The following is a 57,671-nucleotide window of genomic DNA, read 5'->3' on the forward strand; positions in this document are numbered from 1 at the left end:
AACCACGTTTGGTAATTCGATTCCGTGTTGAGGTCGAAGCTTTGATGCTAAATCTATGAAGAAGCGCGTAAAGCCCCAACTCATGTGAAATAGGTCATATAGGCCGGAACGAGACCTTGATCAGGAATAGTTCTCCATCATTTGAGATAAATAATTTCGAAAGTCATCAACGTAGGTTTTGGGCTCTACAACTTTTAGATGAGTGCCGAAGCTTGCTAAAAGTTGAAATCCCATATAATTTTGAGGGACATATATGGTTGCTAATAAAAGTCCAGGACCATGGTCTTCAATACTTTTTCGACCATACCTTTCGATGATTTGATCTTTTATGCTAGTCGATATCCATGCCTTAATGGTGACGAATTGCGGTAGATAACTTGCTTCGTGTCCTTGCTCAGACCAATCGTCTCTTGGATGAAACGTGCGTTCATCCATAGAAATATGATCGATCCGGGATAACTTGAATATTCGAGATCCCTGTCGATGTAAACAGAATCCTTTCAAGTACCAACTCGATTCGCTGAAATGCAGCTCATAGGGCTCAACCATTCTATTCGTTACAGCCCCGTCTTTATCTGTATAATTAAACGAAACCAGCCTTTTCTTTGTTATGGATTCTTGACATGTCTTTACGGTTTCAAGAATTTCGGACCGACCTTCCCAATCATAAAACGATAGTTGAATGGAACGATTAAGAGACAATGGACTAACCATTGCCTCTATTTTTTTTATCGTTCTTTCAACTTCTTCGGTAAGGAGAATTTGTTCCAATCCACCCAGCGCAGTTAATATATTCTGTAAATCGGAGCTGCTTAATAAGCGTTTATCCACCTTGTATTCATCCATTATGCCGAAGCCGCCTTTGACCCCAATGACAGAGTAGATGGGGATGTTACATAAGCCCAATGTTTCCATATCGCGAAGGATCGTTCTTTTGGAGACATTGAATAGTTGTGAGAATTCCGTTGCCGCAACAACCTCTTTTTTCAGCAATATCATGATAATTGAAATGAGTCTCTCCACTTTGTCCATAATTGCCCTCTTTTTTACATGATTTCAGAACGGTGACAATAAGATGTCACCGTTTATCCATTATACTACATGTATCATAAGAAGGAGGTATTAATTCAATGTTTAATTTAACCAATTTTCCTAAACCCACCCTTATTTCAGTCAACGGTGTGGAACTCGAAGTGTTTGAAGCAGGCCGAGAAAACGCAGGAAAACCTATTGTACTCTGCCACGGCTGGCCAGAGCATGCCTTTTCTTGGCGCCATCAGATGGACGCACTTGCTGCAGCGGGCTACCATGTCATCGTCCCCAACCAGCGGGGTTACGGCAACTCATCCCGTCCGACCGAAGTAACAGACTATGACATTGAACACTTGTCGGGTGATCTCGTCGCCCTTCTCGATCACTACGGATACGAAGACGCTACCTTTGTCGGTCATGACTGGGGTGCATTCGTCGTTTGGGGACTGACCTTGTTGCATCCAAACCGCGTCAATAAAGTGATAAATCTGAGCTTGCCTTACCAAGAGCGCGGAGAAAAACCCTGGATCGAGTTCATGGAAGAAATACTTGGCGGCAATTTCTATTTCGTCCACTTCAATCGACAGCCAGGCGTCGCGGACGCCGTATTCGAAGACAATACGTACAGGTTCCTTCGTAACCTGTACCGGAAGAACGAGCCTCTCAGAGCACCTGAGCCAGGTATGGCGTTGATCAATCTCGCCAACGCGGAAACACCGCTCGGTGAGCCCGTAATGAGCGAAAGCGAGCTGGCCGTTTACGTCTCCGCTTTTGAAACATCAGGGTTCTCGGGCAGCATAAATTGGTACAGGAACCTTGACCGCAACTGGCACTTGTTGGCGGAGGTGAACCCAATCATCCAGCAGCCGACCCTCATGATCTACGGCGATCGGGATATGGTTGCGAAGTCTGAAAACCTAACAAAGTTCGTGCCCAATGTGGAAGTGGTCAATCTGGATTGCGGTCATTGGATCCAGGAAGAAAAGCCGGAGGAATCAAATAAAGCGATTTTGAGATGGCTGGAACAGCAGAATTCCATCTAGTCCCAAGAGCGTCATTTAGGAAGACCAATCATTAAAGCATTCAACAATTTCTTAGCCTATACGCTAGAGCATCATGGGACTCCTGAAGGGACGGATGGACGCATTGCTATAGCGGTCGCTGGCAATGACCTATCCCATAAACAAATCATCATGAGTGTAGCAAACGAACTAGGCTTCGATGCCGTAGATAGCGGTTCTTTAAGCGATTCGTGGAGACAACAACCAGGAACTCCGGCGTACTGCACCGTACCTACAAAAGAGGAACTAGAAATAGCCTTAACTAAAGCGAATAAAGAAAAAGCACCATTTCTAGGTGACAAGGTGATGGAAAAGCTGGTAGCTTCAGATGGTGATTTTCCATTCAAAATGTTGTTAAAGCAAATAGGGAAGTATTCGATTCATAAGTTAGAAACCTAATCAAGGTAATTGACGTTGAACTAACGGGACACGATAGTTCAACCATGATAAGGCTGCCAGTACGATTGGCAGCCTTGTTGTGTTAACGGGCAGGATAGTCCTAAGGTAATTAATGTTCTGTGAAAATAAAGTATTAGACTAGAATCGTTAATTTAACAACGTTTTTGAATTAAAGAATCGTCAGTTTTTGAAAAATAAGTTTTAGACTGATCCATTAAATGAAAATGAAGCATTGACAGTCTAAGACTTTATAAATAAAGTCTTAGACTGCCTCTGTTGTTATTCATCTAACGTTTCCTTTAGCTTAATCAACCCCCTATAGAAGCTATTAAATCTAGTTTCTCAATTTATTTGATTAATGTTTCAATAGGCCTATCTCATTGCTCAAGTCCAAAATAACAAAACACCTCATCGAGTTAACGATGAGGTAAAAATTGTAATTAGTCCATTGCCTGGATTTCTACGGATGTCATTATTATTCCAATTTATTGAGCATGTCTTTCATTATGCCGTACATTTTTTCGCCCATTTCGTCAATCTCATCTCTGGACATGCGCATCGCTCTTGCAGAAGTCCCGTATCCAATTTCCTTCTTGCCTTCGCTCAGTCCATTGAATATACCGTCTGTGAAGGCATCTAACGGTTCGCCATATATGTGTAAGCCAGATCCCCCTAAATTTGTATTCACTGCCGGAGGAACAACTTCAATCACTTCTACTGATGATTCGAGAAGCTGATTTCTCAGGCTCATAGTAAATGAATGAAGTGCCGCTTTTGTGGCTGAATAAATTGGTGCAGACATTGCTGGAGTAAATCCCAATCCTGAAGTTACGTTTAAAATTGCAGCCTTTTCCTTTTCAGCAAAAAAAGGTGCAAACAACACAGAAAGATGGATAGGCGCTTCAATATTAGACTGAATTTCTTTGTTGAAAAAAGACCAGTTTTCCTTTGCATCTGCTTTTAGAATATTGAAGTGCTGCTGAATTCCTGCATTGTTAACTAATACATTTACTTCGGGATAATTAGTGATTACCCAGTCAAACAAGGCTGAACGTTCGGATTCAATCGTCAAATCACATACTCGTGTAATAACATTTGGCAAAGTTTCTTTAGCTTGTTTAAGAGTATCCTCGCGCCGTCCGCAAATGATGACTTGATTTCCTTCATTGATAAAACGTTCCGCAAAGGCTAACCCGATTCCGGAACCTCCACCAGTAATAAGTATAGTATTTCCCGAAAGATTCATGTACCTTCCACTCCTTTTTGATTAGGAACTCGTTTTTCTTGTCCAGTTGCCTGGTTGTTTATTTATACTTGCTCACTGTTTAGATCATTAATGTATCATTACTGAGGGAGTATTCTGGCCGTCCCCTTCATCTGGAGCTTGTTTAGGTTTTCGGAGGAACAACGCAAACAGAATTCCGGCTGCTGCGATCCAAGCGACCAAGTTAAAGGTGTCCCCGAAGCCTTGTACCATGGACTCTAGCGGGTTCGCGGCATTACCAGCAGACTTAAGATGCTCTGCGGCTTGCGAAGTCAAGTACGTAGTCAATACTGTAACAGCAAAGGAAACGACAACTTGCTGCGCCGCGGTCGTGAGCGAGGTTACGCGGCTGACCAAGTGACGAGGGCTTGAGTTCATAACATGAGTATTGAGCGGCATCATTGTGAATCCCATTCCCAACCCCATGAGTCCCAATGCAATCAGAATTACTAGTTTCCCTGTATCCACTGTGACACCGGAAAGGACGAACATAGCTGCAGTTATAGAGCTAAGGCCAATCAGTGCGAGTGGTCTTGCTCCGATTTTATCGAATAGCTTACCACTAATTGGCATGCATAGTCCTGCCATCAATGCCTGCGGAAGCAACATGACCCCGGTCTCAAGGGCTGAATATCCTTTCACATTTTGCAGAAAGAGTGGTACCATGACCATGACTCCGAACATAGCGAACATAACCACCCATAAGAGCAAAATACTACGGGTGAAATCCGAGGAACGAAAGACTCGTAATTCTAATAGCGGCTGCTTTTGTGATAATGACGAAATAATAAACAGGATTAGCGCTATGCCTCCGACAATCAGCCCCGTTAATGTGGAGGTTGAAGTCCAGCTCGTTCCACTTTCGCTTATACCATATGCGAGCATTGCAAAAGCAATCGGCGCCAGAATCATACCCTTCCAATCAAGATGAGGGATCTTCTCACTCCGCTTCGATTTCGGTATGAGGAACTGAATCATAATAACGGCCGCAATACCGACCGGCAGGTTAATGAGAAAAATCCAATGCCAGCTCTGGTATTCCACTAAGTATCCCGATAAGATTGGTCCAAGAGCTGGCCCCAACAGAATGGGAATCCCCAGAAACCCCATGACTGCCCCACGTTTCTCCGGAGGTGCCAGACTAAAGACCATAGCCATCCCTACAGGGGCCACCATACCTCCTCCAAGACCTTGGAGCATGCGGAACACAATCAGTTCGGACGGTGATTGCGCTATTGCGCATAATGCTGACCCGATCGTGAACAAAGTGATGCTAATTAAAAATACTCGTTTTGCCCCAATGCGATCCGACAACCATCCGGCAAGGGGAATAACGGCAGACATAGCAAGCGTATAACCCGTGATCGTCCACTTTATCGTATCCAAATCTGAATTCAGATCCTTCACAAGGCTTGGTATGGCAACATTCATGGCCGTACTATCGAGAATAACCATAATCATACCCACGATAATGGCCAATAATTGCGGGATAATTGCCCGCAAGGAGAACGTCTCAGCCGAAGCTAAGTTTAATTTTTCATCTTTCCCCATAGTTACAACTCCTTCATTCATTTAGGAATTTAATTCGTTAAATTAAACGTATGGCTTGAGGTTCGAATCCCCTACGCTTTGCTTAACCGTTCTTCAATTCTAATTCGAGATTAATGCCCGGGGATGCGACATGTCGGAAATCCCACGCAACCTTAGTCTTTAACAAATACATGATTTCAATGATGGACATTATTGAATAGCCCTCTCCACCTCTCTGTAAATCGACACCGTGTTGTTTATATTCATATAATTTATTATAATGATTAAACAAAAGTACAACAATAATCAGATTCGCCCATAGTGATGGATATCCAGCACTTTCTACAATTGTGTACATTTTAATCCCTAAAGGAGTGGGCCAATAATGCGAGAAGCGAGTAAAGACTTAAGAGTTATTAGAACGAAAGCGTTAATTCGGGAAGCATTGATTGATTTAATCGATGAAAAAGGATTTGATGCCATTACAGTGAGAGACATTACGACGAGGGCAAGAATTAATCGTGGAACTTTTTATTCACATTATCAGGATAAATTTGATTTAATGACCCAATGCCAAGAAGAGTATATGGACAAGATGAAAGAGATCTTTAAACAGAACATTACTGAAGCGGATAACAATCATTCAAATATTCCCCCAACGCTACCCTTTAATGTCATGGTCACATTGTTTGAGTATTTGGATCAAAACCGGATGTTCATGAGAGCAGTGTCCGGTCCCAAAGGCGATATGTCTTTCCAAACGAGGATGAAAGAGTTCTTATGGAAAACATTGTTTGTAAGAAAAGAATTCCCTCTGGTTAAGCAAGAGAATTTGCTTGTCCCGAGTGAGTATTTAATTGCCTATTTAGTCTCAGCACATATTGGAGTTATCGAGCAATGGCTTAATGGCGAAGGAAAGGAATCTCCAGCGGAATTAGCCCATATTCTAGCTACGATCACTGTGAAAGGTCCTTTCACTGCTGCCGGATTGAATAGTTAGATCACGAATACTTAGTTATGTATTTTTCTCTGCCTCACTCATCGTATTTTTCAAAAAAGTTGCAAACTATCATATTAAAACAGCAACAAGTTACTTTCCCCCGAAATATGGACGTTCTTTTATTATTTGACTTTGTAAAATTCTTGCTCTTCATTTTATTAAAAAGTGTACATGTCTATAGAATAAAAACCACAAAACTATATATTCCCCTATTAACTCACATTAAAGTCGAAAATAAGCCGCCCTATGGCCTTAGGACGGCTTATTTTCGACTTTATTTTGATTTCAAACTTTTTATTATCTGGCACTCAGAAAGGAATACTATTATTTACATTGTGATTGTTCCAACTTTCTTGTCACTGATTTTACTCTTTTTGACTATTCCTGCCCGTTATCTTAATGAAGCATCGTCAATCTAACACTTTATTTTTCAGTCTAGAAATTTTATTTCTCCTAACAATTAAACCCCCAGTATGAATATAGAGAAAGTTTTAGGAGACATGATATGACCATTACAAATAGGAACGAAATCACTTTTATTAAAGCTGATAAGCAACACTTAGAATTAGTTAATGAATGTTTTAATAGCCCGCATATTCAAGAGTTTTGGGAGACAGATGAGTATACATGGAATAACTTTACTAACAACATTTTGAATAATAAAAGGGAATTGGTAATAAGAAATATTTAGGAAAAGGATTATCGTATCTAACTATAAAAGAATTTCAAAATTTTCTAGACTATCAAGTATCAGCATTACTAATTGATCCAGAGAGCAATAATTTAAAGGCTATTCATGTATACGGGAAAAGCGGATTCTATAAAGTGTGTACCTTTATTCATGAAAAGGTCTGAACAAGTCGAGTAGGGTGCGGGAAAAAGAGAAAGCCCATCACAATAAGTTGAAAGGGATTCTTTTTCAACTTATTAGGGATGGGCTTTCTTTGATTTTAATATTTTTCTTTTCTACAAATGAAGAATAGTCAGTTCCTTAGGGAAGCTTGTTAAGGTCTCTGCACCTTCAGCAGTAATAATTAAATCATCTTCGATACGCACACCTGCTAGTCCAGGCACATAAATTCCTGGCTCAACGGTGAACACATTACCGATCTCGATAATGTCATCGTTCTGACCATGAAGTGACGGATATTCATGAACATCCATTCCCAGTCCGTGTCCGACACGATGCAAGAAATACTCCCCGAATCCGGCTTCTTCAATCACATCACGCGCAGCTTTGTCGACAGAACCGAAGGGAGCTCCAGGATTGGAAGCGGCGATTCCAGCTTCGTTGGCAGCCAGCACGGTGTTATAGATCGTGATTAGCTTGTCGTCCACGGATTCAATAGCAAAGGTACGTGTAATATCAGAAGCATAACCATCAGCATACACCCCAATATCAAACATCAGGAAGTCGCCTGGCTGAATGACCCGGTTGCCTGGAACACCGTGAGGCAGGGCAGTTTTAGGACCAGAAAGCACCATAGTATCGAAGGAAGGGCCGGAAGCGCCAACCTTTTTCATTAGATATTCCAGTTCCGCTACTAAATCGTTTTCTGTAACGCCTGTTTTTACATGGGTAAGCACGCGGCGCAAAGCTTCCTCAACTAGCTCAGCGGCATGTTTCATGCGCTTAACTTCATCGGGGGTCTTTTTGGAGCGCATGCTGCGCAGCAATGGACCTATATCACTAAAACGTTCTGCTGGAACGGCTGCGGTTAGATGCTCAAAACGGGCTACTGAGAAATGTTCCTTCTCTATACCAAGAGTACCTAGCTTACTGCTGCCGAAACAATCTTTAAGCAGGTTATAAGGATTATCAGTGTCACTATGGGTTATGATTTTGGTGACCGAAGAAGCTGCTTGAGCCGCTTCTGCATCTAGTGCGGGTAGAATGAGCATTGGCTCTTCTCCGCGTATCAAGAGCAAACCGAGAAAACGTTCATGCGGATCGCTGGCAAATCCGGTTAAGTAGTAGACATGCTTGGGATCTGTTACGAGCAGTGCATCAAGGCCTTCGCCCGCCATTTGCTGCTCTAGGCTTGTCAGAGCATTATTCATAGTTGGTGTTCCCCTTTCAACTTCACGATTAGAACTGCAATATTCCTATTATAGATCAAAAATAGACTAGACGCACGAGACGGAGTACATCTATCGTTGGCTAATCATAACATGCCTATTCGCAAGCATTCCGTAAACAATGATGCATATTGGATCACCTATACTTTTAAAACCTGACAAGAAGCTTTTCTTGAGCCTACTAGTTGGTGTAACATAATCTTTAATATACTTCTTGCAAGGTTAGGCGGAAGCTTATTGGGGTACGGTTGTTGAGAGAGGAGTGATTCTTGGGATGAGAGGTAAAATTGCACTTGTAACTGGAGCAAATTCCGGTATGGGGCTAGCGACGACAGTTGAACTGGCTCGCAAGGGAGCCAAAGTCATTATGGTATGCCGTAATCGCCAGCGTGGAGAGGAAGCACTGGCTGCCGCCAAGCAAAAGAGCCACTCCGAGGATATCGAGCTGATGTTCTGTGATCTGGCCTCGCTGGAGAGCATTCGCAGTTTTGCGGAGGAATTCACCCGGAAATATCCGATTCTAGATATACTCATCAATAACGCTGGGGTAGTCACGATTAAGCGTCAGCTTACGAAGGACGGCTTTGAGATGGATCTTGGTGTGAATCATTTGGGTCATTTTTTGCTAACGAATCTGTTACTGGAGCCTTTAAAAGCTGCAGAGCAAGGCCGTATCGTTGTGGTTGCTTCCGGTGCTTACAAAATAGGTGCACTTCACTATGAAGATCCAACCCTCGCACGCCGTTTCAATCCCGCAAAAGCTTATGCTCGATCCAAGTTAGCCAATATACTGTTCACGAAAGAGTTGGCAGCACGCCTGCAAGGGACAAGAGTAACGGTGAATTGCGTGCATCCAGGAGCAGTGGGCACAAATATAGGTGTTAACCGGGAGACAGGCTTCGGCAAGTCGATCCTTAAGCTGCTGTCATACTTCTTTTTAACTCCTGAACAAGGAGCCGATACTGCGATCTATTTGGCTACAGAACCGGATTTGCAAGAGGTAACCGGTCAATATTATTATCGACGAAAGATTAAGCAGCTGTCTCCCAGAGCGCAGAATAGACAAGAGGCCGAACGGCTGTGGCTATGGAGCCAGGAGCAGGTCGGCCTAAGTAATTAACACATTTGGAGGAAACAAGGGATGAAATGGGAGAATAGCAGGATTGAAGATGCAACACCTGCAGACTTAGCAGCTATTGTGGAGATTTACAACTCAACGATTGCTGGACGGATGGTCACTGCGGATCTGGAACCAATTACTGTTGCAGACAGAGAAAAATGGTTCCTTGAACATAACAGCCATCATCGCCCTTTGTGGGTACTTAAGCAGGGGGATGAAATTGCGGCATGGTTCAGCTTTCAATCCTTCTACGGTCGTCCAGCGTATAATGCAACAGCAGAAATTAGTGTATACGTAAGTGAAAAGTTCCGTGGTGGTGGAGCCGGTAGAATTCTTCTTACAGAGGCTATTGAGAAAGCCCCTAGTCTTGGTATTAAGAACTTAGTTGGCTTTGTGTTTGGACATAATGATCCAAGCCTCGGCTTACTGAAGAAATTTGGTTTTGAAGAGTGGGGATTGCTGCCTGGTGTGGCTGAACTGGATGGTATAGAACGTGATTTGGTGATCGTAGGACTTAAAATCTAATAGCCATAATTGAAACGCTTACATTTCAAGTGTTGAGCTTACGTTATTTGTGTCACAATCAATCCATATTTTTGACCAACGCTGCAAATCTCGGATGACTGTTTCTAGGGCAAGTCCTTTATCCGTTAAGGAATATTGGATTCGCACAGGTGTCTCAGGGAATACTTCTCGAAGAACGATTCCTTCCAGTTCCAGCTCTTTAAGCCGTTCGGAGAGTAACCTTCCGCTGATGGGCAAAGCTGCTTCAATCACATTGAAACGTTGTGGTCCTTGGAGGAGCTGGTAGATGATCAAACCTGTCCAACGCCTGCCGATAATATCCATACTTTTTTGTAGTTGGGGACATAAATCAGTGGACTTCATATGGCTCACCTCTTAGTGAACATTATAAACGAAAAGACCAATAATTTAAACGAATTCCAAATTAATTCATTACTAGAAGGGATGATTGACCGTGGCTAAAAAAAAGAAAATGCCAACCACTCCGCGTCCTGCTGCGACCGATGGACCAGCTACGCTAAAAGACCTGCTGAGCAGTGATGTTCTAGGAAAGCTGAAGGCACAGTCTGATGCGCTGAAAGCGGAAGAGAATGACCGAAAGGAAGCTGCTCGTAGGGCGGTCGAGGATCAGCGAAAAGCTGAACAAAAGCGGCTTGAGAATGATTTTGCACATCTGCTGGAGAACAGTAATCAGGATTGGAGTAAGTATAAATAATTACTATAGCTAGCGAAAATAGATCATGAGATAAAGAGATGCCCACGTGGGTGTCTCTTTTTTTAATGTTATTTATAAAATTCAATTGTTTTAAAATTTACTATACGAAAGGGTTGACCCTCAAAGTGGGCTTAGGTATAATCGAACATAGTGCAAATGAAAATCATTATCAATGCCGATACTATCATCTATTTCCCAAACGATTTAACTATTAAACAGATAAGGAACAACTCATGAAACTAAAATATTTGTCCCTACTTCTAATAGTCTTTTCATTTATGTCTTTGTTTATAGGCGTAAAAGACATTTCACCTTTGGATCTTTTTTCGCTTACGGAATCTCAGATGCAGACTCTGCTAGTCAGCCGGATTCCACGCTTAGCTGCACTGATTATAGCTGGTGTAAGCATGAGTATTGCCGGATTAATTATGCAGCAATTATCACGAAATAAATTCGTTTCTCCAACTACAGCGGGCACGATGGATTCTGCGAAATTCGGTATTCTCGTGTCCCTGATGCTGTTCACAGGGGCGACACCGATGCAGAAGCTGCTCGTTGCTTTTGTTTTTGCCCTACTGGGAACATTTATATTTATGAGAATCTTAGATCGGATCAAGTTCAAGGATAGTATTTTTATCCCGCTGGTCGGACTCATGTTCGGGAACATTGTAGGTTCGATTACTACATTTTTTGCTTACAAAAATGATTTGGTTCAGAATATCTCATCTTGGATGCTTGGCGATTTCTCAACGATTATTAAGGGACAGTACGAATTAATCTATCTCAGTATTCCCCTTGTCATTCTCGCGTATGTTTTCGCCAATAAGTTCACCGTAGCCGGTATGGGGGAGGATTTCTCTGTCAATCTCGGTATGAACTACAAAGCGGTTGTAAACGTAGGATTGGTGATTGTAGCGTTAATCTCTTCTGTTGTTATTTTAACCGTAGGTACGATTCCATTCCTGGGTCTTGTTGTACCTAACATAGTAACGCTATACATAGGCGATAACTTGAAAAAAAATCTGGCGCATACAGCCATTCTCGGTGCGGTGTTCCTCCTGTTCTGTGATATTCTGGGCAGGCTCATTATATATCCATACGAAATATCCATCAGTCTCACGGTAGGCGTCATCGGAAGTGGTCTGTTTATCTACTTGCTGATGAGAAGAAAGGCGAATTAGTGATGAAGACGAAACTAACTATATTATCCTTAAGCGCTGTTGCTCTCATCGTCTTGTTTATGACCTATCATGTTATGGGAAATTGGGATTATGTTCTGCCCAGTCGGGGAAGAAAGCTGGCGGCCATTTTAATTACCGGAGCGGTGATAGCTGTCTCTACCATAGTTTTTCAGAGCATTACGAACAACCGGATTTTGACACCTAGTATTTTGGGGCTAGATTCTTTGTACATGTTGATCCAGACGTTCGGTGTATACGCCTTAGGCTCATCAAATATGACGTTTATGAATAAAAATGTGAATTTCTTGTTCTCAGCTTGCATCATGGTTCTGTTCTCAGGTGTGCTGTATAAGCTAATGTTCCGCAGAGAAGGTCAAAACATATACTTCCTGCTGCTCGTAGGACTTATCATGGGAACGATGTTCCAGAGTGCATCTTCTTTTATGGAAGTGCTCATTGATCCGAATGAATTCCTGATTCTACAAGGGAAAATGTTCGCCAGCTTCAACAACGTCAGCAGTGATCTACTGATATTGTCTACAGTTGTACTAGCGTTAACTACGCTGTATTTCATGAGATTTGTGAAGTATTTAGATGTTATTTCTTTAGGAAAAGATGAAGCCATTAACTTAGGGATCAATTATGACTATGTAGTCAAAAGGCTGTTAGTTATTGTATCCATCTACGTTTCGATATCAACGGCTTTAGTAGGCCCGATCACTTTCTTGGGTTTACTAGTGGCCAATGTGGGGCATCAGTTGTTCCGTACGTATAAGCATTCCTATCTGATTCCCGGCACGATTTTGCTAAGTATTATTGCGCTTGTCGGGGGACAGTTTCTAGTTGAACGTGTGTTTGGATTCACTACTACGGTTAGTGTAATCATTAATTTTGCAGGTGGCGTCTACTTTGTCTATCTGCTGTTAAAGGAGAATAAGTCGTGGTAGAAGTTAAGCATGTAACCAAGCGTTATGGCGGAGTTACCGTTGTTGACGATGTGTCTTTATCCATTAAAAAGGGTGCAATCACCTCGTTTATCGGCCCTAACGGCGCTGGTAAAAGCACGTTGCTCTCCATGATCAGTAGACTTATCTCTAAAGACGCGGGTGAAGTACTGATCGAAGGGAAGGAAATTGGCAGCTGTAAGAGTAATGAGCTTGCTCGTAAAATATCGGTGCTAAAGCAGTCCAATCATATCAGCGTTCGTCTTACTGTGAAGGAACTTGTTTCTTTCGGAAGGTTCCCATATTCACAGGGAAAGCTCACACCTGAGGATCGGGCGTTCGTTGACGAAGCGATTGCTTATATGGACCTTCAAGAGATGCAGGATAAATATATTGATCAGCTAAGCGGTGGACAACGCCAGAGAGCATATATTGCAATGGTTATGGCCCAGGATACGGAGTATATTTTGCTCGATGAACCACTCAACAATCTGGATATGAAACATTCTGTACAAATTATGAAGGTGTTACGCCGATTGGTAGAAGAAAAGGGCAAGACGATTGTGCTCGTCATTCATGATATTAATTTCGCTTCTTGTTACTCTGACTACATTGTAGCGCTCAAGAATGGGCGGGTAGCTTCATCGGGTACGGTGGATGAAATTATTGATACAGCAGTGCTTAGGGATGTATATGACATGGATATCCCTATAGAAACAATAGGTGGTCGTAAAATTGGTGTCTATTTTTAAACAAGATGCCGCTTCCATTCGGAAATTATTATGACGTAACGCATGAAGTGAAAGGCGCCAGCTTCCTTGACGTATACGCGAATAATTCAAATAGCTTGACTATAAATTATAGGGGTGAATGTTTTGAAGAAGAACGTATCTTTACTAATCATGACAGTGTTTCTTGCCGTAATCTTGGCGGCCTGTGGCTCCAATAATGCAGCAACTTCAGATAATAATACAGCAGCGGCAGGCAATACAGAGGCTACTACTGCACCGAATACAGAATCCAAAGAGCTTACTATTAAGCATGAACTTGGAGAAATTACGATTAAGAGTAACCCGCAGAAAGTGGTTGTATTTGACTTCGGTACACTCGATACTTTGGATAAACTGGGCGTAGAGGTGACTGGAGTGCCTCAAAGTAATGTACCCTCTTATCTCTCTAAATATAGTGATGCCAAATATGAGAATGTCGGTGGTTTGAAAGAGCCTGACTTCGAAAAAATAAATAGTCTTTCTCCTGATCTGATCATCATTTCCGGCAGACAGCAAGATTCTTATGATGAATTCAGCAAAATTGCACCTACATTGTACGTTGCTGTAGATAATGCGAATTACATGGAATCTTTCACGAAAAATGTGAAGACGCTGGGCCAAATTTTTGGCAAGGAAGCTGAAGTAGAGACTGAACTTACTGCTATTAATGACTCCGTTAAAGCTCTGAATGAGAAAGCTAAAGCAGATGGTAAAAAATCTCTTATTATTCTCGCCAATGAAGGAAAAATCAGTGCGTATGGTTCTGGTTCCCGTTTCGGTATTATCCATGATGTATTCGGATTTGCACAAGCGGATGATAAAATCGAAGTATCCACTCATGGTCAAAGCGTATCTTATGAATATGTAGCCGACAAGAATCCGGATTATCTGTTCGTAGTAGATAGAGATGCGGCTGTGAAGAGTGACGGCAGCAAATCCGGTTCAGCGAAGGATGCAGTTGAGAACGATCTCGTGAAGAACACAAATGCTTTTAAAAACGGTAAAATCATTTATCTTGATCCTAACTACTGGTACTTGTCCGGTGGCGGTTTAATCTCTGTTAGCGAAATGCTCAAAGAAGTTGAAGTTGTTCTGTAAGCAGAGTGACTTGGGAAAGCCTGTTGGCAGGAGTAATACTCCTTGTCAGCAGGCTTTTTTTTGCTTTTTTCCATAGAATTACTGGTATATTCATACTAGTTGCTAAATTTAGCTGTAACTTTTTATGCGAGTATACGTGGTTAGGTTAAGGGGGGAGTGCATGAAGCGAAATTCACTGGATGAAATATATCAGATGTATGTGATGGATATTTACCGCTATTTGCGCTCCCTTTGTGGTGATCATCACGCGGCCGAAGATTTAATGCAGGAGACCTTTTACCGTGCTTATTTATATTTGGAGGATTGTAAAGACGAGAAGATTAAGCCATGGTTGTTCCGTGTCGCGTACAACGCCTTTATAGATTACAAGCGGAAGGAAGGGCGCAGCACCGTTCAGAGCGAGGAGTTTTTTAAACAGCTTGCCCATCCAGATACCACGGAAAGCACGCTGCTTCGGCAGGAACGTTGGGAAGAGATGAGAATTGCGATAGGTGAGCTACCGGACAATCAGAGGCATGCACTGCTACTACATGATTTTCATGGTCTTAGTTATCTGGAGGCATCGGACATTATGAATGTGGGTCTGTCCCAATATAAGATCTTAATCTTTCGAGCTAGACAGAAGCTGCGTGAAGCAGAGCGGAGGCGGAATGAACATGAGTGAGGCGTTCAAGGAGAAGTTAAGAAGGTACGGCGAAGGTACTCTTACTGACGAGGATAGGGATGAAGTGGAGCGCGAACTGGAGAAGATGGAAGCTTATCAGGTTTATCTGGATGAACTCATGGGTGAAGAAAAGCCATCTTCAGGCGAGAAGAAGAATATAGAATTCGGAAAAGGTAAGAGAAACAAACCCGGCAAAGAAAAAAAGATCATCCGCCGCGGTAAATGGAGAGCCCGTATATCGAATACTTTAACGGTAATTTCTGCGTTCTTAATATTCTTGATTATTTGCAGTATTATCAGTGCGATATTTTATGGTACTGGGGAGAGAGTAGAGAAATACCGTGATGTTGTTTCTTCCGCTATTGCTGTCTCACAGCCGAATACGATTGTACATTTGAGCAGTGGTACCGGTCCATTTTTCAGTATGAATCTGACAAGTAAGATAGAGAAACAAGTGGGAGATGAACAAATCACTGTCGGAGATTATTCAATGAAGCTTCTATTTGGCTGGGCTAGGCTCTACAACTATTCCTGGACGAATGAGAGTAGAAGTATTGGTTATTACTTTGTATATCCTCAGGGGAAGAATAATGCGGCAAATAGTATGGATGATGGCAGTGAGTGGGAGAGATTAGAGAAGCTCCCTGAGGGGACGGTAGCGGAAGCATACTTGTCTTTTGACCAATTATTTACGACAGATGAGCTGTTGAAGAAGTTAGAGCCAAAGAATCTTCAGCCTTTGTGGTTTGCGGCAGATACAGGTCCACGAACACGACAGCCAGTAGTTAATGATCCATTAGGTTTTCCATATATGCCAATTTGGCATGCGGATGATATGAAAGTGACACAGGAATCGAGGGAGAAGCGAGGATGGTTCGGAGGGGTGACCAGCCGTTCGAGTATTTCTCCATCTGTTGAGTCATATGGGGAGGGTGAACTGCGTAATGCGAACTTCCTTAAGACGCTGCACTTGGTGCAGGAGTATAAATCCATCTCCAAAAGGGTGATTCCATTCATTGATCTGGATGACTCCATTAGATATATAGAGAAGAATGGAGTTAAGCTCTATGGAGCGGTTGTAACCGGTCCGGTGAAAGAACTGCTTAAACTGAAAGAAGAGAGATGGGTTAGCAACATGCATGTCGGGGAAGTAAGGTTATGGAATTGGCAGGATAGAGAGAACTAGCGGCGGAGTAAAGAAGTCACAGAACTTGCTTCTCGCTGAAGCAAATCGTACAATTATTTGAATATTAGATTTATGGATATATGTCATAACCAAGGTTGAGTATGATAGATTAGGAGCTGAGATCTATGAAAGTAGGAGTCGTATCTGATACACATATGTCAAGAATGGCTAAGTCTCTGCCTAAGGCACTGATTGCAGAGTTTCAACATGTGGATTTAATCTTGCATCTTGGTGATTGGGTGAGTATGGGAATCTATGATTTGCTGTCAGAACTAGCACCGGTAGAGGGGATTGCCGGAAATAATGATGGGGATGAGATCATTGCGCGTTTCGGAGAGCGCAAGATCATTACCCTTGAAGGAATCAGGATTGGCATGGTACATGGACATACGCCACATTCCCGTAAAGGAACGGATGGGAACGCACTGCTTGCTTTTGCGAATGATGAAGTGGACTGTATTCTCTTTGGTCATTCACATCAGCCCTTGCTAAGAGAGGAGAATGGTATCCTGCTATTTAATCCAGGTTCTCCTACAGATAAGCGGCGTGAGAAATTGTATTCTTTCGGAATTTTAGATATCGAAGCGGGTAAAGTTAGTGCCCGGCATGTGTTCTACGATTCAAAGGAATAAGGCTTGATTGTCCAAATCATTCGGCGTTCTCTCCATGGTGAACGGCTCGGTAACCCTTTACAATGAGGTTAAAACGGGCGAAGCCAGAAAGTGAGCGCTGATGATGAAGAATTATCGTATAGAACGAGTGGTTTGGGATGATTTAGAACGGCTTATCCCATTATTTGATGAGTATCGAGTATTTTATGGAGCAGCCTCAGATCAGGATGGTGCACGCGCCTTCTTAGCCGACAGACTAAAGCTGAATGAATCTGTGATCCTTATGGTGGTTGAGGGGGAAGGCGATGAGAAACGCGCGTGGGGCTTCACACAGCTCTATCCTTCTTTTTCATCGGTTACGATGGAGCGCCTCTGGATACTAAATGATTTGTTCGTTACTGCTGAAATCCGTGGGCAAGGGCTAGGAGCTATGCTACTGGAAAGTGCTAGAGATTATGCGGTCTCTACGAATACGAAGGGCTTATCCCTGACAACGATGACGGAGAATGTGGGGGCGCAGCGGTTATATGAAGCGCATGGCTACATTCGGGATGATGAATTTTTTACCTATAACCTTTTTTTCTAAAGCAGCTAGAGAGAAAGACGAGTAAGGGGCGTTAAAGTGGAAACAAGTCATAAGTTAGCAATCTTTTTTGACCTCGATGATACGTTGTATGATCATCTGGTACCATTTAAAGAAGCGGTAAGGGAAGTGCTCAGCCCAGATGAGAGTAGTCTGGACTTTGCGGAATTATTCTATAAAGTGAGACATCATAGCGATGTGTTGTGGCCGATGTATTTGCGCGGTGAGATTCCGCTTGAAGAGACGAGGGTGCGCCGGTTGGAGCTTGCTTTTGCCGAGTATGGTTTGCAGATTGATCGTGATCAAGCCACAGCGGTTCAAGCGGCATATATTGGACGTCAATATACGATTCAGATGATTGATGGCGTGCGTGAGCATCTTGAACGATTTATTGCGGACGGTCATAAGGTAGGCATTATTACGAATGGACCAAAGGATCATCAGATGAGTAAGATTCGTGGGCTAGGCTTAGATCAGATTATTCCCGAGGACATGATCTTTATTTCTGATGCTGTAGGTCTTGCTAAACCGGACCCGGAAATATTCATACACGTAAACCAAAAAACTGGTACTTTGGCGGACAATTCGCTTTATATAGGGGATACTTGGGCTAACGATGTAGTTGGAGCACTTGCGGCTGGATGGAAGGTTTGTTGGTTCAATCCGAGAGGAAGACAACCAGCTACGGATCATAAGCCTAGTTATATTTTTACTAATTATAAGGAATTTGGGGAGCTTCCTTTGGTGTGAGAGAACAAGTACTCCAAAGATATTAGAAAGCCATGCGAGAGAAATCTGCGCATGGCTTTCATTATTTTATAACTAATTTCCGGGGAGTTGGATGCCGCGCCACCTGCTTACGTCGCATTGACCCTGTTCGTGATTACCCACAGCAACCACGGTACCGTCCGATTTAAGACCGATGGTATGAGTGCAACCTGCCGCTACGGCCACCATATCGCGCCAGTCACTTATATTGCATTCGCCGTACTTATTCCAACCCACAGCAACCACGGTACCATCTGATTTAAGACCGATGGTATGATGACTGCCTGCCGCTATAGCCACAATACCATGCCAGCCGTTTACATTGCATTGGCCTTCATGATTTCGACCCGCAGCAATCAACGTACCGTCCGATTTAAGACCGACTGTATGAAGGTAACCCGCCGCTATAGCCATTATGTCATGCCAATCATTTACATTGCGTTGGCCATACCGATTATTACCCACAATTGTCACCGTGCTGTCCGATTTAAGACCGACTGTATGCCAATCACCAGCCGCAACTGCTACTATATCACGCCAGTCACTTACATTGCATTGGCCTTCATTATTTCGACCTATTGCAACCACGGTACCATCCGATTTAAGCCCGACGGTACGACGCCAACCCGCGGCAACCCTCACAATATTAGTCCAGTCGCTTACATCGCATTGGCCATATTTATTCCAACCCACAGCTGCCACCGTACCATCTGATTTAAGCCCGACGGTATGAGCATTACCGGTATGAGCATTACCCGCAGCAACCGCTATCATATCGCACCAGCTGCTTACATCGCATTGGCCATATTTATTATCACCCACAGCCGTCACCGTGCCGTCCGAATTAAGCAGGGCGGTATGACGATAACCCGCTGCTATGGAGGGTAGGGTTTTCACAAGGTTCATAAATTTCGCTCCTTAGTTGATGGTAGATGTGTACCATTGTAGGACAAATCCCCATTAAAACACAGTTCTTTCTTCTTCAAATCTTACGTGTGTCTATTAAAAAAGCTTGCTCCCTAGAAGCCAACTCGGCTCTAAGGGACAAGCTTTTTTCGTTTACTCTGCGAAGCTGTATGTTGGATCTGTAAGGTTCATTCTTTCTTTTATGCCTTTAGTAGCATAGATCTTGTTGTCGTCGGTAATAAAGAAAGCTTCAACACCTTCAGGTAAAGCTTCAAGATATTTCATACCCTCTTCAATTCCCATCAAGAATACCCCAGTAGATAAGGCATCTGCATCTGTTGCATTCGGGCTCATAATGGTAAGGCTTTTGAGACCGTTCTGTGAAGGATATCCTGTGCGTGGATCAAGGATATGATGGTAACGAACATTGTCCTGCATAAAATACCGTTCGTAAACACCAGAAGCATCGATGACCTCATCTGAGATTTTAATGGTTCCTAGCTGAGTACCACGGCTTTGATCTGGATCCTGCAATCCGATATTCCATTCCGTTCCGTTTGGCTTTTTACCGAGGGCAATAATACTGCTGCCTCCGAGGTTAATCATAGCGCTATTAAGACCTTGCTCTTTCAAATAATCAGCGATACGGTCTGCAGCATAACCTTTACCAATGCCGCCTAGATCTAACACCATATTTTCCTTCATTAGCTTTACAGTTTTCGCAGCTTCATCAATTTCAACGTCCTTGTAATTGGTTAGACTCTTGGCTTTATCAATATCTGCTTGGGGAGGAACTTTATCTCCGCCACTACCGATATTCCAAAGATCGATTAGCGGACCGATTGTAGGATCAAACAGCCCGTCCATTTCCTTTGCGTATTGTATGGATTGTTTAATTACATCCAGGGTTTCGTCAGAAACAACAACCGCTTCTTTTCCTGCTGCCTGATTGATTGCGTATGTCTCTCCACCTTCTTTGGTGCGGCTAAGCTCCATATCCATTCGCTCCAGCATGTGCTGGATATCGTCCATATTTTTCTGTTCTACAGTAGCACCAAACACTTTGATATTCACAACAGTGTCATAAATATAAAAGGTCTGAGAAAGAGATTTTTCCTCACCTTTTCCGGATGTTGTTGCGCTACCCGTAGTTCCCGCTGTCTTATCGTCCTTATCTTTAGTAATTAGCCAAGCGCCGACAGCTATGACGACGATGACGATTACAACGAGGATCAGCGTCGTTTTTTTGTTCTTGAACATATTCCACCATCCATAAAGTTAGTTTCTAAAACAAATCACATTATTTATATCATACCCCAGATAACAAGTTGATGGAAATCAAATTCATGACATATTAAGGGATAAGTCGGTCAGCATAACAAAAAAAGCCCCGTATCCTGATTCGGAGCAGCGCTGTAGATTTAGAATAAAACGATGCTATTTAATCAAGCATATATTCACTGTATTTGTTCTTGCGAGGGTTTAATACGAAGAGGATACCTTTGGCATATCCGCTAACGGCTTTGAAATTCCGTTTTAGGGTTGCTTTAACCGTCAGACAAGACAATGTCCAGATCAAGGCAGCATAATTCATTAATGGAGCTTTTCGCAAGTTGAGTAGATAGTAGTGATTAATGGCTGTAGCTTGTGCTACAACGCCCGCTTTATCGCGAGAGCCTGGCGACTCATGATGGATGATTTTCATGGCGGGATTAATCACAAGCTTGCCATAGCGGCTGGCTAAATGGGATAGATAAATATCCTCGGCTATGGAATAGCTTGTCATCCATGGATAGGGCTTAATATCACGCAGTGCCGAGCGCCGAAAGGACATATTGCAGCCGTGAAAAAAATCAGTTTCAAATACCTGCTTCTTCTCTCCCCAAAGGAATTGCGAGCCTGCAAACATACTTGCCGACAATCTGCCTGGTGACCCGGACATTTGTCCGGTTAGCATACCGAATAGCCTGCTTGGCATGCTGCTATGTATACCTTTGGCTACACCACCTACACCAACAATAGAGTCGTCGGCTGTATAAGTATCTAACAATCGTCGAATATATAAGGGGTCATTTAATTCTGCATCGTCATCTAAATGGAGCACGATTTCTGCATGGATCAGCCCTAGCGCTTCGTAACGGGAAAGCCAGAGACCAGGCTTAGTTTTGCGATGATAATGGAGTTCAGCCTGTGGTAATCCTTGTAGTATTTCAGAATAATAAGTTAATCTGTCTTTAGGGATCTCACCGTCGTCCATAATCCATAGCTCGATAGAGATATCTTTAAGATTTGTCTGCTTGCCAATGGACTCTATGCACACCGTAAGGTCATTGATTCGGTTGCGAGTAGGAATCACTATAGATAGATCATGCATATCTTAATCTCCCTTCAGGATTTCTTTTGTCCGCTCATCTGAATGCAGTTATCCGGCAAAATGTGGTTACCTTGATTCTATCGTTCCTGAAGAAGAGCGTATATACCACTTTCGTATACTTTTAGTGCAGCTCAGGTCTAAATGAAATTATTTTAATAAAAGTTAAGTTTGTGTTTTTCGGTTTTTAACTATATAATAGTAAGCGACGAATATTTAGTTATCAATCTTATTCAGCAGTTACAAATGAACAATAATATTAGGAGGTTTTTTTCATGAGAATAGATATTTGGTCCGATTATGCGTGTCCATTTTGTTATATTGGTAAAAGACGTTTGGAGAATGCGCTGAGTCAGTTCCCGAACAGAGATCAAGTAGAGGTGGTATTCCGTAGTTTTCAACTGGATCCACATGCAAAATTGAATGAGACTCAGAGTATTCATGAGATGCTGGCTTCCAAATACGGAATGACGATTGAAAAAGCAAAAGCAATGAACGCACAGCTGACTGAGCAAGCCCAAGATGTGGGATTGGATTTCCAATTCGATACGATGAAGCATACGAATACTTTTGATAGTCACCGCCTAAGTCACTTTGCAAGCTCCAAGGGAAAAGGGGCAGAAATGTCCGAACGTCTGCTACGTGCTTACTTTACGGATTCATTGAATCTTGGAGACCGCAGTGTACTTGCTACACTTGCTGCTGAGGTAGGGCTGGATGAGGCAGAAGTAACAGCAATGCTGGAGACGGATGCTTATACAGCTGAAGTGAATGGTGATATCGAAGAAGGAAGCCGTCTGAATATTACCGGTGTACCATTCTTCGTGTTCAACAATAAATATGCGTTATCCGGTGCACAGCCAGGACCTGTATTTACAGAGGTATTGGATACCGTGTGGGCAGAAGAGCAAGCAGGGCCAACACTGCAAGTGGTGGGCAAAGGACAATCTGATGCATCCACAGATGATGGCTGCGCAGATGGATCTTGCAGCATATAAAGTTCAAATAGTGTGGAGAAGAAGAGATGGAGAAGTATCCATTTCTTCTTTTTTTAGTTCCGAAACGCTGCTCTGTTTTACACACTACAAAGACAAGCGCCCCCGGATAGATTCGGGAGCGCTTGTCTCTTTATGAGGTGTTTATCTAAAAGAAGTGATAAAGCTTGTGAACAACGTGCGGACATCGTACTGATGCTGATTAATTGGCTCGATAGGCCGATTAATACCAAGCAGTGTGTACACTGCAGTTCTTGCTGCTCGGATAGAGTATTCTTCGGTGAATACAACATCATCTGGAATTTCGCAATATTGTCCAACGAAGGCAAGGTTAGTGGAGCCTTCAGGAACTACTTTAGGTCGGTCACTGTTTAATCTAGGCATGAATTGTGAAGTGATATAAGGCATCATACATGGAATACAATTGGCGGTTGCCATAATCTCGTCCTTATGTTCTTCGAAATGAAGATGACCGATTAATTCTTCCATAATTTCTTCACCGGTACATTCGCTCATTTTCTTCTTCACGAAGTCGCCTACGTTGTCAGGGTACAAACCGTAACCCCAGAATACTTTTACATGGTCTGGTTGATTGCGGAAATGCGGTTGGAAAGCTAAGACAACGGACATTAACCAGCTCGAATCTTTAAAGGTAACCAATGCGCCAGTACCTGCACGATTACGAGTGAATTTCTCCATGAGATCGAAGAATTTGGAATCTTGGAAGGTCACGGTAAAGGACTCCCATTTCGAACCATCGACATGATCATCGAAGGATGATGGATTGCCAAGTCCAGGTTTTTTGGCGGCGATGTTCTCCCATAATTTCCACGAGCTTCCCTTGCCGTTGAGACGTGGGGCAGAGGTCATGGAACCTAGGCTGGAGCCTTCGGTCATAGAGCCGTTCGTGACGATTACGATATCGTCTTCATTTATGTTAATAACGTCGGCTACACCTTGGCGTAGGACGTTCATTTGGGTGACGGTAATGCCATCTCCATCTTTGAACTGCAGGTCGGTTACTGTACATTTCAGTGTAAAGTCTACGTCGAAGCCTTCAAGATATTTGTGCATAGGTAAGATGATAGAATCATACTGGTTATATGGAGTGCGGGTTACGCCTTCCAGGGTTTGAATTCTTGGAAACTCATGAACGAAGCGAATCATATATCGTTTAAGCTCTACAGCGCTATGCCAAGGTTGGAAGGCGAAAGTAGTAGCCCACATATACCAGAAGTTCGTAGTGAAAAAGTGTGGACCAAACCAGTCGTTAATCCGGGCTTTTCCCATTTTTTCTTCTGGTGTAATAATCAATTTACCCATCGCAAGCCGGTCAGCCATATCAAAGCCCATGGATAATACATCTTCCACCTCACCGTTGCGGTTTACGAGTCTAGCGTTAGCATGTGTTGGATTGGCGGTATCGAATTCTATAATCTCTTCTCTAACGGATTTCTCTGGATGGTCGAGGGAGGGAATCGACATGAGTAAATCCCATGTATTCTCATAGGTCTCATCGTTGAGCATCCGGCCACCGCGAATGACATAACCGTGCTCAGCGTCACCTGCGCCGTCGTTGCTGCCACCGAGAATCTTCATCTCTTCAATAATGTGAATGTTCTGTCCCGGAAAGTCACAGTCTCTGACCAGGTAAGCCGCGCCCGCTAAGGATGCAATTCCGCCACCGACAAAATAAACCTGTTTATTACCGTACTCTTTTTTCACAATGGTCGCCTCCAAGTTGTTGTTGAAATAATCACACTCTTAATGTAAATCAACTCCAATTTCGAAGGTATAATCAATCCTTATAGAGTGTATGGTTTTTAGTCATTACGGTCCATATGTCTAGTTTTTAGACAAAAAAACCGTTGAACCCAAAGGTTACAACGGCTTATTCTCATATTTGTGCAAAGCTTTTAGAAAATTCCCCTCAATAAGTACACTCAGCTTCTCGATAATGTGATCAGGATGCTCTTTCATACCATCTCTCATCCACTGAATGACGAGGCCTGTGAACGCCAGTGTATAAAAGTTAGCAATAAAATGCTTATCTTCGTGGCTAACTTCCATCCCGGCGGACAGTTCGTTTATGACACCCATAATGAGATCGTTCGTCACTTCGTATAGATACGCATCCAGATGATTTCTACCCAGTGAGTTCAAGGTGTTGCAGCAAAAGGTTTTATTTCGTTCGATATAGCAGAAAATTCTATAAAAACCGTCCGTCCACGTACTGTAGCTACGATACTGGGCGATGCTCTCTACAGCCTCGGTCTTATAGATCCAACCCAGTAAATCAAATATATCCTGAAAATGATAATAGAAGGTTTGTCTATTTAGTCCGCAATGGTCCACGAGCTGTTTGACTGTAATTTTATTGAGCGATGTATGTTCCATTAGTTCTTTTAAGGAATGAGACAATGCATTTTTGGTGAGAAAAGAATTGGACAACGTTCTATCATCTCCTCCATTCAAGCTTTTGGCCACTGCTTAACCAGTAGACGAATGCCTTCTGCCAACAAACCAAGTGCAAATCCGCCACATGTAAAAAAGAAAAAAGCTAGGAATCCCGCGAGATCCTCCCAACCGGACATCTCTCTATAGGTGTAGCTTAGCATAAGTACCGAACCGATAAGTATTCCTGTTGTAGTGATGAACCAGAGTAGACGAGCGCCGAGCCACCCTAAAGCATTGACGATACCAGATACGACAACAGAAAAAAGTGCGAAGCGAAGTAAGAGTGTGACATCCCAAGCGTGAGCCATCATTATAAATCTGTGCACTATGAAGAGCATCCATAGAACAACACCATAAACAGCCATCCAGATCAACCAGCGATTACTTTTGGCAGCAGGCAGGAATTTCATTTCTTGCTCACCTCTTTATCCAAAGTAAAAACGGTGTGCAGCAGGAATTATACGGAGAAAGATTCCAGCTCTTCTACACTTTGCAGAAGATGATTCAGCAGGTTCGGAATGTCGTCCATTTGCTCCTCAGTGATTTGTCTTTTGAATCGCAGCTCAATGCAGTTATTGTAGGTTTCGCCTTCTTGACCATAAATGAAGCTTAATGACTGTACAGGCTGGAATTCAGGCCCCCAGATGGCTTTGAGAATACTCTCGATTGCCTGACATTCAGTGGGGATATCTTCAATTTCCATATAAAAACGTAACGAAAGATTGCAGCCGGGATCCATGTTAGGCACTTCCAATATTTCATCGCTAAGATCTTTCACAGAGGAAGTTAGGAAGACTTCGGCGGTTACGCTTCTGCCAGCAGTTAATTGGAAGGAGAGGCTGAACTCTCTGGACATCAAAGCCATATTGAGAAGGTCGGAACGATCCGTAACTACCAAAATTCCGTCCAGGTTATCATAGTCATACATTTGGTTCTCAAAAGCAATTTTAATATTATCGAAAACAGTAGGATGGAACAATAATGGCACCTTCTTTGTTTATTAGTATTGTAACATGATCTAAATAGAAGTGAAAAAGATGCCCAAGGACCATATGGACCGGGCATCTTTTGTGTGTTACTCCATAACCTTGAACATACCCGTCATGCCGGGGGCGTGATTCTGAAAGCCGTATCGCTCATAAAAGGTATCATTGCCGTGTGATGCAAATAGTCCTACGAAAGCCCCTGTAAAACAATGAGATCGAATATAGCGTAGTAGCTGCTCAATAATGACATTACCAATGCCTTGGGCCTGAAATTGGGGAAGCACGGCTACGTCCTGAATATAGAAATACATATGACCATCGCCGACGATCCGCCCCATACCGATAACCTTGTCTTCCTGTACAACGACCATCCCATACACCGAATGCGCCAGAGAGGCTGCGGTCATTGCTGTATTCACGTTCCCCCAACCGACAGCTTCCCATAAGGAGGCATGTTCCTCAGTCGTGGGCATACGCTCAATACATTCATAATGATGTGCTGTTGTCATGGCTAATCACCCATTCTTTGTTAAGTTATTGTAGCGATTGTAGTGTAGTAAGCTCCACCGTAATCAGCCCCCTTAGGATGAATGGGTATTCTCTGTGAACTTGTTAGTTCGCAGGTTCAGGTGCGGTATATTTCAGGAATGTCTTCGGAATAGGACTTTCGAAGGTCATTAACACTCCTGTAGTAGGATGAATAAAAGAAAGTACACGAGCATGCAGACCGAGACGGCCCACCGTTTTGGTCTCTGCACCATACTTCTTGTCTCCTGCGATTGGATGCCCGATATCTGCCATATGAACACGAATCTGATTTTTGCGTCCAGTTTCAAGCTTTACCTCAAGCAACGAGAAGTGGCGGTTCGCCTGAATGAGCTTATAATGTGTGATTGCATGTAGACCATCGCCTTCATGTGGACTGGAGTACATTTTCAGGGTAGAGGTTTCTTTTAGCCAAGAGCTCACTGTACCTTCAGGTCTTTTGACGGCGCCTTCGACTAGTGCGACGTAAGAACGTTCTTTAACCGTATCCTTCCACGTAGTTTGCAGGGCTTGCTGGATCCGTTCGCTTTTGGCAAACATCATCACTCCAGAAGTATCGCGATCCAAGCGGTGTACAACAAAGATACGGTTCTTAGGATTGCTGGTGCGGACATGCTCCATAAGCTGGCGGTAAGCTGTCAATTCATTTTCTTCCGCAGTGGCAATGGATAGCAGTCCAGCATCCTTCTGAATAATGATTAGATCATCGTCCTCATGCACAATGGTAAGTCCGATCATTTCTGCTGTTTGTACAGGCTTCTCTTGATCTATCGTCACAGTTTGACCCGAGTGTAATTGGAAATTATGTTGTGTGACGACCTTGCCGTTCACAGATACTTGTCCGCGCGAAAGGATGGATTTAATCGCATTTCGTCCACGACCTGTGATGTGGGTGAGTAAGAAAGGCAACAGCTCAGAAGGTTCATTTACAGTAAAAGACTTAGGTGCTGCAGGTGCTTTAGCTTTATGATTAAGCTTGCCATTTGGCTTGCTGTGGGAACGAGTACCTCTTTTGGCTGTTTCTTTAGAATTTTTTCTTGAGTTCATGACTGCATTCTCCGTCCTTTAATATTGTACTCCTCAATATACCATGGGCGGTTAAGAAATACTATGTGAAGGGCAGCAAGAAACGCATTCGATTTATAGATAGAATAGCTGAGCTAGTCCAATAAGCAGGAATAAGCTGAGATATATCCAACCTATCACTTTAGCGAATTTCTTTTCCCGGTGCATAGCATTGACCGCATATATTTTAGTATCCACAGTAAGCAACAGAACACCGGAGATCAGCATCGCAACAATTACAAAGGTTAGCTGGTGATAGATCATAGCAGAGCCTCCTATAAATATCATTTATTCTTCTTTCAGGCCTACTCTGTCGATGTGCGTTTTCAATTTGATTTCTATACTGAGATTGGAATACTGCTGCTCCCAGTCATGCTTGTCACGAACATGGGCTTTCCAGTAGGAGGGAGCATATGCACGAATATATTCACCCATGCCAAAAACATCAGAGTGCGCTTGCTGCGTTTCTTGGATGAGCTGGTTGAAGATACTTAGTACTCTCTTTTGAAAGATATCTTCAATCTTTTCTAGAGAACGGCTGGTATCGACATGGATATCATTGCGTAAATGCTCATCTAGAGCCGCCTCTAAAGAGATGTTATAGATGATATGAGGTTTACCTTCTTTGAATTGAACTTTCACTCTCGTGAAACGGTCGTTGATCTTGAGCATTACTGGACCGAACTCCTCAGCATTGAAAAGATCAGAGTATCCCCCGGGATTAATGCCCTTCATGGCCATATATGCGCCAATCTCAATAGGAGTCGTGGAACCCACCATTAATCCACCGCTAAAGTAAGCTAAGCCTTTAATCATGATATTGTCCTCTTGATGCAAAGAGACGTAGGGCAGATAACCACTTTCCCCCCATTTGGATTCATCTGACCAGAATGCGCCGATATAATTGGCGGGGAATTTTCCTGATGTTACTGCTTTTTCCATGGTGGAGAGGATGTAAAGGGTCGGCACTCTCTGCAGCGGAGGATTAATATCCATAAATTTAGCAGCTTCGCCCTCGGATACTAGCAGCCAGGTCCGGCGACGAACTTCTGGATTACGCCGCAAATAATCATTTAAGTCATCCATGCTTTTTCTTGCAATATCCTCACTAATAACAATTACTCGTAAATGAATCAGATAACGTGGATCGGAAATTTGCTGCTGTAAATTGTTCATGGCGTCATCTAATGTGTATCCATATACTTCTACGACCCATACTGGATTTTGATTTCCACCCCCGCCTTCACCCCCACTGCCTGGTCCGAGTGGAACTCTTCCCGGAACCGCAATTTGGGCAGTTACACGGATTTTGGGCAGGTTAATATTTGCGCTCTTCAGATGAGTGGTTTGATCATCATTTGTTTTGCTGTCTGGAGGGACGGAATCAATGGACAGCCCTAGCACCAATGCACGATCTTCAATTTCGAGCTGGTCCCAGCAACCTGCGAGCAATCCAGACAGGAGTGAGAGAATAAACATAAGAACTACACGCTTGTAAATTTTTTTACTCATGAGAAATGGCTCCTTTATGCCGGATTAGAGAGACTAACCATAATAAAAGAGGATAGAAGGTCAAAAAAACCAAACCGATAATCGCTGTAACGCTGGCAAATGTATTGACCTGAAATATGTTTCTCGGAAAAAGTGAAAAAATAAAGATAAGCGGAAATAAGAAATTGGAGATCAGGCGGTGATCCTTGTGTCGCAGTACTTGTTGCAGAGAGTATGCGGCTAGATAGTAGTTCGTAAAGATGGTAGTGAAGATAGAAATCACCCAAATGATTATAAAAAGAGCATCAAACCGTTCTAATAATCCTGCACCGATGGATATGGAGCGAGCTGCTTCCAGGGTTGGATAGGAAAGTATTTTGGATTCTTGAGCTCCAAACATGCCTAAACTGACCCAAACGATCATTACATAAATGAATCCAATGAAACAAAGTGCAAAAATGCCTGCTTTAAGGGCTTGTTGAGGTTTTTTCATTAGAGGAACTAATAGTGTTAGGACAAATGTGCCCTGATAAAGGGCGGCAGACGTAATCGTTCCTTTGGAAAAGCTTGAAAAGGTGGTGTAATTTCCGGTGAGGGGAAGTAAGTTCAGAACATCAACATTTTTCATAGCTACCAATGTAATTGCGATAACAGATAATAGAATAAAAGGTAAATAAAAAACATGTACATAAGTAAATTTTACAACATTTCTACGGATTGATAAGGCAACCAGTAGGAGCATTAAGAGAATTACTGCTTCTATAGGCGTCTTTTTAAAGACAACGGCAACACATACTTCACCGAATTGGCGCATGGTGATCCCTGCAGAGAAAGCAAAGAGCAAAGTGATAAGAATGGAGAATATATCCGCGAGCCAAGTTCCGAGAAGGCGGCGGCTGAATACGAATAACGTTTCGTTCGGGAATTTTCGGCAGACAACCGCTGTAAACCAGCAACCCAAAAAAGCAATAGGTACGCCAGAAGCAGTTACGAGCGGTGCACCACTGTCTCCGGCTTCAGCCATATAACGAGGAATACTTAAGATTCCTATTCCTATAATCGTACTGATGATTACAGCCATGACTTGGATTGTTGATATGGGGCGGTTACGATTCATCAGCTTCACTTTTCTCCTTAAAAATCAGATCGGTATGCATTTTGGGGATATCCTTGGCAAGAAGGTCAGGATCAGGTGTATTGAGAAAGCTTGGGCGACTTCGCATCCACCATAAAGGTGCCCGAACGATACTATCCTTAAGATCCTTCCATATCGTAGGCACAAAGGGTGTCATGTAGGGAACACCAAAGGATTCCAGGAATAATAAGTGGTTAACAATAACAATCGTACCAAGCATTACTCCGTACAGACCAAAACAGCCTGCCAATATGATCAATGGAAATCTAAGCATTCTTGAAGAGATAGCGGCATTGTAAGCGGGTGTGGCAAAAGACCCTATGGTCGTTATAGCGACAACAACTACGGTAGTTGGACTCGCCAGACCTGCTGCTACGGCTGCCTGACCAATGACAAGCACACCTACAATAGAAAGTGCCCCGCCAATCATTTGCGGTAAGCGAATGGTTGCTTCACGCAGCACCTCCATGAAGACCTCCATAATCAGAACTTCCAATACGGCTGGAAAGGGCACGCCAGCTCTTGCACCTGTTATCGCTACCGCGAACTCCGTCGGTAGTAGCTCAGGATTGAAAGAGATGATGGACACATATAAGGATGGAAAGAAAAGGGAGAATAATAAGGCAATCAGGCGGATCATTCGTAGGAGGCTTCCTACGATAAAACGTTCCGTGTAGTCATCTGTCGTCTGAAAGAATTGATTGAAAAGTGCCGGGACGATGAGGCAGAAAGGTGAGCCGTCTACAAGGATGATGACTCGTCCTTCTAATAAAGAGGCTATAGATTTATCCGGGCGTTCGGTTGGCTGAACCTGCGGAAATGGGGACAAGGGATGATCTTCTATGAATTGCTCGATATATCCCGAATCAAGGATGCCATCTACATTTATAGCTGACAATCTCTTCATCACCTTTTGAACCAGTCCTGGATCAGCTATTCCTTCGATATAACAAACAGCTACTTTTGAGCGTGTCCGTACGCCAAGAGGAGCAGTTACAACACGAAAATCCGGCGTTTGCAGTCGGTAGCGAAGCAAGGAGAGATTGGATTGTAAATTCTCGATAAACCCATCACGCGAACCGCGTATGACTTGTTCAGTTTGAGGCTGCTCAATGCTACGATGCTCAATTTTACGCAGATTGAAATACAGGGCCTGATCCATTCCATCTACGATTAGAACTACATTTCCCTCCAACAGGATGGAGGCTAAAGCATTTAGATCCTTAGTTCGGTTCCCTTGTGTTACTTGTACCGTCATACTCCAGATGTAATCAGGTAGATCCTTAAGATCTTCTGGAATTTCTGAGGGGTCGGAGGAAACATTCATTAATGGCTTTAAAACATAGTTCTGAATTTGATTCTGATCCACCACAGAAGAAAAAAAGATAATAGCCGCATCATGTCTACCATACACTTTGAAGTTACGGACTATAAGATCGCTGTCTTCTCCAAAGACTTGTCGAATGAAGCTTATATTGCTCTCCAGGCTGGAATCCAGTGGCTTTATTGGACGATTGTCCTGGGCAGAGGACTCTTTGCGTGCAGGCTTTTGTTTAAAAGAGGTATATTTTTGTTTCCAATTTTGCACGGTCGCTCCACCTTTCTATGAAATCACGCTTCTTAAAGCTTGGCTTAAAAGAAGACCTTTTATGTAAATATTTCAAAGGAAGAACATGGTGACCATAGTTAAGGAGTGTTGCTCAATACACTTTTGACCGCTAAACTAAAGATAGAAACGCTTAAGGGGTTATGAGAGATATGATGATGCAAACACCTACTATGGAACAGGCGCAGGCTGAGCTGCAAAAATATTACGGTTATCCGGATTTTCGGGATGGTCAGAAGAAGATTGTTCAGAACTTGCTGGAAGGGCGCGACACGCTGGGGATTCTTCCTACGGGAGGTGGGAAATCGATTTGCTATCAAGTTCCCGCACTGCTGCTTCCTGGGCTGACACTGGTGATCTCACCATTGATTTCACTGATGAAGGATCAGGTCGATGCATTAACCACGGCGGGTATTCCGGCAGCCTTTATTAATAGCACGTTAAGCGGGAAAGAAGTAAATGAGCGGATTCGTGCTGCCCGTCGCGGCGATTTGAAGCTGCTTTATGTTGCGCCCGAAAGGCTAGAGCTGGACTGGTTCCGACTGGAAATGGCTGAGCTGGCAATTTCCTGTGTAGCTGTGGATGAGGCACACTGTGTATCTCAGTGGGGGCATGATTTCCGCACAAGCTATTTGTCGGTGTCGCCATTTGTGAATGAGCTGCCAGAACGGCCAATCTTGGCTGCATTTACAGCGACGGCAACACCAGAGGTTATGGAGGACATGGTTCGGCTGCTGCGTCTGCGCGAGCCGGGTATTTTCATGACTGGACTCGGAAGAGATAATCTAGCGATGTCTGTGTTACGTGGGGAGAATAAGCGGGAATTCGTTATGGATTACACAGCGACGCATTCTCATCAGCCGGGTATTGTATATGCGGCTACACGCAAAGAAGTGGATGATCTATATCAAAGGCTGCAGGCTTCAGGAATAGCGGCAGGCCGCTATCATGCAGGTATGAATGATCAGGAGCGGGCAGATAGCCAGGAAGGCTTCCTATATGACGATATCCGGGTCATGGTGGCCACAAATGCTTTTGGGATGGGGATTGATAAATCCAATGTCCGGTATGTCATTCATTATAATATGCCGAAGAATATGGAAGCTTATGTTCAGGAAGCGGGTCGTGCGGGTCGTGACGGTGAGCCTAGTGAGTGTATCCTGCTCTTTAGTGCGCAGGATATTATGACACAGAAGTTCCTGATCGAGCAGAATCCGCAGGATACGGACCGTAAAGCTAACGAATATCGCAAGCTTCAGCAAATGATTGATTATTGTTATACTACCCGCTGCTTGCGCAGTGCCCAACTAGATTACTTCGGTGAGGCGCATGAAGACAAGTTATGCGGCATTTGCAGCTCATGTACAGATGAACGAGAGCTTATAGATATGACCGTAGATGCGCAAAAGATATTCTCTTGCATCCACCGTATGCGGGAACGTTATGGAGTAGCATTAGTGGCTTCTGTGCTGAAAGGCTCTCGCAATCAGAAAGTGATGCAATATGGTTTTGATAAGCTGCCGACCCATGGGGCATTGTCGAGCCGGACAGAGAAGGAAATCTCGGAGAGCATTAATGTGCTGATCTCAGAGGGATATCTGGTCTTGTCGGAAGGACAGTATCCAGTAGTACGGCTACAGCCTTTAGCTGCTGAGGTACTGCGTGGACAACGTGAGGTCACGCAGCGGGTGGCACGTCCATCACGAGTAGGCGCGGCATCCGGCACGCGAGTTCGTAGTCGTGGGCATGACCTGTCACCTTCGGCGGTCAATGAGACCGTCTTTGAGCAGCTTCGTCTGATCCGGAGAGAGTTGGCGGGACGTGAGCATGTGCCCTCATATATCATTTTTAATGATGCTACGCTGCGTGAGATGAGTGTGGTTTGCCCGCAGACCGAAGCGGAAATGCTGAGAGTGAAGGGCGTAGGGGAAGTGAAATACCGGAAGTACGGTAAAGCATTCCTAGAGTTTTTTCAAAATGAAATGTAGAGAAGGTCGTGTAGCATGAAAATCATCCTAACCACATTAAACGCCAAATATATCCATACCTCACTGGCAATTCGTTTGCTTAAAGCCTACAGTGAGCATGAATTTAATGATATTCATTTAGTGGAGTACACCATCAAAGATCCCGTGATGAATATCGTGTCCGACTTGTTTCAGAAACGGCCAGATGTGATTGGCTTCTCTTGTTATATCTGGAATATCGAGGAGACGCTCAAGCTGATCGGAATTCTTAAGCAAGTGATGCCCGAGGTTACGATTGTTCTCGGAGGTCCGGAAGTTTCTTATGAGCCGCTGCATTGGATGAAGAGAGAAGCTGGCATTGATTTTATCGTCAACGGAGATGGAGAAGAGACCTTCCATCATCTGCTGCAGGAGTTGAGAGATGACCGGAAATTTCATTTTGTGTACGGAGCTGCTTATCGTAAGGGAGAGGAGATCATTGTAAATCCACCTCGTCCCAAAAGCGATCTAAATACGCTGCCTACACCGCATCGTTTTCCAGAGGATATTCCAGATTTGAGCAAACGTATTGTTTATTTTGAGACAAGTCGTGGGTGCCCGTTTAACTGTCAATTTTGTTTATCCAGTATTGAGGTTGGCGTACGTTACTATGATATTGAACGAGTGAAGTCTGATTTACTCTATTTAATTGAAAATGGTGCCAAAATCATTAAATTTTTGGACCGCACCTTCAATATCAACCGCAACTATGCGATGGAAATGTTTCAATTCCTGATCGATAATCATCAAGGCTGTGTGTTCCAGTTTGAAATTACAGCAGATATCATGCGGCCAGAAGTTCTGGATTTCCTGTCGAACAATGCGCCACCGGGCATCTTTAGGTTCGAGATTGGTGTACAGTCTACGAACGATGAGACGAACGAGCTCGTTAAACGTCGCCAGAATTTCAAGAAGCTGTCTCGTACGGTAATGAAGATCAAGGAAAGTCGCAATATCGATCAGCATCTAGATTTGATCGCGGGGCTTCCTATGGAGGATTACACCACCTTCCGCAAAACGTTTAATGATGTATTCGTTATGGAGCCAGAAGAGCTGCAGCTTGGTTTCCTTAAAATGCTTCGCGGGACGGGTCTGCGTGCACAGGCGGCAAAATATGAGTATACGTATATGGAACATGCCCCTTACGAAATCCTTAGCAGTCATATGATGACCTTCTCGGATATTATCCGCTTGAAGCGGCTTGAGGACGTGCTGGAGAAATACTGGAACAGCCACCGGTTGGACCATACGGCTAAATACTTGATCCGTCATGTGTTTGATTCCCCATTCGATTTCTTTCAGGAGTTCGGTGACTATTGGGAGGAGAGAGGCTGGCAAAAGATTGGGCATCAGCTGGAAGATCTCTTTATCCGTTTGCAGTCCTTCTTAATAGATCGTGGGACTCCATCTATGGATATTATTACGGGGCTAATGAAGCTTGATTATTTCCTAGGACACAAGTATAAGCCTCGCAAAATCTGGTGGGATTTCGTGTTGGATAAGTCGGATTGGTCGAGTTACTTGAGGGATATCGCTGCTAATCCGGGTCAAATCTCTGCACAGTTGGCAGAAGCCGGACTCAGTGAAAGAGAGCTGCAAAAATATACGGTGCTTGAAGTGCTGCCGTTCTCGCTTGAAGCGGTACTGGAATCCATCAGCGGTCTACGGGCGGATGGGGGTTCAGAGGAAGAGGAAGAGGACAATGCTGTCGATGGGGCTGTACCTTCTCCTGAGTCATTAATACTGGGAGTTACAGAGCGTAGTTTAGAAGAGTCTGTCCAAACCACAAGCTCTGCTGTAGCCGTAGCTGAACCAACTTCCGTTCCCGAAGGTCGCACGCTGCTAATTGTAATGTATCAGCAGAACGAGAGCCAACGCGCTCAGTATTATACTTTACCTTTGTAATAGTTCTATATAGATCGCTCCCCTGGGGCGGTCTATTTTTGTTTTATATGCAAGGTTTACCTGCTAAATTTAGTGTTATTGGGCCCGTATGACCTTACATGTGTGATTTCTCCACAATTGTGAGTCCGAAAATGATGGTGGGGGAGTAATGGTTGCCTAAAAGCATCCATGTATCCGAAAAGAGGGGAGGGGCTAGGATTAACGAGTGTGGTAAATTGCTCACAACCCAAAACGAAGAGCAGCGATCCCCAATAACGGGAGGATGGCTGCTCCGAAAAACCTCGTTTTTCTCTTAACTTGTAGTCGTAACCTCAGAAGGGAGATGCTGTTCTAGCCAGTTAAGCACATCGGCCGTAACTTGATCCCGGTTCACCTCATTAAGCATTTCATGCCTGCCACCTGGATAGAGCCGATACTCTACGTCCGATATCCCTCGCTTCTTGTACAGCTCCGCAAGACGAGGAATGCCTTGTCCGCTCATCCCTACAGGATCCTTATCCCCACCAAAGATATAAATGGGCTTACTTGTACATAATGTCCTAAGTGATTCCTCGGTATGGATCTCCCTTAGGAGGTGGAAAAAACCACGGAAAAAGCGTGTTGTACAAATAGCGCCACAGAATGGATCGGAAATGTACTTATCTACTTCCGCATCATCGCTGCTCAGCCAGTCATATGCTGTTCTTACGGGAGAAAAAGCACGGTTATAACTGCCGAATACTAAGCTGTTTAGTAGTACACTGCGGTGATGTTCACCCTTTAACTTGAGCTGTGCACTAGCCAGAGATTCTCCAAGGCGCAGCATACCGCGAGGACCATTTGTACCGCTTAGGATAAATCCTGCATAGATTTCGTTACCCTCTTCACACATCAGCTTTTGAGCCAGAAAGGAACCCATACTATGAGCGAATAGAAAGATAGGCTTACCTTCATGTTTGGAGAGTGCTTTGGCTGCTACCTGGAGCAGATTGCGCCGCATCCAATAGAATCCGTCCTCCCCAACATCGCCAAGCAGATCGACTTGACCAGCGGTTTTACCATGTCCCCGGTGGTCATTGACATATACTGCATAACCTACTCCTGTTAAGGCTTCCGCAAAACGAGCATAACGGACAGCTGTTTCACACATACCGTGAGAAATTTGCACGATTCCTCTAACTGGCACATCGGATTCAGGTAACCATTCATAGACATGGATATTTACACCTATGGGATCCGTTAGGGTAAAACTATTTTCCTTCATGGTCCATTCCTCCTAAAGGTTCTCGACTTATGGTAAATAAGAGCGAAGCACAGTAGAATGACCTTCGATAGCGTAACGGCCGAGACTGGAAGGAATCAGATAGCATTCTCCTGCAGCATAAGGCTGGGAGCCGCCATCCCAAGTAAGATGTCCGCTGCCTTCACAGATGACTAGAATAGTAAAGCTGTCTTCTGTAGTGGTGAGGCCCCATGAACCATTTACGATTCCTTTTTCTACGATGAAATATGGCGAAGCGGCAAGTTGCAGCCACTCACCAGGTACTGCGTTATCTGTCTTCATCGAAGTAGCCCCGGCGCCTTCATAAGCTGTAACATTAAGTGAATCCTCAATATGAAGCTCACGTGGCTTTCCGTCCAGGCCTGGACGGTCATAGTCATAAATACGGTATGTAGTGTCGGAATTTTGCTGGATCTCTGCTACAACGACACCAGCGCATAACGCATGAACGGTTCCGGCTGGAATATAGAAGGAGTCTCCTGCAGAGACAGATACTTCTTGAAGGCTATCCATAACGGTGCCTTTTTCCAGTGCTTCGCGCAATGTTTCACGATCCACGCCTTCTTTAAGACCATAGATGATTTTGGCACCTGGCTTAGCGTCTAACACGTACCACATCTCTGTTTTGCCCAGTTCACCTTGTGGCAATCCCTCATAATCATCTGTAGGGTGGACTTGAACGGAAAGATTGTCGTTGCAGTCCAGCAATTTGATTAGTAGAGGAAATCTTCCACCCGTTTCAGAAATCCCTTTGCTTCCGAACCATTCATGGCCGAACTGCTCACGAATTTGATCTAACCCTTGGCCGGCTAACTCTCCGTTTACTACTGAAGACGTTCCATTCGCGTGATCGGCGATCATCCAGCCTTCGCCAATATGTCCTTCTGGCAGATCTAGGCCGAATTTCTCCAGCGCGCGGCCTCCCCAGACACGTTCTTTAAACTCCGGTTGAAATTTCAAAGGATATGGTTGAGTCATTACTACATCTTCCTTCCCAAATATAAAATTGTTTGATGCTTACAGTTTAAGAGGGGATTCCTTTTTTCTTTTCAAGCGCAATCATATAAGGTGAATCCGTGCGCTGAAGCTGACGATAAACAATGCTTTGTGCTACCTTTTGGGAAACAGCTGCTGCCCAAGATTCAACGGCATCGGCTTCTTTATCTCCGCCAGTATGGCCGGGATAAAGAACCGCCGTGATGATCCCGCCTGGACGCAGTAACTGGAGAGAAGCTTCCAAGGCTGCAATGGAGCTGCCTGGCTGAGTAATGATGTTCTTGTCGGCATCTCCTGAAGGCAAGTATCCTAGATTGAACATTACAGCACCAACGGTGCCATGCCAGTTCGCTGGAACAGCTTCAGCCATTTCTGCGTGACTACGTTCCAGCAAAGTGACGGTGGCGAGCGAGGGAGCTTCCTCTCTTGCAAGCCGCAGGCGCTCTTCAGCCAGCTTCAGCGCTGCAGCTTGAATGTCAAAGCCGTAGACTTCACCGCGAGCTCCGACCATTTTGGCTAGAAAAAGCGTATCAGCACCAGTACCTACAGTGGCATCAATTGCACGCTCACCTATAGTTAGCCGCTCAGAGATTAATTTATGAGCAAAGCTTAGAACGGACATGAAGCCCATTAGCTTTTCCTCCAATACTTACCCTGCCAAGTATCACGAGCAACAAGCTCAGCGTCAATGGCATTTAGCACTTCCCACTTTTTGAGACTCCACAACGGACCGACTAAGAGATCCCGAGGAGCGTCACCAGTCAAGCGATGTACAATCATCTCAGGGGGCAGAATTTCGAGTGAATCAACAATCAGCTTCACATACTCGTCCTGTTCCATGAACCGTAGCAGTCCGGCTTCGTACTGCTTCACCATGGGTGTTTTACGCATGAGATGTAGCAGGTGAATCTTAATTCCTTGGACATCCATACGAGCGACAGCAGATACCGTTTCCAGCATCATTTCATGCGTCTCCTGTGGGAGGCCGTGAATGATATGGGTACAGATACGAATGCCGTGACGCCGCAGCTTATCAACAGCCTCTAAATAACACTGGGTATCATGGGCCCGATTAATAAGCTCAGAAGTGGAGTCGTGTATAGTCTGAAGCCCCATTTCTACCCACAGATAGGTGCGCTCGTTTAGCTCTGCTAAATATTCGACAACATCATCTGGCAAACAGTCAGGCCGTGTAGCAATAGAAAGTCCAACGACACCGGGCTGCTGCAAAATCTCTTCGAAATATTCTCTAAGCTCTTCGACCGGAGCGTACGTATTCGTATAGGCCTGAAAATATCCGATGTATTTAGCGTTTGGCCATTTAAGATGCTGCTTATCACGGATGTTATTAAATTGGGTGACGAGATCATCTCGGCGACTTCCTGCAAAATCACCAGAACCTCTGGCACTGCAAAATGTACAACCGCCTTTAGCGATGGAGCCGTCACGGTTGGGACAGGTAAAGCCAGCATCAAGCATAACTTTGAATACCTTGGTGTTCAAATGTTCACGCATTTCGTAATTCCAGGTATGAAAACGTTTATCTCCCCAAAGCTGCGGAGGAGTAGTGTATTGAAGATTAGACACGAGGAGCTCCTTTCTGAAAATATAAACATGGATAAGTATCCTTATCCTTATATTTTTCTGAGACGGATGGCATCCTTTATAAAAGAACACGCAGCCGTTTCTTATAACCCAATACATTGTATCAAAAAACAGAGCTCGGCGTAACATTCACTCACGGTACTGGCATGAAAATAGGCCGAAAGTAAGGCGCTTTCAACTTGAAAATGCTTACATAGTATGTTATATTCAGAGTGTGAAACGCTGCTGTGGCATAAAGAAATTCAGCCAGGAGTTCATAATTTCGTGTCGTCCGATCCATAATAATAACCGTGAGGTGATAGCAATGAATTCTCAAACGGTATATGCTGAGGGTAAAGATTCGATTGAAGTCCACTTAACGCCAGATGAAGCCCTTGCACTAACAGGCGTGGAATTTAACGGCAACCCTAAGATCAAGACTGATGCACAGCGTAAAATTCGCAGCGCATTCGAAAAAAAGACATTTGCCAAATAGCTCAAACACAAAGTAGATCCTAATCTACCGGATAAGAATGAGCCTTAATACCAAATATACACAACGAAGGAATTCCCCTGGATAGCTCATTTAAGAGCTGAACCAGAGAATTCCTTTTTCTTTTTTACCCCAATCCCTTTACTTTTCGGGACAATTTCGGCACAATATTGCAAGTGACAGTTATCGTATAAGAGATAATCGGAGGAATACCTATGCGTTTACGCGGAAGAAAAGGAATACGTGAAAGTTTGGAAGAACAGACCGATCTAGTCATTCTAGACCCTCGGAGTTATAAAGGTGAGTGGTCCAAGCTGTTTGGAAATGATCATCCGATCCATGTGGAGTTCGGAATGGGCAAGGGACAGTTTATCAGTCAAATGAGCTTTAAATATCCCGATATTAATTTTATCGGCGTTGATATGTATGATGAGCTGATCCGCCGTGCTGGAGATAAGGCTAGAGCGGTATGGGAGCCGGCAGGTCATGAGACGCCGCCTAACCTGAAATTGGCACTCGCCAATATTGATTATGCAGAGGAAGTATTTACTCCAGGAGAACTGGAACGAATTTATCTTAACTTTAGTGATCCGTGGCCGAAGAGTAAGCATGCTCGTCGTCGTTTGACACACCCGCGTTTTCTTGACAAATATCGGGGGCTGCTAAGCGACTTAGGTGAAATTCATTTGAAAACAGATTCCCGAAGCCTATTTGAATTCTCATTAAATGCATTTGCGGACTTTGGTTTACAGATGAAAAATATCTCGTTAGACCTACATGCGGACGGGATCATAAATGAGGATCATATTATGACAGAATACGAGACGAAATTTGTCGGACGCGGCGTGAATATCCATCGTTGTGAGGCCATTGTAGGTGCGGAAGCGCTCAAGCAGTATCAAGCTACCCGTTTGGACAAATACCGGTTGTAGTTACAAAGCACTGCTCCTAAAGACATGCTTCAATAATAAAGTAGCAGCCTCCAAGTGGTTTGGAGGCTGCTGCTTTATTTTGTTAACTATTCCAATAATTCGATAATGCTCTGAGCACATTGCAATGGGTGGTAACGGGCGATTTCCTCGAGATGAAGTTTTCGCTTATTCTGCACATCCTCGTAGTTGTTTAAGAGACGCTCCATCCACATTATGACTACGTCTAAAGACTCAATCGGCTCTCCGAAACCTGCTGCGGTAAAATAACGGCAATTTTCCTCCTCCTGCCCGGGCAGAGGGTTATAGAAAAGCATCGGTATTCCTTTAGCGAGCCCTTCACTGCAGGTCATTCCACCCGGTTTTGTGACGAGCAGATCGGACACCTCCATCAGCTTGTCAATCTCACGCGTAAAACCGATCAAGGAAATATTAGGATGATTATAACGTGAGTCTTCTTTCATTTCCTGAAGCAGCTCTTCATTCTTGCCGAGACAGAAAACAATCTGAATCTTCTCACGCCATTCCGCCAGACAGGCATTTACAACCTGATCGTTCATGATCCCCCAGCCGCCGCCCATGACTAGTACTGTTGGCATATCCTTGAGATTGAATTGCTGTCGAATCTCCTGCTTTCCAGGGTGCTGCCAAAAGTTAGGATGTACGGGTATCCCTGTAACCTGAATTTTCGCAGCAGGAATGTTTCGCATACGCAATTTGGATTTAACCTCTGGTGTTGATACCAGATAACGGTCTACCTCTGGACTGATCCAGCTGGCATGTGCGTCATAATCCGTTATAACAGTTACGAGTGGCACCTTTAGGGTGGGATCCACTCTCTTAAGACGAGATACTACAGCACCCGGAATGAAGTGTGTGCAGACAATAACGTCAGGTTTCAACTGCATGACAACATTTTTGGTATGCGTATAAAATATACGATGCAGGGCAAGCGTGGTAAGACGATTAAATGATTTTTGGTGACGATAGACATACCCCATCAGCTTTGGCTGAGTCGTTACCGTCTTACGGTAAGCGGACAGAATAATGGGGGCCATTTTGGGATTTAGGAAGTTCCCAAGTTCTAGCACCTTCGTTTGTAAATTAGGTGACAGTTGGCGCAAACTGCTCGACAGCGCATAAGCTGCTTGAGTATGTCCTGCTCCAAAGCCTTCTGAAAGTATTAAAATTCTTTTTTTTTGCAATTTTGATTCACCTATTCTCAAAGGTTTTCCCGGTTTAACCATATATACTTCAGATCCATAAGGCTATGGTGCCCGCTGCAACACTGGTTCCGATCACTAAGCCTGCAAAGACATCGGATGGATAATGTAATCCCAGATAAATGCGTGAAAACCCGACAATACAGGCCAGTGGCAGCAGAATAACGGTCAAGGCAGGAAATGCTACCATATATGGGACCGTTGAAGCAAAGATAGCTGTAGTATGACCAGAAGGAAAAGAATGATCCTTTAATGGATTACGAAATGTGTTCGTATCCGGTAACGCCAGATAAGGCCGCATGCGTGGATACAGTTTCTTGGCGACAGCAACTGGCAAATGGCTAACAGCTAGAGCCGTCATTGCTTGCAGGCTAGCGGTTCTCCATGGCTGAGGAGCAAGTACCCATATCAATATGTTGATAACAATTGTGCTTGTAGCTCCACCCAAATGAGTGAGATAGAAGAGCCAAAAGTTCAGAAAACGATTATGCATTCGTCCGTTGATCCACTTAAAAAGGTGCCGCTCCCAGAGATGTAGCTTCATGAATAAATGTCTCATATCTTGTCCCTCCGCCAGTCGGCTACCAATAACAGGTGCTTATGAGCAGTCCGTTCTTTTGCATTAGATCTGTCTTAATCATACTTTTTAAAGGTAGTCCATTTCAAGGAAAAGCTCAGTTTTGCTAGAAATTTGCTAGTTTTGACTTAGAGCCGCTAACGCCGTACAATGATTCAAGCGGACTAAACATGTTTAAAAGGGTAAGAGATAAATAAGGATCCGAAATAATGGAATCCATACAATTCTTTTAAACAACACATATAAAAATTGTGAAGTCTGCCTAGAATAAGAATACTCTTGGTCTATTGTTAAGGGATGCAACAAAAGGGTCAGAAGGAACGTCAAGCAAACTAGAGAGAAAAAAAAGAACACCGAGAGTGAAAAAAGGGGGCATCAAAAGGTCATGACAGACGCACTGTTTGTTACGCTCCAAGTGATTTTGGCAGCAATCGCAGTATATCAGTTTACCTTTTCGTTATTTGGTCTGCACAAGAAAAAGACAAAGACAAAGTATAAGCCAGAAAAAACATTTGCAGTACTTGTTGCTGCACATAACGAGGAAGAAGTCGTCGGCGCGTTAATGGAGAACCTGAAGCAGCTTAACTATCCTTCAGAACTGTTTGACGTATTTGTAATTTGTGACAATTGTACAGATGGTACAGCTCGTATTGTTCGAGAGCACGGAATGAATGCTTGTGTCCGTACGAACCCGAATCTACGTGGTAAAGGTTATGCCATTGAATGGATGCTCAAGGAGCTTTGGAGCATGCCGCGTCAATATGACGCAGTTGTAATGTTTGATGCCGATAACCTGGCACATACTGAATTCCTAATGGAGATGAATAATGATCTTTGTTCAGGAGCGCGTGTTATTCAAGGTTATATTGATACCAAGAATCCAGAAGATTCCTGGATTACTGCAGCGTATGGTGTCTCGTATTGGTATATTAACCGTTTGTGGCAACTTTCACGCCATAATTTGAATATGGCGAACTTCCTTGGCGGAACAGGAATGTGTTTCGAGACCAATCTCCTTAAAGAGATGGGCTGGGGAGCTACAAGCTTGGTTGAGGATCTGGAGTTTACGATGCGCAGTGCATCACATGGTGTATATCCTAAGTTCAACTATGACGCAAAGGTATTTGATGAGAAGCCTCTAACTTTCAAGGCCTCTTCAAGACAGCGTCTGCGCTGGATGCAAGGACACTTCACTGTAGCTCGTCGTTATTTTTTCCCATTACTTTGGCAAAGTATTAAAGAACGTAGCTTAACGAAGTTTGACCTTGCTCTTTATGGAGCAAATGTGTACATTGTTTTGCTCACTTTCTTGATGACGGCGGTAATGTGGGTAGATATGGCTCTCTTTAACGGCCCGAATATCGCTAATATTTACGGAAGCTTGCCAGTTTGGCTCGGTTTCCTAGCGATCGGTTTGAATCTGGTGACCTTTGGGATCGCGATGGCTTTGGAGAAGGTTAAATTTAAGAAGGTGTACGCTTATCTGGTATTCTTCCCAATTTACCTGATCTCTTGGTATCCTATTACGTTCTATGCGTTCTTCACGCAGAACAACAAGCAGTGGAGCCATACCAAGCATACGCGTGTCGTAAGACTTGAAGAAGTGCAAAGCAAGCAGGTTTAAGACATTTCAGAATGTTGAATAAAAGAATTGACACTCCGTTTGGAGTGGTGTATAGTATTCAAGTACGCAAATCATAGGGATTGCAAGAAGAAGCACCTGCTTCTCACCTGACTGGCATATTCGCCGGCTGGTTTTGATCTCAATGCTTTATGAATGTTAATGTTCATGAACGTTGATCAAACACGGGGTGTCGGGTGTTACCGGCACCCCTTTTTTATGGAGTATGGCAGTAAAGTTGTTAAAAAGATCCGGAGGTGGAGAGTTATCAGTAAGGAACATATGATCAATGATGAAATTCGGGCCAAAGAGGTACGGTTGGTTGGTGCGGAAGGCGAACAAATCGGAATTAAACCGATCCGCGAAGCGTTGCAAATGGCGATCGATCTTAATCTAGATTTAGTCAATGTAGCACCGCAGGCTAAGCCGCCGGTATGCCGCATCATGGATTACGGCAAGTTCCGTTATGAAACGCAGAAGAAAGAGAAGGAAGCGCGTAAGAACCAGAAGATCGTTGATATCAAGGAAGTCTGGTTCCGTGCTAACATTGAGGAACATGATTATCAAACCAAGTTCCGCAATGTGATCAAGTTCTTGGGTGAAGGCGATAAAGTGAAGTGCTCCGTACGTTTCCGCGGACGTGAGATTACTCATGCGAATATCGGCCAGAAAATCCTCGAGCGTGTTAAAAACGAAGTGGCTGATATTTCTGTTGTTGAGCGCCAGCCTAAGCTGGAAGGCCGCAGCATGATTATGATTTTGGCTCCTAAAGCCCAATAAATATGGAGTCACTTGCTTATCTGCAATTTGGCGCCGCATAATATTCAAGGAGGAAACACCATGCCTAAGATGAAAACACATAGCAGCCTGAAAGGCCGCTTTAAAATTACCGGAACTGGTAAAGTAACACGTTACAAAGCTCACAAAAACCACTTGCTGTCCCACAAATCTAAACGCGCTAAGCGCGTTCTGAACGGTAATCCAGTAATGGCCCCTGGGGATGTAAGACGTTTGAAACAAGGATTGGCTAACTTGAAATAGTTTATCACACATTTTTGGGAGGTTTATTAATATGGCAAGAGTTAAGGGCGGATTTGTAGTTCGTCGTAGACATAAAAAAGTGTTGAAATTGGCAAAAGGTTATTTCGGTTCTAAACACCGCATTTTTAAAACAGCTAAAGAACAAGTAATGAAATCGATGGTTTACGCTTACCGCGACCGTCGTCAAACTAAACGTAACTTCCGCAGACTGTGGATCGTTCGTATTAATGCAGCAGCTCGTTTGAACGGTCTTTCTTACAGCAAACTTGTATACGGCCTGAAATTGGCTGGTGTAGAAGTTAACCGTAAGATGCTGGCTGATCTGGCTGTAAATGATCTTAACGCATTCAACTCCTTGGCTGGTATTGCTAAAGAGAAAATCAACGCGTAAGTGTTGTGACATAATAGAAAAGCACCGCCTGCGGGTTGCCCATGCAGCGGTGCTTTTTTGTGTGGTATGAAGTGTGCAACATGGCGAGAGAATTCTCTGCCGCAATAAAAATGAGAATAAAACTCTGCTTTAGGCAGAGTTATTCCCAGTATTTTATTGTATTGAGCTCAGCAGCAAGTTTTTTACTGATGGTTCTTCTCACTTTGCGCAACTCAGAACGTTCATTTGCTGATTCGTTGATCAGTTTTTCTTCGTCGGTCTCTGGGATAATGGCAGGAACCGGAGTTGGAGTGCCATCCTCCTCGACTGCGACAAAGGTGAGAAATGAAGTGGCGGCGACGGCGCGCTCACCAGTGTATAAATTTTCTGAAATGATCTTTACAAATACCTCTATGCTTGTACGCCCAGTCCAAGAAACAAAGGATTCGAAGCATACGGAGTCTGTAGGTCGAATGGGTCTTAAGAAGTCAACAGAGTCTGTAGAGGCTGTGACGACATTGGCACGGCAATGGCGCATAGCGGAGATGGAGGCTACTTCGTCAATGCCGCTCATGAGCTTGCCGCCAAATAATGTCTTGTGATTATTAACATCATTAGGGAAAACACGTCCGGTTTTGAAAACGCGGGATTCACGGCAATATTTAAAAGCCGGCATCGTTTGTGGATTTTTTTCATCGGTCATATCTGATAACTTCCTTTCAATGCAAATACTAAGCAATCATAATAATAGAAAACACATAAGTGTGCAATAATATTTGTATTGTGTTGGAATACTATACAAAGATAAATAAGGTTTTCTAACATCATTCAAACATGATGATAACACGTCGTGTCATGGAAAGCGGTTACTTACGAAAAAGTACAAATAATTATTGACCTGAGGTCATTTATGGACTGGATTTTAGATTTTATTGCAGTTATAATTTGATCTATGGAATGTCCAAGTAGAACACAGATGACATCCAATATTTTAAGGGGGATCACATTCAATGAAAAAAGTCTTCAAACTATCTCTTGTAATGATGCTGGCATTAACAGTTGTTTTGGCTGGTTGTGGAAACAACAACGCTAAGAATGCTGCAAATGGCGAGACGAATGCAGGAACAAATGGCGGAACAAATGCCGCAAAATCTGATTTCAAATTTGGTATGGTTACTGACATCGGTGGCGTAAACGATAAATCGTTTAACCAATCCGCATGGGAAGCACTACAAGCTCTTGAAAAAGAAACAGGTTCTTCCGTTAAATATTTGCAAAGTAAATCCAATGCTGACTATGAGCCAAACCTTAACCAATTCGTTAAGGATGGCTATAACTTGACTTGGGGTATTGGTTTTGATCTTGGCGACGCAATTAAGAAAGTTGCTGGTGAGAACGCCAACGCTAACTTGGCAATTATCGATAGCGTAGTAGAGGCTCCTAACGTAGCATCCGTTACTTTCTCTGAGAATGAAGGTTCCTTCTTGGTTGGTGTGGTTGCTGGTTTGACTACAAAAACTAACAAAGTAGCTTTTATTGGCGGTATGGAAAGCCCGGTAATCAAACGTTTTGAAGTAGGATTCAAAGCTGGTGTTGCGGCAGTTAAACCTGATGCAAAAGTTACTATTACTTATGCAGGTGCATACGACAAACCGGATACTGGTAAATCCCTTGCAGCTACATTGTATAACGATGGTAATGACATCATCTTCCCTGCTGCTGGTGCAACAGGAAATGGCGTCTTCAACGAAGCTAAATCCCGTAACAAAGCTGGCGGTGCTAAAGTATGGGTTATCGGTGTAGACAAAGACCAATCCATTGAATTTGGTACAGACGTAACTTTGACTTCTATGATCAAACGCGTTGACGAAGCTGTTAAGAAGGTTTCCAAAGAAGTAATCGATGGTACTTTCAAAGGTGGTACTACAACTGTTCTTGGTTTGAAAGACAATGGTGTAGGTATCTCTGATACATCTAAAGTTAACGTTTCTGAAGAGATTTTGGCTAAAGTTGAAGATTTCAAAAAACAAATCATTGATGGAACAATTACAGTTCCTACCGAGTAAGATCTCCCTTTTATTTATCGGATCACAATAAGAAATAAGCAATAAGGAATAAGGCCGGTTATGTGCTGGCCTTATTCCTTGTTAAAGCACTGGTTATGATAAGTTAGACACAGTTATACCGTCTTGAAAAGGGCGGTACATCCGTGTCTACATGGTAGTTATATATTCTGTGATGAGGGTGATTCCATGAGTGCTGCGGCTCCTGTCGTAGAGTTGAAGCAAATCACAAAACGATTTCCCGGTATTGTTGCTAACGATTCCATTAGTTTGACGTTAAAGAAGGGTGAGATTCTTGCACTGCTTGGTGAGAATGGTGCAGGTAAATCAACCCTAATGAATATCGTTTTTGGATTGTATCAACCGGATGAAGGAAGTATTGAAATCGACGGGAAACCGGTTGTAATTGATAATCCCAATAAAGCGATCGAGCTTGGTATTGGTATGGTGCATCAGCATTTCAAGCTCGTGGAGCCTTTTACGGTTACCGAGAATATTGTTCTTGGGATGGAACCGAAGAAAGGTCTTAAAATTGACTATAAATCCGCTGCGGAACAGGTTCGGAAGCTATCGGAGCAATATGGCCTGCAAGTGAATCCAAATGCCGTTATTCATGACATTTCTGTTGGTATGCAACAAAGGGTAGAAATTATGAAGACCCTGTACCGCGGAGCGGATATTCTCATATTTGATGAGCCGACTGCAGTACTTACGCCTCAAGAAATTACGGAATTGATGGCGATTATGAAGCGGCTTGTTGCAGAGGGAAAATCGATTATCCTGATTACGCATAAGCTTAAAGAAATTATGCAAATATCTGATCGGGTCACCATTATTAGACGAGGAAAAGTAATCGATACAGTAAATACCGCAGATACTAATCCGAATGAACTGGCTGAGAAGATGGTTGGACGCGGCGTAACCTTCAAGGTAGCTAAGAAGGCCCCTGAGGTTGGTGAAACTGTACTCGAGCTGAAGGATGTGAACAGTAAGAGTAAAGATGGCGTCTCGGTGCTCGACGGTCTTAGCTTTGATGTGAAAGCCGGAGAAATTCTCGGAATAGCCGGTGTAGATGGCAATGGACAGAGTGAACTGATTCAGGCCATTACGGGTCTGCGTAAAATTGATTCTGGTTCTATTCAGGTGTCCGGGAACGAGATTGCTAATTTATCCCCGCGCAAGATAACGGAGATGAATGTGTCTCATATTCCAGAAGACCGTCATAAGCATGGTTTGGTGCTTGACTTCTCAGTAAGTGAGAATATGGTTCTGGAAACTTACTATAAGAGTCCATATAACAAAAACGGCTTTATGCAAAATGATGTCATTGATAAGTATGCGGAAGGTCTTGTGGAGCAGTTTGATGTGCGTACACCTTCAATTCAGACCAAAGCACGTTCTTTATCCGGCGGAAATCAACAGAAAGCGATTATTGCTCGGGAAATAGATAAAGATCCGACATTACTTATTGCAGCACAACCAACACGCGGTCTAGATGTTGGGGCTATCGAGTTTGTTCAAAAGCAGCTCATTGCACAGCGTGACCAAGGAAAAGCTGTATTGCTCATTTCGTTTGAATTGGACGAGATTATGAATGTATCAGACAGAATTGCTGTTATCTATGAAGGCAAAATTGTCGGTGAAGTGTTCCCGCAGGATACGAATGACCAGGAACTGGGTCTTATGATGGCAGGCAGCTTGAAGCGGGGAGGTAAGGCAGTTGAATAAGTTCAAAAAAATCTTCACAACTGACAGCTATATCGTTCCTCTTGTCGCCATCGTACTTGGTTTTCTTGTGGGAGCAATAGTTATGCTTATGGGTGGTTATGATCCGATAACTGCTTACTCCGCACTGTTCTCACGTGTATTTGGTAACTTATACAACTTTGGTGAAGCCGTGCGCGAAATGACGCCATTAATGCTCACTGGTTTAGCCGTAGCCTTTGCATTTCGTTCAGGGATGTTTAATATCGGGGCAGATGGACAAGTGATGATTGGTATGACGGCTGCGACCGTGGTGGGTATTAAATTTGCAGCCTTGCCAGGATTCATCTTAGTTCCGCTTGCTGTTATTATAGCTGGGTTATGTGGAGGTCTGTGGGCTGGTATCGCCGGCTATTTGAAGGCTAAACGTGGGATTAATGAAGTTATTACCACAATCATGTTAAACTGGGTTGCTCTATACTTGTCGAATTATATTGTAAGAGCATTTCTATTACTTCCGGGACAGAATCGTTCCGAGGATATTCCAGCTTCTCTTTCCATGACATTCTTGAATTCGTTATTTGACAATGCACGTCTGCACTGGGGAACAGCTATCGCCCTTGCTGCAGCAGTATTCTTCTATGTCTACTTATGGAAGACTAAGCAAGGATATGAAATGCGTGCTGTTGGTTACAATCCTCATGCTGCCGAGTACGCAGGTATGAATGTTGGCCGTAACGTTGTAAAAGCAATGTTCATAAGCGGAGTGTTTGCAGGGTTGGCTGGAGCAGGAGAGGTACTGGGTGTATTCCATTATCAATCTGTGTTCGCGGCATCACCAGGATATGGATTTGATGGTATCGCAGTAGCTCTTCTTGGTTTAACACATCCACTTGGTGTTGTTCTAGCTGCGATTCTCTATGGTACGTTGACTTATGGTTCTGCGGGAATGAGTTTTGCTGCAGATGTTCCTCCGGAGCTTATTCGTATCGTTATAGGTTCAATCATATTCTTTATTGCGGCACAAGGGATTGTACGCTGGGTGCTTAAGCCCTTTTACTTCAAGCGCAAGAAAGAGAAGGTGTTATAGATGGATCTGCAGACGTTAGGTCAACTGCTTAATACAACGCTTGTTTTTTCCACAGCGCTTATTTTTGCCTCACTTGGCGGCATCTTCTCTGAACGCTCCGGTGTCGTAAATATTGGACTTGAAGGTTTGATGATGTTTGGTGCCTTTGCAGCAGCAGTAGGTGGTTATTATGCTCAAGATGCTGGGATGGGTGACTGGGCGCCTTGGATTGGCGTACTATGTGCTATGGCCGTCGGAGTACTTGGTTCACTGATTCATGCGGTTGCATCTATTACCTTTAAATCAGATCAGACGATCAGTGGTACGGTTATTAACTTTTTAGCCGCAGGTAGTACGCTTTACATGGTAAAGCTGCTATTTGATGGATCTGCTGAAACTCCGCTAATCGATGGATTTAACAAAGTTGCAATTCCTGGACTCTCCAAGATTCCAGTGATCGGTGAAGGGATATTCAATTCCTATCCGACCACTTATCTAGCCATCGTGCTGGTTATCGTTATTTATTTTGTTTTGTTTAAAACGCCATTTGGACTGCGTTTACGTGCAGTAGGTGAGCATCCTAGTGCTGCAGACACCCTAGGTGTCAAGGTTAACCGGATGAGATATATCGGTGTAATGCTTAGTGGATTGATGGCTGGTATCGGTGGCGCTACAATCACTCTAACTACAACCGGAACTTTTGGCCATAATACGATTTCTGGTCAAGGTTTTATCGCGATTGCAGCGATGATCTTTGGTAAATGGAATCCGCTCGGTGCCTTTGGTGCTGCGGTATTCTTCGGATTCTCCCAAGCGATTCGTAACTATGTTCAATTGTTTGAGTGGTCAAAAGATATCCCACAAGAGTTCATCTTTATGATCCCTTATGTATTGACAGTCATTGTGCTTGTAGCTGCTGTAGGTCGTTCCGCTGCTCCTAAGGCATTAGGTCAGCCTTACGATCCTGGTAAACGCTAGATCTTTTCGATTTTTTACTTATATCATTACGAAGCCGCATTTCCGGACTTTTTCCGGAAATGCGGCTTTTTTGGTTAGGGTCGATATGGATAAACATAAGAGGAGAGGGCAAGTGTACAGGCGAAGGTTCTTTTGTGCGAATAAACTGTTTTGAAGATGGTGGAAATCAGAGGTTTGCAAAACTTTTTGGAGGGGATATTATGACTAAACCAGTTACGAAAAAGCAGGTTATGAGGCTCATTGGCAAACAGATCATCGCTGTGAAAAAAGATGGCACACAGGTTACAGGAAAACTGCTTCGTGTATCAGGAAATCGTCTTATTTTGCAACGTGTAAGTGGTAAAAAAGTACAAACCAAAGCAATCATTCCATTAGTGTTGTTTGATTTGCTCGCCGTTGGTACTGCCCCTTATGCTTATGGTGGAGGTTATGGCGGTGGCTATGGCGGAGCTACACCTTATGGTGGCGGTTACGGATATGGAACTCCTTATGGAGGTTATGGGTACGGAGGCACACCATATCCACCTTTTGGATTTTTTTAAGTTCCGATAAGTGCTGCTTTGGCTAGGAGAATCGTTTCTCAAGCTCGTAACAAAAACTTAGCGATTGATAACGGGCTACGCTGTAGCCCAATTTTCGATAAAAGGCTAGCGCTGCTGCATTCCCTAGGTCGACGGATACCTTAGAACGATGACAACCGCGAGAAAGTGCAAATCTTTCTGCTCGATCCATGAGCATATTTCCCAAGTGTTTTCGCCGAGCATCTGGTGCAATGGCTAGCATATCGATGTAGAGTAAATCACCATGTAACAAAAAATGGACAAACCCGTTTGGATCGCTTTCATAGTCGGGACAGGTGACAAGGGTGATTCCGTGTCCCAGACGACGGGGCAAATCCTTTTTGATTTTAGTGATTTCAGTTTGCGGCAGATGAGATAATGGAACGAGCTGTCGCTCGATTAAATCAAAAATAACAACGTCATCCTGCTTCGGTCGACGATAACGAATCATAGAGCGTCCCCTTTCCACGCATTGTCGTACATCATATGTTGGGAGAAGGGCAGGCGTTCCGAGAGGGTAGAAGCAGGAGTTGTGACAATTTTAAAAATATGGGTATTGACTATCCGTGTTAGGAATCATATAATGTGTCTAAACATTTTAACGAACATACATGTATCGGCAATGATGAGGACGAAGTTTTAAGGGCTCTTTTGCTCAGAGAGTGTGAGGATTTGCTGCAACCTCCACCGGAATCCCTTATATACGAGCTCACCTCGGAGCTGTTTCCCTGAAAGGTTCACTGGCTAGAGTGGTGGAATTATTAGGGGGAATCGTTTAGTCCGCGTTACGGACTTCAGGTTACAGAGATTAGGGCCCTTGCCTACATCGATGGATTTTTGTATACCTGATAAGGCGTTGCATCGCGAGATGTAATGCAAACATGGGTGGTACCACGGAAGATCAACCTTTCGTCCCTCACGCGCTAATACTGTGCGTGGGAGGCGGAAGGTTTTTTTGTTTTATAAATAACTATTTGCTGATGTATAGAGGACGGTCCGTCATTTGCATAATGAATGTTAAATATCGGAGGAGGAATACTGATGAGCGCGCAAATACCGGAATTACGGTCTACAGAGCAGCTAAAAGAAAAATGGATGGAGCCGGAAGTTATTACCGGTTCGGAAATACTACTCCGCAGCCTTGTATTGGAGGGTGTAGACACAGTATTCGGATATCCAGGTGGAGCTGTTTTGTACATCTATGATGCATTGTACGGTTTTACGGATTTCAATCACGTGTTAACACGTCATGAGCAAGGTGCGATTCATGCAGCTGACGGTTACGCTAGAGCAAGTGGCAAACCAGGGGTATGTATCGCAACCTCGGGTCCTGGCGCAACAAACCTTGTAACAGGTATTGCTACAGCATATATGGACTCTACTCCATTGGTCGTAATCACAGGTAATGTTTTCTCAAGCCTGATCGGTACAGATGCTTTCCAGGAAGCAGACATTACCGGAATCACGATGCCCATCACTAAGCACAGCTACTTTGTAAGAGATGTTGAGGATCTCCCTCGCGTCATACATGAAGCTTTCCATGTGGCGAATACCGGTCGTAAAGGTCCAGTATTGATTGATATACCGAAAGATGTGTCGGCTGCAAAGACATTGTTCACACCAGTGAAGACCGTAAATCTTCGTGGCTACAACCCTTGTACAGTTCCAAACAAACTGCAGCTTGATAAACTGGTTCGTGCGATTGAGGTTGCTGAACGTCCGATTATCATTGCAGGTGGTGGAGTTATCTACTCCGGAGCACATGAGGCTATGTTCGAATTCGTGAAACGGACAGAGATTCCAATAACTACAACCTTGCTGGGACTCGGAGCCTTCCCAAGTGCTGAAGAGCTTTGGATGGGAATGCCAGGGATGCATGGCACATATACCGCAAATAATGCAATTCAGCAATGCGATTTGCTCATTAATATTGGTGCTCGCTTTGATGACCGTGTTACGGGTAGGCTGGACGGCTTCGCGCCAAAAGCCAAGATCGTGCATATCGATATCGACCCTGCAGAAATCGGAAAGAATGTATCACCTGATATTCCGATTGTAGGAGATGTGAAAACTGTACTGGAAATGCTGATTCCTGAGGTTGGGCGTGCATCTAAGGCTGATGCTTGGAGAACGCATATCGCGCAGTCAAAGCTTGATCAGCCACTTCGGTATAAAGATTCGGAGACCGAGCTTAAACCACAATGGGTTATTGAAATGATTAATGACACCACTAATGGGGAAGCGATTGTTACTACGGACGTTGGCCAGCATCAAATGTGGGCAGCACAATATTACAAGTTCAATCATCCGCGCTCATGGATTACTTCAGGTGGTCTTGGAACGATGGGCTTCGGATTCCCATCAGCTATCGGTGCGCAAATGGCACATCCTGAACGGTTGGTAGTATCGATTAACGGAGATGGCGGTATGCAAATGTGTTCCCAAGAGCTGGCGATTTGTGCGATTAACAATATACCTGTCAAAATCGTTGTTATTAATAACCAAGTGCTTGGAATGGTTCGCCAATGGCAGAATCTTATCTATGACAAACGTTATAGCTATACAGACCTTGCAGGTAGTCCGGATTTCGTTAAGCTTGCTGAGGCCTATGGTGTGAAAGGTCTACGTGCGACGAATAAGGAAGAAGCACGTGATGCATGGCAGAAAGCTCTGGAAACACCGGGTCCAGTATTGGTAGAATTCGTTGTTCCAAAAGACGAGAATGTCTACCCGATGGTAACTCAAGGTTCAACCATCGATCATATGCTGATGGGGGATGAATAACAGTGACAAGACATACGATTTCTGTACTCGTAAATGACCAGCCAGGTGTGCTTCAGCGGGTGTCAGGCTTGTTCGGTCGCCGCGGATTTAATATTGAGAGTATTACAGTAGGTCAGTCCGAAGAGGTTGGATTATCCCGGATGGTTATCGTTACTCTTGGCGACCAGCATACCCTTGAACAAATTGAGAAGCAGCTCTATAAGCTAATTGATGTTATCAAAGTTGTTGATCTTGGAGCTAAGCCAATGGTTGCACGCGAGCTCGCTCTCATTAAAGTGAATGCTGATCCAAGTGAGCGTCCGGAAATTTTGGGTGTAGTTGAGACTTTCCGTGCTTCAGTGGTTGATATCGGCAGCACCACTATACTGGTGCAAGTAGTTGGGGAGACACAGAAAATTGATGCAATGATCGAGCTTTTGAAACCTTATGGAATTAGAGAGCTTTCTCGCACAGGTGTTACGGCTATGGTACGTGGTAACTCTTAAGTATTATATTTTACGACTTTAATGGATTACTGCTTGATTGCATTAATCTGATATGATATGAATGAACTTCCCGCTAAAGAGCGGGAGCTTGAAGAGGAGCTTGATAAGGTATGAATCCAGTTCTCTTGAAGCACCCGCTCTTTATGATGGGTCTCAAATTAAAGGAGGATATTGACAATGGCAGTTACAACGTACTATGAACAGGATGCAGAACTTAGTGTATTAAAAGGAAAGACAATTGCGGTAATCGGGTACGGTAGCCAAGGACATGCCCAAGCACAGAATCTTCGTGACAGTGGTCTTCAAGTTGTCATCGGTCTTCGTGAAGGTAAATCTTTCGAAACTGCAAAAAATGACGGTTTTGAAGTATTGCCAGTAGCTGAAGCAGTATCCCGTGCAGATGTTGTGCAAATCTTAATGCCAGACGAAACTCAAGCATCCGTATATAAAAATGAAGTGGAACCAAACCTTAAAAAAGGCGCAGCTTTGATGTTCTCCCACGGCTTTAACGTACACTTTGGACAAATCGTTGCTCCTAAAGATGCGGACGTGCTGCTCGTAGCACCAAAATCTCCAGGTCACATGGTTCGTCGTACTTATGTTGAAGGCTTTGGCGTTCCTGGCTTGATTGCTATCGAACAAGATGCAACTGGAAAAGCTAAAGAAATCGGTCTTGCTTATGCAAAAGGTATCGGCTGTACACGTGCAGGGGTTATCGAAACTTCTTTCCGTGAAGAAACCGAAACTGACTTGTTCGGTGAGCAAGCTGTACTTTGCGGTGGCGTATCTGCACTGATCAAAGCTGGATTCGAAACATTGACTGAAGCAGGCTATGCTCCTGAAATGGCTTACTTCGAATGTCTGCATGAACTGAAGCTGATCGTTGACATGGTATATGAAGGCGGATTGTCCAGCATGCGTGATTCCATCAGTAACACTGCTGAATACGGTGACTATGTAACTGGTCCTCGCATTGTAACTGAAGATACTAAAAAAGCAATGAAAGCTGTACTGACGGATATCCAAGAAGGTAAATTCGCTCGCGACTTCATCCTTGAGAACCAATCCGGACGTGCTTTCCTTACAGCTACTCGTCGCAACGAAGCTGCTCACCCAGTTGAAGTTGTAGGTAGCCAATTGCGTGAAATGATGCACTGGATTAAGAAGTAATCATATATACTTATGATTAAATAGTGTGACCTTCAAATGCGGCCGTGACTATGCGAGCCGCATTTGAGGGTTTTAGCACAATCTTTGGGAGGTGCTTTGCATGCGGAAAATTTATGTGTTCGATACGACGCTGCGAGACGGAGAGCAGTCGCCGGGTGTGAACCTTAACACGCGTGAAAAAGTAGAGATCGCCTACCAGCTGGAAAAGCTGGGGATTGACCGCATGGAAGCGGGCTTTCCTGCTGCTTCACCAGGTGACCTGGCTTCGGTAAATGCAGTTGCAAGAGCAGTAAAGAACGTCACCGTAATCGGTCTTTCTCGTTCTAGAGAGACAGATATTGATGCAGTAAAAGAAGCATTGCAGGGGGCACAGGACCCTTGCATTCATATTTTTCTAGCCACATCTCCTATTCACCGCCAGCATAAGCTACGGATGGATAAAGCTCAGGTGCTGGAAACTGCACAATCTGCTATCCGATATGCCAAGAAATATTTCCCTAAACTTGAGTTTTCGTTAGAAGACGCAGGTCGTACAGAGTATGATTTCATGGCTGAAATGGTCGGAATGGCTATCCGAGAAGGCGCTAATGTTGTTAATATCCCGGATACTGTAGGTTATCTGAATCCTTCTGAATATGGAGCTATTTTTAAATACTTAAAAGAAAATGTGCCTGATATTGAACGTGTACAGCTTAGTGCTCATTGTCATAACGACCTTGGCATGGCTACGGCCAATACGCTAGCCGCGATTCAGAATGGTGCAG

Annotated in this window: 59 protein-coding genes and 1 pseudogene (1 of these 60 running past the window's edge); 33 read left to right on the forward strand and 27 right to left on the reverse strand. The window is 43.8% G+C overall.

Annotation, left to right across the window (positions count from 1 at the left end):
• Nucleotides 1–120: 120 nt before the first annotated feature.
• Entirely contained in the window at nucleotides 121–1,032 is a 912-nt protein-coding gene (locus CA600_RS09090; RefSeq protein WP_094869897.1) for a helix-turn-helix transcriptional regulator, read from the reverse strand.
• Nucleotides 1,033–1,130: 98 nt separating this feature from the next.
• On the opposite strand from CA600_RS09090, the gene CA600_RS09095 reads away from it, so the two are divergent.
• Both CA600_RS09095 and CA600_RS09100 read left to right on the forward strand, forming a co-directional pair.
• Entirely contained in the window at nucleotides 1,131–2,075 is a 945-nt protein-coding gene (locus CA600_RS09095) for an alpha/beta fold hydrolase (protein WP_094869898.1), read from the forward strand.
• Between the two features lie 12 nt (nucleotides 2,076–2,087).
• A pseudogene (locus tag CA600_RS09100) lies at nucleotides 2,088–2,479 on the forward strand (NADPH-dependent F420 reductase); the annotation flags it as partial.
• 488 nt (nucleotides 2,480–2,967) lie between these two features.
• Here the strand turns inward: CA600_RS09100 and CA600_RS09105 are convergent.
• The 3 genes from CA600_RS09105 to CA600_RS09115 form a co-directional block, all read right to left on the reverse strand.
• Nucleotides 2,968–3,738, reverse strand: a complete 771-nt coding sequence (locus CA600_RS09105; protein WP_094869899.1) for an SDR family oxidoreductase — start codon at nucleotides 3,736–3,738, stop codon at nucleotides 2,968–2,970.
• Between the two features lie 87 nt (nucleotides 3,739–3,825).
• On the reverse strand, nucleotides 3,826–5,307 hold the full coding sequence (locus CA600_RS09110; protein ID WP_094869900.1) for an MDR family MFS transporter: 1,482 nt from the start codon (nucleotides 5,305–5,307) through the stop codon (nucleotides 3,826–3,828).
• An 82-nt stretch (nucleotides 5,308–5,389) separates the two neighbouring features.
• Nucleotides 5,390–5,644, reverse strand: a complete 255-nt coding sequence (locus CA600_RS09115) for a hypothetical protein (RefSeq protein WP_094869901.1) — start codon at nucleotides 5,642–5,644, stop codon at nucleotides 5,390–5,392.
• Between the two features lie 27 nt (nucleotides 5,645–5,671).
• Between CA600_RS09115 and CA600_RS09120 the strand changes: the two genes are divergently transcribed.
• The gene (locus CA600_RS09120) at nucleotides 5,672–6,286 is read left to right on the forward strand and encodes a TetR/AcrR family transcriptional regulator (protein ID WP_094869902.1); all 615 of its coding nucleotides are present in this window, start codon (nucleotides 5,672–5,674) and stop codon (nucleotides 6,284–6,286) included.
• A gap of 966 nt (nucleotides 6,287–7,252) precedes the next feature.
• Here CA600_RS09120 and CA600_RS09130 read toward each other — a convergent pair.
• A complete protein-coding gene (locus tag CA600_RS09130; RefSeq protein WP_094869904.1) occupies nucleotides 7,253–8,347 on the reverse strand; it encodes a M24 family metallopeptidase in 1,095 nt (364 codons plus the stop codon).
• 292 nt (nucleotides 8,348–8,639) lie between these two features.
• Here CA600_RS09130 and CA600_RS09135 point away from each other — a divergent pair, with 292 nt between their 5' ends.
• Entirely contained in the window at nucleotides 8,640–9,485 is an 846-nt protein-coding gene (locus tag CA600_RS09135) for an SDR family oxidoreductase (protein ID WP_094869905.1), read from the forward strand.
• Nucleotides 9,486–9,506: 21 nt separating this feature from the next.
• A complete protein-coding gene (locus CA600_RS09140) occupies nucleotides 9,507–10,010 on the forward strand; it encodes a GNAT family N-acetyltransferase (RefSeq protein ID WP_094869906.1) in 504 nt (167 codons plus the stop codon).
• A gap of 18 nt (nucleotides 10,011–10,028) precedes the next feature.
• On the opposite strand, the gene CA600_RS09145 is transcribed toward CA600_RS09140, so the two are convergent.
• Nucleotides 10,029–10,373 carry a winged helix-turn-helix transcriptional regulator gene (locus tag CA600_RS09145; RefSeq protein WP_076121703.1) on the reverse strand — a complete coding sequence of 115 codons (345 nt, stop codon included), beginning with the start codon at nucleotides 10,371–10,373 and terminating at the stop codon, nucleotides 10,029–10,031.
• Nucleotides 10,374–10,464: 91 nt separating this feature from the next.
• On the opposite strand from CA600_RS09145, the gene CA600_RS09150 reads away from it, so the two are divergent.
• The 10 genes from CA600_RS09150 to CA600_RS09195 all read left to right on the forward strand — a co-directional run bounded on the left by CA600_RS09150 (nucleotide 10,465) and on the right by CA600_RS09195 (nucleotide 18,512).
• A complete protein-coding gene (locus CA600_RS09150) occupies nucleotides 10,465–10,725 on the forward strand; it encodes a YqkE family protein (RefSeq protein WP_373455878.1) in 261 nt (86 codons plus the stop codon).
• Between the two features lie 233 nt (nucleotides 10,726–10,958).
• The gene (locus CA600_RS09155) at nucleotides 10,959–11,906 is read left to right on the forward strand and encodes an ABC transporter permease (RefSeq protein ID WP_094869907.1); all 948 of its coding nucleotides are present in this window, start codon (nucleotides 10,959–10,961) and stop codon (nucleotides 11,904–11,906) included.
• 2 nt (nucleotides 11,907–11,908) lie between these two features.
• On the forward strand, nucleotides 11,909–12,853 hold the full coding sequence (locus CA600_RS09160) for an iron chelate uptake ABC transporter family permease subunit (protein ID WP_094869908.1): 945 nt from the start codon (nucleotides 11,909–11,911) through the stop codon (nucleotides 12,851–12,853).
• On the forward strand, nucleotides 12,847–13,602 hold the full coding sequence (locus tag CA600_RS09165) for an iron ABC transporter ATP-binding protein (RefSeq protein ID WP_094869909.1): 756 nt from the start codon (nucleotides 12,847–12,849) through the stop codon (nucleotides 13,600–13,602). Before CA600_RS09160 ends, CA600_RS09165 begins: the two co-directional genes overlap by 7 nt.
• Before the next feature lie 123 nt (nucleotides 13,603–13,725).
• Entirely contained in the window at nucleotides 13,726–14,718 is a 993-nt protein-coding gene (locus tag CA600_RS09170) for a siderophore ABC transporter substrate-binding protein (RefSeq protein ID WP_280788796.1), read from the forward strand.
• Nucleotides 14,719–14,878: 160 nt separating this feature from the next.
• Entirely contained in the window at nucleotides 14,879–15,382 is a 504-nt protein-coding gene (locus CA600_RS09175; RefSeq protein WP_094869910.1) for a sigma-70 family RNA polymerase sigma factor, read from the forward strand.
• The gene (locus CA600_RS09180) at nucleotides 15,375–16,568 is read left to right on the forward strand and encodes an anti-sigma factor (protein ID WP_094869911.1); all 1,194 of its coding nucleotides are present in this window, start codon (nucleotides 15,375–15,377) and stop codon (nucleotides 16,566–16,568) included. The genes CA600_RS09175 and CA600_RS09180 overlap by 8 nt, the downstream gene beginning before the upstream one ends.
• Before the next feature lie 125 nt (nucleotides 16,569–16,693).
• On the forward strand, nucleotides 16,694–17,200 hold the full coding sequence (locus tag CA600_RS09185) for a metallophosphoesterase family protein (RefSeq protein ID WP_094869912.1): 507 nt from the start codon (nucleotides 16,694–16,696) through the stop codon (nucleotides 17,198–17,200).
• A gap of 100 nt (nucleotides 17,201–17,300) precedes the next feature.
• Nucleotides 17,301–17,765, forward strand: coding sequence for a GNAT family N-acetyltransferase (locus CA600_RS09190; protein WP_094869913.1), 465 nt, complete (start codon nucleotides 17,301–17,303; stop codon nucleotides 17,763–17,765).
• 36 nt (nucleotides 17,766–17,801) lie between these two features.
• Nucleotides 17,802–18,512: an HAD family hydrolase gene (locus tag CA600_RS09195; RefSeq protein WP_094869914.1), complete on the forward strand. Its 711-nt coding sequence runs from the start codon at nucleotides 17,802–17,804 to the stop codon at nucleotides 18,510–18,512.
• A gap of 72 nt (nucleotides 18,513–18,584) precedes the next feature.
• Here the strand turns inward: CA600_RS09195 and CA600_RS09200 are convergent, their stop codons facing one another.
• The 3 genes from CA600_RS09200 to CA600_RS09210 form a co-directional block, all read right to left on the reverse strand.
• On the reverse strand, nucleotides 18,585–19,436 hold the full coding sequence (locus CA600_RS09200) for an RCC1 domain-containing protein (protein WP_094869915.1): 852 nt from the start codon (nucleotides 19,434–19,436) through the stop codon (nucleotides 18,585–18,587).
• A 153-nt stretch (nucleotides 19,437–19,589) separates the two neighbouring features.
• Entirely contained in the window at nucleotides 19,590–20,696 is a 1,107-nt protein-coding gene (locus CA600_RS09205) for an FAD:protein FMN transferase (RefSeq protein WP_094869916.1), read from the reverse strand.
• Nucleotides 20,697–20,877: 181 nt separating this feature from the next.
• Entirely contained in the window at nucleotides 20,878–21,810 is a 933-nt protein-coding gene (locus tag CA600_RS09210; RefSeq protein WP_094869917.1) for a glycosyltransferase family 2 protein, read from the reverse strand.
• Between the two features lie 272 nt (nucleotides 21,811–22,082).
• Between CA600_RS09210 and CA600_RS09215 the strand changes: the two genes are divergently transcribed.
• Nucleotides 22,083–22,805, forward strand: a complete 723-nt coding sequence (locus tag CA600_RS09215) for a DsbA family oxidoreductase (RefSeq protein ID WP_094869918.1) — start codon at nucleotides 22,083–22,085, stop codon at nucleotides 22,803–22,805.
• A gap of 141 nt (nucleotides 22,806–22,946) precedes the next feature.
• On the opposite strand, the gene CA600_RS09220 is transcribed toward CA600_RS09215, so the two are convergent.
• The 10 genes from CA600_RS09220 to CA600_RS09265 form a co-directional block, all read right to left on the reverse strand.
• Nucleotides 22,947–24,527, reverse strand: coding sequence for an oleate hydratase (locus CA600_RS09220; protein ID WP_094869919.1), 1,581 nt, complete (start codon nucleotides 24,525–24,527; stop codon nucleotides 22,947–22,949).
• Between the two features lie 156 nt (nucleotides 24,528–24,683).
• Entirely contained in the window at nucleotides 24,684–25,253 is a 570-nt protein-coding gene (locus CA600_RS09225) for a TetR-like C-terminal domain-containing protein (protein ID WP_042125036.1), read from the reverse strand.
• Nucleotides 25,254–25,273: 20 nt separating this feature from the next.
• Nucleotides 25,274–25,669 (reverse strand): hypothetical protein, encoded by a 396-nt coding sequence (locus CA600_RS09230; RefSeq protein ID WP_094869920.1) that lies wholly within the window; start codon nucleotides 25,667–25,669, stop codon nucleotides 25,274–25,276.
• 47 nt (nucleotides 25,670–25,716) lie between these two features.
• Complete coding sequence (locus tag CA600_RS09235) at nucleotides 25,717–26,238, reverse strand: hypothetical protein (RefSeq protein WP_094869921.1); 522 nt, start codon at nucleotides 26,236–26,238, stop codon at nucleotides 25,717–25,719.
• A 96-nt stretch (nucleotides 26,239–26,334) separates the two neighbouring features.
• Complete coding sequence (locus tag CA600_RS09240) at nucleotides 26,335–26,754, reverse strand: GNAT family N-acetyltransferase (protein WP_094869922.1); 420 nt, start codon at nucleotides 26,752–26,754, stop codon at nucleotides 26,335–26,337.
• A 103-nt stretch (nucleotides 26,755–26,857) separates the two neighbouring features.
• Nucleotides 26,858–27,838 carry an RluA family pseudouridine synthase gene (locus CA600_RS09245; protein ID WP_094869923.1) on the reverse strand — a complete coding sequence of 327 codons (981 nt, stop codon included), beginning with the start codon at nucleotides 27,836–27,838 and terminating at the stop codon, nucleotides 26,858–26,860.
• 93 nt (nucleotides 27,839–27,931) lie between these two features.
• Nucleotides 27,932–28,120 (reverse strand): CLC_0170 family protein, encoded by a 189-nt coding sequence (locus tag CA600_RS09250; protein WP_094869924.1) that lies wholly within the window; start codon nucleotides 28,118–28,120, stop codon nucleotides 27,932–27,934.
• A gap of 24 nt (nucleotides 28,121–28,144) precedes the next feature.
• The gene (locus tag CA600_RS09255; RefSeq protein WP_094869925.1) at nucleotides 28,145–29,368 is read right to left on the reverse strand and encodes a Ger(x)C family spore germination protein; all 1,224 of its coding nucleotides are present in this window, start codon (nucleotides 29,366–29,368) and stop codon (nucleotides 28,145–28,147) included.
• Complete coding sequence (locus CA600_RS09260; RefSeq protein WP_094869926.1) at nucleotides 29,361–30,464, reverse strand: GerAB/ArcD/ProY family transporter; 1,104 nt, start codon at nucleotides 30,462–30,464, stop codon at nucleotides 29,361–29,363. The genes CA600_RS09255 and CA600_RS09260 overlap by 8 nt, the downstream gene beginning before the upstream one ends.
• Nucleotides 30,454–32,070, reverse strand: coding sequence for a spore germination protein (locus tag CA600_RS09265; protein ID WP_179281577.1), 1,617 nt, complete (start codon nucleotides 32,068–32,070; stop codon nucleotides 30,454–30,456). Before CA600_RS09265 ends, CA600_RS09260 begins: the two co-directional genes overlap by 11 nt.
• A gap of 170 nt (nucleotides 32,071–32,240) precedes the next feature.
• Here CA600_RS09265 and recQ point away from each other — a divergent pair, with 170 nt between their 5' ends.
• Complete coding sequence (recQ, locus tag CA600_RS09270) at nucleotides 32,241–34,076, forward strand: DNA helicase RecQ (protein WP_094869927.1); 1,836 nt, start codon at nucleotides 32,241–32,243, stop codon at nucleotides 34,074–34,076.
• 15 nt (nucleotides 34,077–34,091) lie between these two features.
• A complete protein-coding gene (locus CA600_RS09275; protein WP_094869928.1) occupies nucleotides 34,092–35,999 on the forward strand; it encodes a B12-binding domain-containing radical SAM protein in 1,908 nt (635 codons plus the stop codon).
• A gap of 292 nt (nucleotides 36,000–36,291) precedes the next feature.
• On the opposite strand, the gene CA600_RS09280 is transcribed toward CA600_RS09275, so the two are convergent.
• From CA600_RS09280 to CA600_RS09295, 4 genes are read right to left on the reverse strand one after another with little or no spacing between them, the layout of a single operon-like run.
• Nucleotides 36,292–37,242, reverse strand: a complete 951-nt coding sequence (locus CA600_RS09280) for an alpha/beta fold hydrolase (protein WP_094869929.1) — start codon at nucleotides 37,240–37,242, stop codon at nucleotides 36,292–36,294.
• A 27-nt stretch (nucleotides 37,243–37,269) separates the two neighbouring features.
• A complete protein-coding gene (locus CA600_RS09285; protein WP_094869930.1) occupies nucleotides 37,270–38,238 on the reverse strand; it encodes a type I phosphomannose isomerase catalytic subunit in 969 nt (322 codons plus the stop codon).
• A 46-nt stretch (nucleotides 38,239–38,284) separates the two neighbouring features.
• On the reverse strand, nucleotides 38,285–38,887 hold the full coding sequence (locus tag CA600_RS09290; protein ID WP_094869931.1) for a class I SAM-dependent methyltransferase: 603 nt from the start codon (nucleotides 38,885–38,887) through the stop codon (nucleotides 38,285–38,287).
• Nucleotides 38,887–39,843, reverse strand: a complete 957-nt coding sequence (locus CA600_RS09295) for a TIGR01212 family radical SAM protein (protein ID WP_094869932.1) — start codon at nucleotides 39,841–39,843, stop codon at nucleotides 38,887–38,889. Before CA600_RS09295 ends, CA600_RS09290 begins: the two co-directional genes overlap by 1 nt.
• Nucleotides 39,844–40,165: 322 nt before the next feature.
• Between CA600_RS09295 and CA600_RS31175 the strand changes: the two genes are divergently transcribed.
• Both CA600_RS31175 and trmB read left to right on the forward strand, forming a co-directional pair.
• On the forward strand, nucleotides 40,166–40,336 hold the full coding sequence (locus CA600_RS31175) for a hypothetical protein (RefSeq protein WP_179281578.1): 171 nt from the start codon (nucleotides 40,166–40,168) through the stop codon (nucleotides 40,334–40,336).
• 212 nt (nucleotides 40,337–40,548) lie between these two features.
• On the forward strand, nucleotides 40,549–41,265 hold the full coding sequence (trmB, locus tag CA600_RS09300; protein WP_094869933.1) for a tRNA (guanosine(46)-N7)-methyltransferase TrmB: 717 nt from the start codon (nucleotides 40,549–40,551) through the stop codon (nucleotides 41,263–41,265).
• A gap of 86 nt (nucleotides 41,266–41,351) precedes the next feature.
• Here trmB and CA600_RS09305 read toward each other — a convergent pair whose 3' ends face one another.
• Together CA600_RS09305 and CA600_RS09310 are read right to left on the reverse strand one after the other, a co-directional pair.
• Complete coding sequence (locus CA600_RS09305) at nucleotides 41,352–42,467, reverse strand: MGDG synthase family glycosyltransferase (RefSeq protein WP_094869934.1); 1,116 nt, start codon at nucleotides 42,465–42,467, stop codon at nucleotides 41,352–41,354.
• Nucleotides 42,468–42,516: 49 nt separating this feature from the next.
• Nucleotides 42,517–43,044 carry a phosphatase PAP2 family protein gene (locus tag CA600_RS09310; RefSeq protein WP_094869935.1) on the reverse strand — a complete coding sequence of 176 codons (528 nt, stop codon included), beginning with the start codon at nucleotides 43,042–43,044 and terminating at the stop codon, nucleotides 42,517–42,519.
• Between the two features lie 403 nt (nucleotides 43,045–43,447).
• Here CA600_RS09310 and CA600_RS09315 point away from each other — a divergent pair, with 403 nt between their 5' ends.
• The 4 genes from CA600_RS09315 (at nucleotide 43,448) to rplT (ending at nucleotide 46,115) form a co-directional block, all read left to right on the forward strand.
• Complete coding sequence (locus CA600_RS09315; protein ID WP_094869936.1) at nucleotides 43,448–44,686, forward strand: glycosyltransferase family 2 protein; 1,239 nt, start codon at nucleotides 43,448–43,450, stop codon at nucleotides 44,684–44,686.
• 279 nt (nucleotides 44,687–44,965) lie between these two features.
• The gene (gene infC / locus CA600_RS09320) at nucleotides 44,966–45,463 is read left to right on the forward strand and encodes a translation initiation factor IF-3 (RefSeq protein WP_042125071.1); all 498 of its coding nucleotides are present in this window, start codon (nucleotides 44,966–44,968) and stop codon (nucleotides 45,461–45,463) included.
• 60 nt (nucleotides 45,464–45,523) lie between these two features.
• On the forward strand, nucleotides 45,524–45,724 hold the full coding sequence (gene rpmI / locus CA600_RS09325; RefSeq protein ID WP_036679507.1) for a 50S ribosomal protein L35: 201 nt from the start codon (nucleotides 45,524–45,526) through the stop codon (nucleotides 45,722–45,724).
• Nucleotides 45,725–45,755: 31 nt separating this feature from the next.
• Nucleotides 45,756–46,115: a 50S ribosomal protein L20 gene (gene rplT, locus CA600_RS09330; protein ID WP_042125073.1), complete on the forward strand. Its 360-nt coding sequence runs from the start codon at nucleotides 45,756–45,758 to the stop codon at nucleotides 46,113–46,115.
• A gap of 139 nt (nucleotides 46,116–46,254) precedes the next feature.
• Here rplT and CA600_RS09335 read toward each other — a convergent pair whose 3' ends face one another.
• Nucleotides 46,255–46,797 (reverse strand): acyl-CoA thioesterase, encoded by a 543-nt coding sequence (locus tag CA600_RS09335; RefSeq protein WP_256989794.1) that lies wholly within the window; start codon nucleotides 46,795–46,797, stop codon nucleotides 46,255–46,257.
• A gap of 307 nt (nucleotides 46,798–47,104) precedes the next feature.
• On the opposite strand from CA600_RS09335, the gene CA600_RS09340 reads away from it, so the two are divergent.
• From CA600_RS09340 to CA600_RS09360, 5 genes are all read left to right on the forward strand, one after another.
• Nucleotides 47,105–48,160 (forward strand): BMP family lipoprotein, encoded by a 1,056-nt coding sequence (locus tag CA600_RS09340; protein ID WP_094869938.1) that lies wholly within the window; start codon nucleotides 47,105–47,107, stop codon nucleotides 48,158–48,160.
• A 186-nt stretch (nucleotides 48,161–48,346) separates the two neighbouring features.
• The gene (locus CA600_RS09345) at nucleotides 48,347–49,885 is read left to right on the forward strand and encodes an ABC transporter ATP-binding protein (protein WP_094869939.1); all 1,539 of its coding nucleotides are present in this window, start codon (nucleotides 48,347–48,349) and stop codon (nucleotides 49,883–49,885) included.
• Nucleotides 49,878–50,951 carry an ABC transporter permease gene (locus CA600_RS09350; RefSeq protein ID WP_042125082.1) on the forward strand — a complete coding sequence of 358 codons (1,074 nt, stop codon included), beginning with the start codon at nucleotides 49,878–49,880 and terminating at the stop codon, nucleotides 50,949–50,951. The genes CA600_RS09345 and CA600_RS09350 overlap by 8 nt, the downstream gene beginning before the upstream one ends.
• Complete coding sequence (locus CA600_RS09355) at nucleotides 50,952–51,908, forward strand: ABC transporter permease (protein ID WP_094869940.1); 957 nt, start codon at nucleotides 50,952–50,954, stop codon at nucleotides 51,906–51,908.
• Between the two features lie 200 nt (nucleotides 51,909–52,108).
• The gene (locus CA600_RS09360; RefSeq protein ID WP_094869941.1) at nucleotides 52,109–52,450 is read left to right on the forward strand and encodes a hypothetical protein; all 342 of its coding nucleotides are present in this window, start codon (nucleotides 52,109–52,111) and stop codon (nucleotides 52,448–52,450) included.
• A 22-nt stretch (nucleotides 52,451–52,472) separates the two neighbouring features.
• On the opposite strand, the gene CA600_RS09365 is transcribed toward CA600_RS09360, so the two are convergent.
• On the reverse strand, nucleotides 52,473–52,919 hold the full coding sequence (locus tag CA600_RS09365; RefSeq protein WP_042125089.1) for a GNAT family N-acetyltransferase: 447 nt from the start codon (nucleotides 52,917–52,919) through the stop codon (nucleotides 52,473–52,475).
• Nucleotides 52,920–53,509: 590 nt separating this feature from the next.
• On the opposite strand from CA600_RS09365, the gene ilvB reads away from it, so the two are divergent.
• From ilvB to CA600_RS09385, 4 genes are all read left to right on the forward strand, one after another.
• Nucleotides 53,510–55,252 carry a biosynthetic-type acetolactate synthase large subunit gene (gene ilvB, locus CA600_RS09370; protein ID WP_042125091.1) on the forward strand — a complete coding sequence of 581 codons (1,743 nt, stop codon included), beginning with the start codon at nucleotides 53,510–53,512 and terminating at the stop codon, nucleotides 55,250–55,252.
• Complete coding sequence (ilvN, locus tag CA600_RS09375) at nucleotides 55,249–55,737, forward strand: acetolactate synthase small subunit (RefSeq protein ID WP_170880323.1); 489 nt, start codon at nucleotides 55,249–55,251, stop codon at nucleotides 55,735–55,737. The genes ilvB and ilvN overlap by 4 nt, the downstream gene beginning before the upstream one ends.
• Before the next feature lie 177 nt (nucleotides 55,738–55,914).
• Nucleotides 55,915–56,907, forward strand: a complete 993-nt coding sequence (gene ilvC, locus CA600_RS09380; protein WP_036679485.1) for a ketol-acid reductoisomerase — start codon at nucleotides 55,915–55,917, stop codon at nucleotides 56,905–56,907.
• Nucleotides 56,908–57,007: 100 nt separating this feature from the next.
• Nucleotides 57,008–57,671, forward strand: partial view of a 2-isopropylmalate synthase gene (locus tag CA600_RS09385; protein ID WP_094869942.1) — the start only. 878 nt of this gene lie beyond the right edge of the window; 664 of the gene's 1,542 nt are visible here — the first part of the coding sequence; it begins with the start codon at nucleotides 57,008–57,010; its stop codon lies beyond the right edge, outside the window.

The organism is Paenibacillus sp. VTT E-133280 (assembly GCF_002264385.1).
GTDB classification, from domain to species: Bacteria; Bacillota; Bacilli; order Paenibacillales; family Paenibacillaceae; genus Paenibacillus_AQ; species Paenibacillus_AQ nitricinens.

Excerpts from the sequence above, each read along its gene's own strand:
- CA600_RS09360 (WP_094869941.1), top strand. The coding sequence starts at position 52,109 with ATGACTAAACCAGTTACGAAAAAGCAGGTTATGAGGCTCATTGGCAAA.
- CA600_RS09355 (WP_094869940.1), top strand. The coding sequence starts at position 50,952 with ATGGATCTGCAGACGTTAGGTCAACTGCTTAATACAACGCTTGTTTTT.
- CA600_RS09255 (WP_094869925.1), bottom strand. The coding sequence starts at position 29,368 with ATGAGTAAAAAAATTTACAAGCGTGTAGTTCTTATGTTTATTCTCTCA.
- CA600_RS09180 (WP_094869911.1), top strand. The coding sequence starts at position 15,375 with ATGAGTGAGGCGTTCAAGGAGAAGTTAAGAAGGTACGGCGAAGGTACT.
- CA600_RS09140 (WP_094869906.1), top strand. The coding sequence starts at position 9,507 with ATGAAATGGGAGAATAGCAGGATTGAAGATGCAACACCTGCAGACTTA.
- CA600_RS09160 (WP_094869908.1), top strand. The coding sequence starts at position 11,909 with ATGAAGACGAAACTAACTATATTATCCTTAAGCGCTGTTGCTCTCATC.
- CA600_RS09145 (WP_076121703.1), bottom strand. The coding sequence starts at position 10,373 with ATGAAGTCCACTGATTTATGTCCCCAACTACAAAAAAGTATGGATATT.
- CA600_RS09215 (WP_094869918.1), top strand. The coding sequence starts at position 22,083 with ATGAGAATAGATATTTGGTCCGATTATGCGTGTCCATTTTGTTATATT.
- CA600_RS09205 (WP_094869916.1), bottom strand. The coding sequence starts at position 20,696 with ATGTTCAAGAACAAAAAAACGACGCTGATCCTCGTTGTAATCGTCATC.
- CA600_RS09310 (WP_094869935.1), bottom strand. The coding sequence starts at position 43,044 with ATGAGACATTTATTCATGAAGCTACATCTCTGGGAGCGGCACCTTTTT.
- CA600_RS09280 (WP_094869929.1), bottom strand. The coding sequence starts at position 37,242 with ATGAAGGAAAATAGTTTTACCCTAACGGATCCCATAGGTGTAAATATC.
- infC (WP_042125071.1), top strand. The coding sequence starts at position 44,966 with ATGATCAATGATGAAATTCGGGCCAAAGAGGTACGGTTGGTTGGTGCG.
- CA600_RS09130 (WP_094869904.1), bottom strand. The coding sequence starts at position 8,347 with ATGAATAATGCTCTGACAAGCCTAGAGCAGCAAATGGCGGGCGAAGGC.
- trmB (WP_094869933.1), top strand. The coding sequence starts at position 40,549 with ATGCGTTTACGCGGAAGAAAAGGAATACGTGAAAGTTTGGAAGAACAG.
- CA600_RS09335 (WP_256989794.1), bottom strand. The coding sequence starts at position 46,797 with ATGACCGATGAAAAAAATCCACAAACGATGCCGGCTTTTAAATATTGC.
- CA600_RS09230 (WP_094869920.1), bottom strand. The coding sequence starts at position 25,669 with ATGAAATTCCTGCCTGCTGCCAAAAGTAATCGCTGGTTGATCTGGATG.
- CA600_RS09105 (WP_094869899.1), bottom strand. The coding sequence starts at position 3,738 with ATGAATCTTTCGGGAAATACTATACTTATTACTGGTGGAGGTTCCGGA.
- recQ (WP_094869927.1), top strand. The coding sequence starts at position 32,241 with ATGATGATGCAAACACCTACTATGGAACAGGCGCAGGCTGAGCTGCAA.
- CA600_RS09120 (WP_094869902.1), top strand. The coding sequence starts at position 5,672 with ATGCGAGAAGCGAGTAAAGACTTAAGAGTTATTAGAACGAAAGCGTTA.
- CA600_RS09210 (WP_094869917.1), bottom strand. The coding sequence starts at position 21,810 with ATGCATGATCTATCTATAGTGATTCCTACTCGCAACCGAATCAATGAC.
- CA600_RS09250 (WP_094869924.1), bottom strand. The coding sequence starts at position 28,120 with ATGATCTATCACCAGCTAACCTTTGTAATTGTTGCGATGCTGATCTCC.
- CA600_RS09315 (WP_094869936.1), top strand. The coding sequence starts at position 43,448 with ATGACAGACGCACTGTTTGTTACGCTCCAAGTGATTTTGGCAGCAATC.
- CA600_RS09340 (WP_094869938.1), top strand. The coding sequence starts at position 47,105 with ATGAAAAAAGTCTTCAAACTATCTCTTGTAATGATGCTGGCATTAACA.
- CA600_RS09200 (WP_094869915.1), bottom strand. The coding sequence starts at position 19,436 with ATGAACCTTGTGAAAACCCTACCCTCCATAGCAGCGGGTTATCGTCAT.
- CA600_RS09135 (WP_094869905.1), top strand. The coding sequence starts at position 8,640 with ATGAGAGGTAAAATTGCACTTGTAACTGGAGCAAATTCCGGTATGGGG.
- CA600_RS09245 (WP_094869923.1), bottom strand. The coding sequence starts at position 27,838 with ATGAACTCAAGAAAAAATTCTAAAGAAACAGCCAAAAGAGGTACTCGT.
- CA600_RS31175 (WP_179281578.1), top strand. The coding sequence starts at position 40,166 with ATGAATTCTCAAACGGTATATGCTGAGGGTAAAGATTCGATTGAAGTC.
- CA600_RS09110 (WP_094869900.1), bottom strand. The coding sequence starts at position 5,307 with ATGGGGAAAGATGAAAAATTAAACTTAGCTTCGGCTGAGACGTTCTCC.
- CA600_RS09190 (WP_094869913.1), top strand. The coding sequence starts at position 17,301 with ATGATGAAGAATTATCGTATAGAACGAGTGGTTTGGGATGATTTAGAA.
- CA600_RS09155 (WP_094869907.1), top strand. The coding sequence starts at position 10,959 with ATGAAACTAAAATATTTGTCCCTACTTCTAATAGTCTTTTCATTTATG.
- CA600_RS09095 (WP_094869898.1), top strand. The coding sequence starts at position 1,131 with ATGTTTAATTTAACCAATTTTCCTAAACCCACCCTTATTTCAGTCAAC.
- rplT (WP_042125073.1), top strand. The coding sequence starts at position 45,756 with ATGGCAAGAGTTAAGGGCGGATTTGTAGTTCGTCGTAGACATAAAAAA.
- CA600_RS09345 (WP_094869939.1), top strand. The coding sequence starts at position 48,347 with ATGAGTGCTGCGGCTCCTGTCGTAGAGTTGAAGCAAATCACAAAACGA.
- CA600_RS09285 (WP_094869930.1), bottom strand. The coding sequence starts at position 38,238 with ATGACTCAACCATATCCTTTGAAATTTCAACCGGAGTTTAAAGAACGT.
- ilvB (WP_042125091.1), top strand. The coding sequence starts at position 53,510 with ATGAGCGCGCAAATACCGGAATTACGGTCTACAGAGCAGCTAAAAGAA.
- CA600_RS09240 (WP_094869922.1), bottom strand. The coding sequence starts at position 26,754 with ATGACAACAGCACATCATTATGAATGTATTGAGCGTATGCCCACGACT.
- rpmI (WP_036679507.1), top strand. The coding sequence starts at position 45,524 with ATGCCTAAGATGAAAACACATAGCAGCCTGAAAGGCCGCTTTAAAATT.
- CA600_RS09260 (WP_094869926.1), bottom strand. The coding sequence starts at position 30,464 with ATGAATCGTAACCGCCCCATATCAACAATCCAAGTCATGGCTGTAATC.
- CA600_RS09185 (WP_094869912.1), top strand. The coding sequence starts at position 16,694 with ATGAAAGTAGGAGTCGTATCTGATACACATATGTCAAGAATGGCTAAG.
- CA600_RS09090 (WP_094869897.1), bottom strand. The coding sequence starts at position 1,032 with ATGGACAAAGTGGAGAGACTCATTTCAATTATCATGATATTGCTGAAA.
- CA600_RS09290 (WP_094869931.1), bottom strand. The coding sequence starts at position 38,887 with ATGGGCTTCATGTCCGTTCTAAGCTTTGCTCATAAATTAATCTCTGAG.
- CA600_RS09175 (WP_094869910.1), top strand. The coding sequence starts at position 14,879 with ATGAAGCGAAATTCACTGGATGAAATATATCAGATGTATGTGATGGAT.
- CA600_RS09115 (WP_094869901.1), bottom strand. The coding sequence starts at position 5,644 with ATGTACACAATTGTAGAAAGTGCTGGATATCCATCACTATGGGCGAAT.
- ilvC (WP_036679485.1), top strand. The coding sequence starts at position 55,915 with ATGGCAGTTACAACGTACTATGAACAGGATGCAGAACTTAGTGTATTA.
- CA600_RS09275 (WP_094869928.1), top strand. The coding sequence starts at position 34,092 with ATGAAAATCATCCTAACCACATTAAACGCCAAATATATCCATACCTCA.
- CA600_RS09365 (WP_042125089.1), bottom strand. The coding sequence starts at position 52,919 with ATGATTCGTTATCGTCGACCGAAGCAGGATGACGTTGTTATTTTTGAT.